This is a genomic window from Kitasatospora purpeofusca (assembly GCF_000718025.1).
Lineage (GTDB): Bacteria > Actinomycetota > Actinomycetes > Streptomycetales > Streptomycetaceae > Kitasatospora > Kitasatospora purpeofusca.
This window is the reverse complement of sequence record NZ_JODS01000012.1, coordinates 113378-171048: the sequence shown is the minus strand read 5'-3', so window position 1 is coordinate 171048 and position 57671 is coordinate 113378. Positions and strand designations below refer to the sequence as shown.

48 protein-coding genes and 1 pseudogene (1 of these 49 cut by a window edge) are annotated in these 57671 nt (G+C 74.8%); 20 read left to right on the top strand and 29 right to left on the bottom strand.

Annotation, left to right across the window (positions count from 1 at the left end; translation table 11 throughout):
• Positions 1–626: 626 nt before the first annotated feature.
• A complete protein-coding gene (locus IF01_RS0119255; protein WP_157855283.1) occupies positions 627–1658 on the top strand; it encodes a hypothetical protein in 1032 nt (343 codons plus the stop codon).
• 80 nt (positions 1659–1738) lie between these two features.
• Here the strand turns inward: IF01_RS0119255 and IF01_RS0119250 are convergent, their stop codons facing one another.
• From IF01_RS0119250 to IF01_RS0119185, 14 genes are all read right to left on the bottom strand, one after another.
• Complete coding sequence (locus IF01_RS0119250) at positions 1739–3583, bottom strand: hypothetical protein (RefSeq protein WP_030394685.1); 1845 nt, start codon at positions 3581–3583, stop codon at positions 1739–1741.
• A 253-nt stretch (positions 3584–3836) separates the two neighbouring features.
• Positions 3837–5105 carry an MFS transporter gene (locus IF01_RS0119245; RefSeq protein ID WP_030394684.1) on the bottom strand — a complete coding sequence of 423 codons (1269 nt, stop codon included), beginning with the start codon at positions 5103–5105 and terminating at the stop codon, positions 3837–3839.
• Positions 5102–5884: an alpha/beta fold hydrolase gene (locus tag IF01_RS44055; protein WP_030394683.1), complete on the bottom strand. Its 783-nt coding sequence runs from the start codon at positions 5882–5884 to the stop codon at positions 5102–5104. The genes IF01_RS0119245 and IF01_RS44055 overlap by 4 nt, the downstream gene beginning before the upstream one ends.
• Positions 5881–7035, bottom strand: coding sequence for a GNAT family N-acetyltransferase (locus IF01_RS0119235; RefSeq protein WP_030394682.1), 1155 nt, complete (start codon positions 7033–7035; stop codon positions 5881–5883). Before IF01_RS0119235 ends, IF01_RS44055 begins: the two co-directional genes overlap by 4 nt.
• On the bottom strand, positions 7032–7598 hold the full coding sequence (locus IF01_RS44050) for an SET domain-containing protein-lysine N-methyltransferase (RefSeq protein WP_030394681.1): 567 nt from the start codon (positions 7596–7598) through the stop codon (positions 7032–7034). Before IF01_RS44050 ends, IF01_RS0119235 begins: the two co-directional genes overlap by 4 nt.
• Positions 7598–8848, bottom strand: coding sequence for a preATP grasp domain-containing protein (locus IF01_RS0119225; RefSeq protein WP_030394680.1), 1251 nt, complete (start codon positions 8846–8848; stop codon positions 7598–7600). The genes IF01_RS44050 and IF01_RS0119225 overlap by 1 nt, the downstream gene beginning before the upstream one ends.
• Complete coding sequence (locus IF01_RS0119220; protein ID WP_030394679.1) at positions 8849–9586, bottom strand: class I SAM-dependent methyltransferase; 738 nt, start codon at positions 9584–9586, stop codon at positions 8849–8851.
• Complete coding sequence (locus tag IF01_RS0119215) at positions 9583–10785, bottom strand: hypothetical protein (RefSeq protein ID WP_030394678.1); 1203 nt, start codon at positions 10783–10785, stop codon at positions 9583–9585. The genes IF01_RS0119220 and IF01_RS0119215 overlap by 4 nt, the downstream gene beginning before the upstream one ends.
• The gene (locus tag IF01_RS0119210) at positions 10778–11962 is read right to left on the bottom strand and encodes a lysine-2,3-aminomutase-like protein (RefSeq protein WP_078880096.1); all 1185 of its coding nucleotides are present in this window, start codon (positions 11960–11962) and stop codon (positions 10778–10780) included. Before IF01_RS0119210 ends, IF01_RS0119215 begins: the two co-directional genes overlap by 8 nt.
• Before the next feature lie 121 nt (positions 11963–12083).
• Positions 12084–13115, bottom strand: coding sequence for a serine hydrolase domain-containing protein (locus IF01_RS41980; protein WP_051755667.1), 1032 nt, complete (start codon positions 13113–13115; stop codon positions 12084–12086).
• A 527-nt stretch (positions 13116–13642) separates the two neighbouring features.
• Entirely contained in the window at positions 13643–14689 is a 1047-nt protein-coding gene (locus tag IF01_RS0119200) for a hydroxyacid dehydrogenase (protein ID WP_208624331.1), read from the bottom strand.
• 49 nt (positions 14690–14738) lie between these two features.
• The gene (locus IF01_RS0119195) at positions 14739–15587 is read right to left on the bottom strand and encodes a carbohydrate ABC transporter permease (RefSeq protein ID WP_030394674.1); all 849 of its coding nucleotides are present in this window, start codon (positions 15585–15587) and stop codon (positions 14739–14741) included.
• Positions 15584–16447, bottom strand: a complete 864-nt coding sequence (locus IF01_RS0119190) for a carbohydrate ABC transporter permease (protein ID WP_030394673.1) — start codon at positions 16445–16447, stop codon at positions 15584–15586. The genes IF01_RS0119195 and IF01_RS0119190 overlap by 4 nt, the downstream gene beginning before the upstream one ends.
• 128 nt (positions 16448–16575) lie before the next feature.
• Positions 16576–17928 (bottom strand): ABC transporter substrate-binding protein, encoded by a 1353-nt coding sequence (locus IF01_RS0119185; RefSeq protein WP_030394672.1) that lies wholly within the window; start codon positions 17926–17928, stop codon positions 16576–16578.
• A gap of 342 nt (positions 17929–18270) precedes the next feature.
• Between IF01_RS0119185 and IF01_RS0119180 the strand changes: the two genes are divergently transcribed.
• Together IF01_RS0119180 and IF01_RS0119175 are read left to right on the top strand one after the other, a co-directional pair.
• Positions 18271–20286 (top strand): DUF2264 domain-containing protein, encoded by a 2016-nt coding sequence (locus IF01_RS0119180; protein WP_051755666.1) that lies wholly within the window; start codon positions 18271–18273, stop codon positions 20284–20286.
• 7 nt (positions 20287–20293) lie between these two features.
• Positions 20294–21076 (top strand): sugar phosphate isomerase/epimerase family protein, encoded by a 783-nt coding sequence (locus IF01_RS0119175; protein WP_030394670.1) that lies wholly within the window; start codon positions 20294–20296, stop codon positions 21074–21076.
• A 136-nt stretch (positions 21077–21212) separates the two neighbouring features.
• On the opposite strand, the gene IF01_RS0119170 is transcribed toward IF01_RS0119175, so the two are convergent.
• Positions 21213–22298, bottom strand: coding sequence for a LacI family DNA-binding transcriptional regulator (locus IF01_RS0119170; protein WP_030394669.1), 1086 nt, complete (start codon positions 22296–22298; stop codon positions 21213–21215).
• Positions 22299–22554: 256 nt separating this feature from the next.
• Here IF01_RS0119170 and IF01_RS0119165 point away from each other — a divergent pair, with 256 nt between their 5' ends.
• The 5 genes from IF01_RS0119165 (at position 22555) to IF01_RS48360 (ending at position 28910) form a co-directional block, all read left to right on the top strand.
• Positions 22555–24345: a glycoside hydrolase family 35 protein gene (locus IF01_RS0119165; protein ID WP_030394668.1), complete on the top strand. Its 1791-nt coding sequence runs from the start codon at positions 22555–22557 to the stop codon at positions 24343–24345.
• 166 nt (positions 24346–24511) lie between these two features.
• Positions 24512–25579: a substrate-binding domain-containing protein gene (locus tag IF01_RS0119160; protein ID WP_030394667.1), complete on the top strand. Its 1068-nt coding sequence runs from the start codon at positions 24512–24514 to the stop codon at positions 25577–25579.
• Between the two features lie 212 nt (positions 25580–25791).
• Positions 25792–27807 carry a carbohydrate binding domain-containing protein gene (locus IF01_RS0119155; protein ID WP_167349759.1) on the top strand — a complete coding sequence of 672 codons (2016 nt, stop codon included), beginning with the start codon at positions 25792–25794 and terminating at the stop codon, positions 27805–27807.
• Positions 27808–27913: 106 nt separating this feature from the next.
• Positions 27914–28066: a hypothetical protein gene (locus IF01_RS48365; RefSeq protein WP_157855281.1), complete on the top strand. Its 153-nt coding sequence runs from the start codon at positions 27914–27916 to the stop codon at positions 28064–28066.
• Between the two features lie 574 nt (positions 28067–28640).
• Positions 28641–28910, top strand: a complete 270-nt coding sequence (locus IF01_RS48360) for a hypothetical protein (RefSeq protein WP_157855280.1) — start codon at positions 28641–28643, stop codon at positions 28908–28910.
• 120 nt (positions 28911–29030) lie between these two features.
• On the opposite strand, the gene IF01_RS48355 is transcribed toward IF01_RS48360, so the two are convergent.
• Positions 29031–29186 (bottom strand): hypothetical protein, encoded by a 156-nt coding sequence (locus IF01_RS48355; RefSeq protein WP_157855279.1) that lies wholly within the window; start codon positions 29184–29186, stop codon positions 29031–29033.
• A gap of 289 nt (positions 29187–29475) precedes the next feature.
• On the opposite strand from IF01_RS48355, the gene IF01_RS48350 reads away from it, so the two are divergent.
• The 4 genes from IF01_RS48350 to IF01_RS41975 all read left to right on the top strand — a co-directional run bounded on the left by IF01_RS48350 (position 29476) and on the right by IF01_RS41975 (position 33392).
• A complete protein-coding gene (locus tag IF01_RS48350; RefSeq protein WP_157855278.1) occupies positions 29476–30141 on the top strand; it encodes a GntR family transcriptional regulator in 666 nt (221 codons plus the stop codon).
• Between the two features lie 13 nt (positions 30142–30154).
• Positions 30155–30319 carry a hypothetical protein gene (locus IF01_RS48345; RefSeq protein WP_157855277.1) on the top strand — a complete coding sequence of 55 codons (165 nt, stop codon included), beginning with the start codon at positions 30155–30157 and terminating at the stop codon, positions 30317–30319.
• 130 nt (positions 30320–30449) lie between these two features.
• Positions 30450–32255 (top strand): CocE/NonD family hydrolase, encoded by a 1806-nt coding sequence (locus IF01_RS0119125; RefSeq protein ID WP_030394663.1) that lies wholly within the window; start codon positions 30450–30452, stop codon positions 32253–32255.
• A 555-nt stretch (positions 32256–32810) separates the two neighbouring features.
• Positions 32811–33392 (top strand): polysaccharide deacetylase family protein, encoded by a 582-nt coding sequence (locus IF01_RS41975; protein WP_051755660.1) that lies wholly within the window; start codon positions 32811–32813, stop codon positions 33390–33392.
• A 39-nt stretch (positions 33393–33431) separates the two neighbouring features.
• On the opposite strand, the gene IF01_RS0119115 is transcribed toward IF01_RS41975, so the two are convergent.
• Positions 33432–33959, bottom strand: coding sequence for a P-loop NTPase family protein (locus IF01_RS0119115; protein WP_037780312.1), 528 nt, complete (start codon positions 33957–33959; stop codon positions 33432–33434).
• Between the two features lie 93 nt (positions 33960–34052).
• Entirely contained in the window at positions 34053–34913 is an 861-nt protein-coding gene (locus IF01_RS0119110; protein ID WP_094745595.1) for an NAD(+)/NADH kinase, read from the bottom strand.
• 174 nt (positions 34914–35087) lie between these two features.
• On the opposite strand from IF01_RS0119110, the gene IF01_RS0119105 reads away from it, so the two are divergent.
• The gene (locus tag IF01_RS0119105) at positions 35088–35450 is read left to right on the top strand and encodes a UBP-type zinc finger domain-containing protein (protein ID WP_030394659.1); all 363 of its coding nucleotides are present in this window, start codon (positions 35088–35090) and stop codon (positions 35448–35450) included.
• Between the two features lie 46 nt (positions 35451–35496).
• On the opposite strand, the gene IF01_RS0119100 is transcribed toward IF01_RS0119105, so the two are convergent.
• Positions 35497–36444 (bottom strand): DUF5996 family protein, encoded by a 948-nt coding sequence (locus IF01_RS0119100; RefSeq protein ID WP_030394658.1) that lies wholly within the window; start codon positions 36442–36444, stop codon positions 35497–35499.
• Positions 36445–36602: 158 nt separating this feature from the next.
• Here IF01_RS0119100 and IF01_RS0119095 point away from each other — a divergent pair, with 158 nt between their 5' ends.
• The 4 genes from IF01_RS0119095 (at position 36603) to IF01_RS0119080 (ending at position 44213) form a co-directional block, all read left to right on the top strand.
• Positions 36603–37550, top strand: coding sequence for an alpha/beta fold hydrolase (locus IF01_RS0119095; RefSeq protein ID WP_030394657.1), 948 nt, complete (start codon positions 36603–36605; stop codon positions 37548–37550).
• 96 nt (positions 37551–37646) lie between these two features.
• Positions 37647–40766 carry an AfsR/SARP family transcriptional regulator gene (locus IF01_RS0119090; RefSeq protein WP_063764248.1) on the top strand — a complete coding sequence of 1040 codons (3120 nt, stop codon included), beginning with the start codon at positions 37647–37649 and terminating at the stop codon, positions 40764–40766.
• Positions 40767–40839: 73 nt separating this feature from the next.
• Complete coding sequence (locus IF01_RS0119085) at positions 40840–41646, top strand: ABC transporter ATP-binding protein (protein ID WP_078880091.1); 807 nt, start codon at positions 40840–40842, stop codon at positions 41644–41646.
• Positions 41646–44213, top strand: coding sequence for an FtsX-like permease family protein (locus IF01_RS0119080; RefSeq protein ID WP_030394654.1), 2568 nt, complete (start codon positions 41646–41648; stop codon positions 44211–44213). The genes IF01_RS0119085 and IF01_RS0119080 overlap by 1 nt, the downstream gene beginning before the upstream one ends.
• Positions 44214–44259: 46 nt before the next feature.
• Here IF01_RS0119080 and IF01_RS0119075 read toward each other — a convergent pair whose 3' ends face one another.
• Positions 44260–45201, bottom strand: coding sequence for a LysR family transcriptional regulator (locus IF01_RS0119075; protein ID WP_051755658.1), 942 nt, complete (start codon positions 45199–45201; stop codon positions 44260–44262).
• A gap of 493 nt (positions 45202–45694) precedes the next feature.
• Between IF01_RS0119075 and IF01_RS46900 the strand changes: the two genes are divergently transcribed.
• Entirely contained in the window at positions 45695–45943 is a 249-nt protein-coding gene (locus IF01_RS46900) for an RCC1 domain-containing protein (protein WP_244215556.1), read from the top strand.
• Between the two features lie 132 nt (positions 45944–46075).
• On the opposite strand, the gene IF01_RS0119060 is transcribed toward IF01_RS46900, so the two are convergent.
• The gene (locus tag IF01_RS0119060) at positions 46076–46672 is read right to left on the bottom strand and encodes a dihydrofolate reductase family protein (protein WP_030394650.1); all 597 of its coding nucleotides are present in this window, start codon (positions 46670–46672) and stop codon (positions 46076–46078) included.
• Between the two features lie 4 nt (positions 46673–46676).
• Positions 46677–47159, bottom strand: coding sequence for a GNAT family N-acetyltransferase (locus IF01_RS0119055; RefSeq protein WP_030394649.1), 483 nt, complete (start codon positions 47157–47159; stop codon positions 46677–46679).
• A gap of 142 nt (positions 47160–47301) precedes the next feature.
• Between IF01_RS0119055 and IF01_RS51045 the strand changes: the two genes are divergently transcribed.
• On the top strand, positions 47302–50064 hold the full coding sequence (locus tag IF01_RS51045; RefSeq protein WP_030394648.1) for a helix-turn-helix transcriptional regulator: 2763 nt from the start codon (positions 47302–47304) through the stop codon (positions 50062–50064).
• A gap of 75 nt (positions 50065–50139) precedes the next feature.
• Here IF01_RS51045 and IF01_RS0119045 read toward each other — a convergent pair whose 3' ends face one another.
• The 7 genes and pseudogenes from IF01_RS0119045 to IF01_RS0119020 all read right to left on the bottom strand — a co-directional run bounded on the left by IF01_RS0119045 (position 50140) and on the right by IF01_RS0119020 (position 57552).
• Positions 50140–51453, bottom strand: coding sequence for a cryptochrome/photolyase family protein (locus tag IF01_RS0119045; protein ID WP_030394647.1), 1314 nt, complete (start codon positions 51451–51453; stop codon positions 50140–50142).
• A 105-nt stretch (positions 51454–51558) separates the two neighbouring features.
• Entirely contained in the window at positions 51559–52647 is a 1089-nt protein-coding gene (locus IF01_RS49000) for a MerR family transcriptional regulator (protein WP_051755678.1), read from the bottom strand.
• A 258-nt stretch (positions 52648–52905) separates the two neighbouring features.
• Positions 52906–53616 (bottom strand): annotated as a pseudogene (locus IF01_RS48995) (sigma-70 family RNA polymerase sigma factor); the annotation flags it as partial.
• Between the two features lie 59 nt (positions 53617–53675).
• A complete protein-coding gene (locus IF01_RS0119035; protein WP_030394645.1) occupies positions 53676–54950 on the bottom strand; it encodes an NAD(P)/FAD-dependent oxidoreductase in 1275 nt (424 codons plus the stop codon).
• Between the two features lie 94 nt (positions 54951–55044).
• A complete protein-coding gene (locus IF01_RS41970) occupies positions 55045–55656 on the bottom strand; it encodes a hypothetical protein (RefSeq protein ID WP_051755656.1) in 612 nt (203 codons plus the stop codon).
• A gap of 129 nt (positions 55657–55785) precedes the next feature.
• Positions 55786–56739 (bottom strand): DUF8832 domain-containing protein, encoded by a 954-nt coding sequence (locus tag IF01_RS0119025; protein ID WP_244215555.1) that lies wholly within the window; start codon positions 56737–56739, stop codon positions 55786–55788.
• Between the two features lie 177 nt (positions 56740–56916).
• On the bottom strand, positions 56917–57552 hold the full coding sequence (locus tag IF01_RS0119020) for an HD domain-containing protein (protein ID WP_030394642.1): 636 nt from the start codon (positions 57550–57552) through the stop codon (positions 56917–56919).
• 71 nt (positions 57553–57623) lie between these two features.
• On the opposite strand from IF01_RS0119020, the gene IF01_RS0119015 reads away from it, so the two are divergent.
• Positions 57624–57671 carry the 5' end (the start) of a GlxA family transcriptional regulator gene (locus IF01_RS0119015; RefSeq protein ID WP_030394641.1) on the top strand. 900 nt of this gene lie beyond the right edge of the window, so 48 of the gene's 948 nt are visible here — the first part of the coding sequence; the start codon lies at positions 57624–57626; its stop codon lies beyond the right edge, outside the window.

Sequence of the window (57671 nt, the reverse complement as noted above, 5' to 3'; positions counted from 1 at the left end):
CCACCCCGTTCCGCCGCATTGTCGGCCGCTTTTCGGCAGGTACGGAGAATGCGTGTGCGGGGCAAGGATTCGAGCGGATCGGCGTCGGAGTACCAGGGGAGGGTGGTGCATGCCTTCGGTGTTCCCGCTCCACGGGTCCACAGAGTTCCGGACCTTCGGAGCGGACACCAGCACGGTGACCCGGACCTGCAATTCGTACCGCCTCCTGACCGAGGGGACGACGGCGCAGAACGGCTGTTCCCAGCCGACCGACACCGGGTACTGCGCGCGGATCGGCGAGTAATTCGACCAGCAGCCGGCCCGGTTCCAGCTTCCGGCCCGGCGCACGGTCACTTGGACCGGTCCGGCACGGAACACCCGCAGCGACATCACGAGCACGGATTTCGACGCGCGGGGCAATCCGCGCAGCCGCACCGATCCGGACGGCGGCCGACCGGACGGACCGGACGTTCTGCCCGGCGGGCGGCAGCGGGCCCGGACCGCCGCGACGACCGGGTCCCGCAGGAGATCCCGGGGCTGCATCCCACCGTCTCGTTCACCGAGCGATAGGGCGCGACCCGAAAGGCCGCGCCCCGGGCGAAGCCCTGGCGGCGCACCGTCGAACCGAGAAGCGGAGGAGACCGCGCATGACCCGATGGGCAGGAGTGTCCGAGCTCTCGCTGATGCTGGAGACCGGAGGTCCGGGCGCCGAGATCTACGCGAACGGCCGGAACCAGGTCGCGGTGACCGTCAGCGTCGGACCGACCGACGAGAACGGCGGCACCTACTACGGGGACATCTCCTGGCCGAACCGGGTGAACCTCGTCGACCACGTCAGCGGTGAGAAGCTCAACTGGCAGGGCCGCGACGGCTGGTGCTTCACCGACCGGGAGGACCGCTACTTCCACCACGTCCCGGGCGGGGGCAGCCGGGCCGCTGCGGAGCCCGAACTCGCGGAGGACGGGACGCAGAGGTTCACCTTCTACGTCAGCTGCTGGCCGGGCGCGGACCGGAAGTCGGTCTCCGCCTGGGTCGAGACGGACACCGGCAAGGTGTACACGACCACGGCCGGATCGGGCTCCTTCGAGGGCAAGGTCACGCTCGACCCGCTGGTGGCCCTGGTCCACCGGCGGTCGGGCGTCAACTGGGACTGCTCCAGGACGGCCACCAGGTACGAGAACGACACCGAGTACGTGACCACCGAGGCCTGGAACTACTACCTGTCGCTGGACTCCACGGACAACTACTTCGTCACCTTCTCGGTGTCGGGCTACTGGAGCGACCCCGGTTACGAGGGCTTCTTCGCCTGCGACATCAAGCCCGACAGCCACCACAAGAACCTCTACGGCTCCTACGTCTGGTACCAGGAGCCGCACGGCAGTTCGTACGAAGGCGACGGCGGGTACGGCGGGCTGATCGTCAACTTCCCCGACGGCAACAAGTGGTGGGACTACGCGCGGGTCTACGACCGGCCGTACCCCGAGCAGTACCTGTGCTTCACCTGGGTGCACGCCACCACCGGAGGGGACGGCTGGCACATCCCGAACGGGCCGGTCCACACCTGGCGGGTGTACTTCAGCCCGGTGATCACGGCGTGGGACCGGTACGGCAACACCGGCAAGTTCAGCATCGACGGCTCGGGCGTGGACAGCGGGATCGACCTCGCCGACTACTCGTAGAGCCTGTTGCAGAAGTCCGGGTGCGGGCGGGGGCCGGGTGGTGACCGGCCCGCCGGAGGTCCGGCAGGCCGGTCACCGGGTCAGACGGGGTCCACCCGCGCCGGGGTACGGGTGGCGAGTGCGAACGGGCGCAGCCGCTCCCAGCCCCGCGACTCGTACCAGGACCGGTCGAAGCCGGCGACCGGCGGGACGTGCAGGGTGCCGCTCTGGAGGCCCTGCGCGAGGGTGCGCCACAGCTCGTCGACCAGGGAGCAGTGGCGCACCGCCTCGGCCAGCTCGGTGGTGGTGAACGGCGGGCCCTCCATCCGGACCAGCCGGATGTCGTAGCAGCCGCGGTAGCCGTGGCCGAAGACGGTGAACGGCGGGTGCCAGACCTGGGCGCCGGGCGCCCGGATCGTGTACCGCACCCGGGAGGCGACATGGCCGCCGTGGTGGTGCTCGGCGTGCTCCGCGATGTCGGGCACCTGCGGCGGGAAGAAGTAGTGCCGCTTCTCCGGGATCTCCGCCCGGTCGTACTCGCCCGGGGCGAAGTGCCAGCGGTTGTACATCATCCGCTGGGCGGACCGCCACAGGATCGGCGCGGTCTCGTCGCCGACCTCGGCCATCCGGGTCGGGTGCGGCAGGCAGCAGCAGAAGAAGTCGCCCTTCTTCAGCGCCAGGACGCCGTCCGCGCTGCCGGGCCGGACGCCGCGCAGCCCGGACAGGTCGCGCACCGAGCTGCTCATGCCGTAGTCGGCGTCGGTGGCGACGATCGAGGACAGCACGACGGCGGCCAGCAGTTCGCCGACCGCGCCCTGTCCGGGGGGCTCCGGTCCGGGGTCGGCGTCGGCGGTCGCGTCGAGTGCGACGGCGGCCAGGGTCATCGCCCGCAGGTCCGCCCGGACGTCGCCGGTGGGGTCCACCCCGAGGTTCAGCCGGCCGTGCCGGGCGACCAGCTCCGGCATCGTCTCCGGGTCGCGGGGCAGCGGGAAGTCGAGCAGCCGCTCGTTCTTCACGAAGGTCAGCCCGTTGATCCGGCGGTAGCGCATCAGCTCCGAGCGGTCGACGTCGTGCATCAGATCGCGCACCACCTGGGCCAGTTCGAGCAGCGGCAGGCCGGCCGCGCCGCTCGGTCCGCGGTCCAGCGCGGCGCAGTACTGGGCGTGCCGGTCGAGCAGGAACTCGCGCAGGCCGGTGGCGGAGAGCTGGAGGCCGTTGAACTCCTCGAAGCGCACCGAACGGCCGCTGACGAACAGGCAGTAGGCGAGGACCACGAACAGCCGGTCCGCGGGCCGCCAGTCGTCGACCGGGGACGCCCGGAGGCCGGTCAGCAGGCCCTGCCGGGTCAGGGTGTTGGTGCCCGCGTCGGACTTCGAGAAGACGTCCCGGCCGATCAGGATGTAGACGCTCTCCACCCGTTCGACCCAGTCGGCCAGCCGGGCGAGCCGCTCGTCCAGCTCGCCGTTCTTCTCCCAGGTGCGCAGGATGGTGTCGGCCTCGTGCCGGTCGGCGGCCTCCCGGGCCTCGATCACCCGGGTCTCCTCGGCCACGGCGTCGAGGACTTCGGCCGGGACCAGCAGGCCGCCGAGGTGCTCGGCCTCGGGGCCGGGCGGCTCGCCGGGCGCCCAGAGGGACAGGCCGGCCAGCGGTGAGCGGGTGAGCGTGACGGTGTCCGGGCCCGGGGCTTCCGGGCCGCCGGGGCCGCCGGGGCTGTCGGGGTCGGCCGGGCCGTCCGGGTCGGCCGCGAGGAACTCGACGTCGCCCCGGCCGAGGACGTGCTGCACGAGCAGCGATTCCCAGGTGGTCAGCCGGGAGCAGGCGAGGCGCAGGGATATCCGCCCGTTCCGGGTGAGTTCCGCGAGCAGCATCGCGGTGGCGCCGTGCCCGGCGCCGTGCCCGGCGTCGGGGTCGACGGCGGTCGTGCCGTCGGCGGTCCGGGGGATCATGACCGAGCTCCCGGTGCGCACCGGACGGCCGGGGCGCCGGTGGACGGGCCGGCCCCGCAGGCCTCGGCAGGGCCGCCGAGGCCGCGCGGGCGGACGAGGATCGTGCAGATGACTCCAATTGTCGCCATGGTCCTGACTTTCCATCGGAAGTGACAGGTCGAAGGGTGCGAGAGGTCCGAAGGTGCGGGAAGAAGGGAAGAGGTGCACCGCGCCGGCCGGCCTCACCGGCCGGCGGCGGGGGTGGTGCGGACCGCTACTGCGCGGCCGAGGACTCGGCGGCCCGAGCGGCCGCCCCGGGAGCAGCCCCGGTGGACGCCCCGTCGGCCGGTCCGGCCCCGACCGGGCGCACCGGCAGCCGGGCGCAGAGGGCCAGCGAGAGCAGGGAGCACCCGAGGGCGACCCCCGTCTGCGTGCCCAGGCCGAGTCCGGCCACCAGACCGCCGACCATGGCCCCGGCCGGATAGCCGGCCATGTTGAGGCTGGCGGAGACGGCCAGCGTCGCGGTCGCCCCGGTGTCGGGCAGCAACCGCTGCCGGAGGCTGAGCAGCCCGACGTCCATCGGCCCCACCGCCACCCCGAGCAGCACGAACATCGCGGCCAGCCAGAACACGGCGGAGTGCAGGAACAGCCCGGCCAGGCCGAGCGCCGTCAGGGCGGCGCCGACGACCAGGAACCGGCGCTCCGCGCCGTCGGTGATCCGGTGCCCGGCGGCCAGCGAGGACACGATCCCCAGCGCCCCCGCGATCGACCAACTGGTGCCGGTCCAGGAGGGGGCGGCCCCGAACCCGGCCGAGACCAGCTGGGGCAGCGCGACCACGAGGACGCCGACCGCGACCTGGTACAGGAAGTACACCCCGGTCAGCCCGCGCAGCACCGGGTGGACCAGGATCCCGCGCACGGCCTCCGCGGCACTGCGCAGACCGACCTCGCCGCCGGCCTCCGGGGTGGTGCGCCCCGAGGCGGCCGCGACCAGCGCCGCGGCCAGATAGGCCGCGCCGACCACCGCCACGCTGTGCCGGCCGCCGAACACCGTGACCGCGATCCCGGCCAGCGCGGGCCCGGCCATCGCGGCCAGACCCGAGATCATCGAATCGAGGCCGTTGGCCGCCCCGCGCAGCGGTGCCGGCAGCGAGAGCGCGACGTAGCTGCGGAAGGCGACATTGCCGAAGGCGCTGGTCAGCGAGGACAGCAGAGCCAGGCCCCACAGGGTCCAGATGCCGCCGGCACCGGCCGAGGCGCCGAAGGCGATGCCGAGCGTGGCGGCCGCCTTGATCAGATAGTCGGCCGCCATCCACGCGGTGACATTGCGGCCCTGCAGGAAGCCGCCGCTCAGCGGGCTGAGCAGCAGGCCGGGCAGGGTCGCCAGCAGCACGGCCAGGCCGGCCGCCGCGGGACGGTGCAGGTCCTGCACCACGAAGATCACCACGGTGACGTCGAACATCACCTGGGCGAACCGGCCGACCGCGGTCGACAGGGCGAGCTGGGCACAGATCCGGTCCGCCAGGACCTTGCGGTAGCTCACGCCGGCGCCGCCTCCTCCACCGTCCGGGCCAGCAGTCGGCCCACCGCCTCCGGGTCGTCCAGCCACGGCACGTGCCCGGCCCCCGGCACCGTCCGGGCCCGGCCGTCCGGCAGCGCCGCGGCCAGCTCGTGCGCCGACGGGGCGCCGGCCCACGGGTCCCGCTCGCCGTTGACGACCAGTACCGGCGCGCCCACCCGGGCGGCCGTCGCCGCGAGGTCCTCCTCGGGCACCCGCCCGGAGAGCACGGCGCGCACGGCGTGGACGTCCCAGGTCCGGGCGCAGGCGGCCAGGAAGCCGTGCTGGGCCGGTCCGAGGGCGGGGAAGGTCAGGGCCAGGTCGGCGAGCAGGAGTTCGCGCAGTTCCTCGTCCTCGGCCGGCAGCCGGTCGGGCGCGGTCGCCCGGGCCCGGCGCGCGGTCTCCCGCAGCGGGCCGTCGAGCGCGTCGAGGCGCTCCCGCAGCAGCTCCGGATGGTCGGTGCGGTCCCGCAGTTGGGCGGCGACCAGCACGACCGCGCGGACCCCACCGGGGCTCCGGGCCGCGGCGCGCAAAGCCGGGCGGGAGCCGGCGGAGTGGGCCAGCAGGACGACCGGCCCCTCTGCGCCGGCCGTCTCCAGCAGCCGGACCAGCCGGTCGGTCTGGACGGCGAACGGGTCGCCGCCCGGCCCGCAGTCGCCCGCCGCGACCAACCGCCGGCAGCCGGGCGGCAGCGGGAGCCCGGCCAGGGTCTCGCCGCCGAGACCGGGCCCGCCCGGCGCGAGTACGACGGTCGGCGGGCTCATGTGCCGCCCCCGGCCGGGGCGTCGGCCGCGGGGGTGCCGCCATCGGTGACCTCGGTCGCCTCGTCGGCGAGTTCGGCGACCAGCCGCTCCGCCGCCGGGTCCAGGCCCCGGATCCACAACGCCTGCCGATGGGCGACGCAGCCCCGCAGGTTCTTCGCCTCGTCCGCCGCCGGGCCGTACTCCACCGCGTGGTAGCCGTGCGCGGCGGCGTGCTCCACCAGGTGGTAGTAGGCGAGTTCGAAGTAGACGGGCAACCCCGCGATCTGCTCGTAGTCGAAGCCCGGGAACAGCGCGTACACCCGCCCGGCGTAGGTGCTGGACACCACGCAGCCGAGGATCCGCCCGTCCCGCTCGGCCAGGTGGGCCTCGGCCCGGCCGTCCTCGATCCCGGTCAGCGCCGCGACCCAGTCGGCGTAGCGGTCGAGGTCGACCCGGCCGCCGTGCCGGGTCACGTTCTCCTCCGCCAGCTCCACCAGCGGCCGGGCCAGTTCCCGGGTGAGCGGTACCGTCCGGCAGGTGATGCCCGCCGCCCGCACCCGGCGCCGCTCGCTGCGCACCGAGACCCGGCGCTTGCTGGTCATCCGGTCCAGGTAGTCGTCGAAGCCGGTCCACGGACCCTCCAGGGCCCACCTGGGCGTCAGCGGGAAGCGCCGGTAGCCGCGCTCGGCGAGGAGGGCGACCAGGTCCCGTTCCCGCTCGTCCACGCTGGGCCAGCAGACCGAGGCGGCGCCCTGCGAACGCCCCCACTCCTCCAGGGAGTCGACCACGGCCGCGAGTTCGGCCAGTGCGGCGCCGCCGGGCCGGTGCGCGACCCGGCTGTCGTACCAGCCGCCGGCCAGCAGGGTCGGGAACAGCGGGGCCCCGCGCGGCTCGGGGATCTCCAGCAGGACGTCGGGGCGGCACAGGTCCTCGGTGCACTCGCGCCCGAAGAGCCAGCCGGCCGTACCCGCGACCGCCGTGCCGTCGCGGTCGACCAGGGCGGCCCGGGCGTCGCGCAGACCGCCGCCGTAGGTGCCGGGTCCGACCTCCATCCAGCCGGGCAGCAGGAAGAGGTCCCGCTCGCCCAGCAGCGTCAGCCAGGACCTGGCGGGGACCTCCTCGATCCGCAACAGCTCGGCCCGGACGGTGGGTTCGGGTCGCAGGGCGGTCACGTCGCCTCCCCCGGGTCGCGGCGGCCCGCCGGGGCGCCGTCCACCTGGCCGGCCCGCAGCGGGAGTTCCTGCGGCACGCCGGCGGCGGCGGCCAGCGCCGGTGCCATCCGCCGGTCCCACTCCCCGGCCAGCTCGGCCGGCGGCCCGCCGGCGGAGGAGCGCACCGAACCCGGGCAACTCCCCGCGCCGCAGCGGCAGTCGAACTCCCACGGTTCGTCGTAGCGGAAGGTGCGGTAGTCCCCGGTCACCTCCTCGCCGGCCCGGATGTCGCGGACCGCGAGGCCCCCCGCGAGGCCGTGGTCCAGGACGGTGGCCTCGCAGGAGTGGTTCAGCAGGTGCGCGCCCCGGCAGGGGAGCAGCAGGCTGCGGTCGGCCAGCCGGTAGCCGAACTCGTCCAGCCAGTCGACGACCCGGGGCGACAGGGTGAGCTGTTCGGCGGCGTCCCAGGTCCGGCACTGCGGGCACGGCCCCCACAGCACCGTGCCCATCGGGATGTCGCGCAGCGCGACCAGGCCGGTCCCCGCGACCGCGCTGAAACCGGGGTGGAGGGCGGAGTGCAGCATCAGTCGATCCCCAGGATCTGCTCCAGCTGTCGCTCGACCTCGGCGACGGCCCCGTCCTCCCGGCCCACCACCAGGTAGCGCCACTTGCCGTCCACCGCGCGGGTGTCCGCCGTCAGCACGGCCCGGGCGTCCGCCCCGGGGTCGGCGAGTCCGGCCGAGGCCAGCTTGGCGGCCGCGCCCGCGAAGTCCAGCCCGTCCGGGCCGATCCTGACGTCCGCCCGCCAGTGCACCGGGGAGTCCCCGGGCCGCAGCCGGCGCGCCAGCTCCTCCAGGTAAGTGCCCCCGGTGCGGCGGACGTTGGCCTCGGTGACGACGTAACCGCCGTCGTACACTCCGCAGTCCACGTCGTAGATGCCCCGGTAGCCCTGCCCGTGCAGCCAGCCGCCGATGGCCGCGGCCGCCTCGCGCAGCTGCTCGTGGTGGGGTCCCTCGGCGGCCGGGGTCACCATGCCGGTCCAGGCGTTGTTCACGGTGCGCTGGTCGCAGGTGTAGAAGTCGGTGGCGCCCCGGTCGTCGATCGACAGCTCCATGCTCGGCGTCGCCGTGAACGGCAGGAACTCCTCGTACACCCAGCCGCAGTCGCGCGCGGGCTGCCCGGCCACGGCGTCCAGGACCTGCCGCTGGACCGACTCCGGCCCGTTCGACCGGATCACGGTGTTGCCGAAGCCGTTGGAGCCCCGGTTGGTCTTGATGATCGCGGCCGGCCGGTCGGTCAGGAACTCCACCAGGGCGGCGGCGAGTTCGGCGGCGGTCTCGGCGAAGCCGCCGTCCGCGACCGGCAGCCCCAGACCGGCGGCGGTCCGGCGGAAGCCGTCCTTGGTGTTGATCAGGCGCAGCGCGTCGAGGGTGCTGTCCTCCGGCAGCCGGGTGTACGGCAGTACCCGCACCCCGGTGCGGCGGCCGAACTCCAGCACCGGTCCGTCCAGCACGAACGGCTTCAACTCGGGCCGTTCGGCGATCCGTTCGGTCGCGCCGAGGTCGGCGGCGACCTCCAGCGCGTGCACCCCGCGGACCTCCGGCGGGGCGACGATCTCGACCCGGTCCACGTCCAGGCCGACCACCTCGGCCACGTAGTCGCGGAAGGCCGGGGTGCACGGCGCCAGCATCACCACGCAGTCGCCCGGCCGCGCCTGCCAGAGCTTGCGCGGGGTCGCGGCGGCCATCGCCCGCCGGTAGGCGTCCGTCGGCTGCTCGGCCATGATCTCGCTGACGATGTTGGCCAGAATCGTGCGGCTCGGTTGCTCGCTCACTCAGTTCGCCTTCCGCTTCGCTGTGAACAGGGCGTGTCCCGCGTACATCCAGACCACGTCGACCTCGACGAAACCCGCCTCGCGCAGCCAGTCCAGGTGCTCGGCCACCGAGGACGGCTTGTCGACCGGGTCCGGGCCGGGCAGCCGGTAGTGGTTCCACTCGGTCCGCTCGAACGCGACGGCCGCCTCGTCGCCGCCGAACTGCTCCTCGGAGGCGCGCCGCACCGCCTCCTCCCAGTGGTCGCCCGCGAGCTTGCGGGCGGTGGCACCGGCGGGCTCCACCAGGTCGGCCATCACGAAGACGCCGCCCGGCGCGAGCATCGCGTGGATGTCCCGGTACAGCAGCCGCTTGCCCTCGCCGTCGAGGTGGTGGACCGCCAGCGAGGTCATCACGCCGCCGTAGCTGACACCGGTGCGCCACAGCCGGTCCTCGATGTCCGCCTCGATGCTGTCGTGCCGGTCGGCGAACGGCTCCAGCCGCTTCGCGGTCAGCGCGAGCATCTCGGGGGAGCGGTCCAGCACGGTGACCCTGGCCTCCGGGTCGCGGCGCAGGTACTCCTCGGACAGCCGCCCCTCGCCGCAGCACAGGTCGAGCACGTGCGGCAGGGGGAGGCCGGCCAGCAGGTCGCACACGGCGGCGGTCTGCTCGGCCCGGCGCGGGACGAAGGCGTCCCCGTACTTGCTGAACACCTCGGTGTCCGAGAGCTGCCAGGTGTCCGCGGGGGACGTGTCGGTCATGATGCCTCCATCGGTTCGGGGATCGGTTCGAGAATCCGCTGCGCGCACAGCCACTGGGCGAGCCGCCCGCACTCCTGCGGCACCTCCCGCGCGGCGGGACGGTCGGTGAGCGCCGCCTCCAGCCAGTCGCGGGCGACCGGGCCGTCGGCGAACTCCGCGGCGTGGCCCAGCGCGGCCACGGTCAGCCGCCCCGGCCCGGCGGGCGACCACAGCACCGGCGCCGTCGACTCGCGGCGCACGGAGCGCGGCACGCTGCCGGGCGCGTCGGGCGGGGCCGGCCGCATGCCCAGCGCGGTCAGCCGCGCCAGCACGGCGGCGTCGTCCCCGGTGGACCGGACGTGCTCCCGGTAGTCGGCCAGCCAGTCGGCCGGGACCTCGCCGTGCAGCCGGTCGCCCCACAGCGGGAGCAGCTTCGCCCCGACGTCCAGGGTCCGGGTGTACGAGGCGATGTTCAGCGCGACGGACGGCTCGTGGGTCTCGCCCACGTGCCAGATGCCGCTGCGCCAGAAGAAGCCGCCGCCGGTGGTGGCGGTGAGGGCGTGGCCGTGCTCCGCCACCGAGCGGCGGTCGAGGTCCGGCAGGTACTCCTCGGGGAGTTCGGACTCGGGCTCGACGTCCTCGCGGATCGCCGTGCCGGCCGGCACCCAGTCCGTGCCCCGCCAGAAGTGCATGCTCTTGCGGCCCGCCAGGACGAGGTGGAGGTTGGTGCAGCCCTCCCGGTGGATGCCGCCCGGGGTGTTCCGGTAGGCGCCGTGGAACACCTCGACCTCGACGTGGCCGGGCGGCAGTCCGAGGCGCCAGAGGTGGGGCGCCAGCAGCTCGACGACGGTGCGGAACAGCGTCCGGTCGTGCTCCTGCACGGCGCGGGCGTAGACGAAGCGGTCGTCGTCCGGGCCGAAGGCGTGCTGGCGGTCCAGCCAGGCGGCCGGTCCGTCGGCGTCCGCGTCGGTGGTCGGCCAGGGGTCGTGGTCGACCACCGGCTCCCCGTTGACGTGCAGCTTCACCTGGTCGCCGAGCAGGCCGGCCGCCTCGGCGGCGAAGGTGCGGGTCAGCGCCGACCAGGCCAGGCCGGCGGTCAGCTCGGGGGCGGACCAGCTGAGCGCCGAGGTGACGCCCCCGGGGTCGGCGAAGGCGACGGAGCCGGGGCGGCGGGCGGGTGCGGGGGCGGGGGCGGACCGGGACGCGAGGTCCTCAGTCATGGGTCGGGTCCTCCTCGGGGTCCGTGGCCGGGTCCGTGGCCGTGGTGGTGGCCGGTGTCGTGGCCGGTGCTGCCGGTGCTGCCGGTGCCGTCGTCGCGGCGACGCGCGGCGGGTAGTGGTGGCGCTCGCCCCACGGGTCGGTGACCACATGGGTCTCGCTCCCGCCGCCCGTTCCGCCGGTTCCGTCCGCGCCGTCCTCGCCCGGCTCCAGGTACGAGGGGCCGATCGGCACCTTCCCGTGGCCGCCGGGGATGTCGAGGACATAGGTGGGCTGGCAGGTCCCGGAGACCCGCCCGCGCAGCCGCCGGACCAGTTCCTGGCCCTCGGCGATCGTGGTGCGGAAGTGCCCGGTGCCCTGGGCGAGGTCGCCGTGGTGCAGGTAGTAGGGCTTCACCCGGTTGGCCACCAGGGTCCGGAACAGCCCCTCCAGCGCCTCCGGGGTGTCGTTCACCCCGCGCAGCAGCACGGTCTGGCTGAGCAGCGGGACGCCGCCCCGGTTGAGGCGCCGCAGCGCGCCGCGCGCCGCCTCGCCGATCTCCTGGCTGTGATTGGTGTGGACCACCACCCAGACGGGGGTCTCGGTGGCCAGGGCCTCCACCAACTCGTCGGTGACCCGCTCGGGGTCGACCACCGGCACCCGGGTGTGGAAGCGGATCACCTTGACGTGCTCGATCGCGTCCAGCGCCGCCATGATCGGGCGGAGCTTGGTGGGCGCGATGATCAGCGGATCGCCGCCGGTGAAGATGACCTCCCACACCTCCTCGTGGGCCCGGATGTAGTCGAGGGCCGCCTCCAGCTCCGCCTGGCCGAGCATGCCCTCGCCGGGGCCGACCACCTCGCGGCGGAAGCAGAAGCGGCAGTAGACCGGGCACAGGTGCATCGGCTTGAGCAGCAGCCGGTCCGGGTAGCGGTGGGTGATCCCCTTGACCGGGGTGAAGGGGTCGTCGCCGATCGGGTCGGCGCGCTCCTCCGCGGTGATCAGCAGCTCGGCCCCGGTGGGGACGAACTGTCTGGCGACCGGATCGTCGACGTGCGCGATCTGCTCCTGCATCACCCCGGTGATGCTCACGGCGTACCGCTTCGCGACATCGCGAATCTCCGGCAGGCTCTCCTCGTCGATGAGGCCGTTCTCCAACAGGGACTCGGTGGTCCTGATTGTGCGGGGACGATTACGCATGGCTCCGCCTGTCCTGTGCGGTTTCATGGATTCAATGCCAGCGCCCGTATCAATGACCGGCTGTTCTCAATGACATGTTCTTCTCGACGCACATTTCGGTGCGCTTTTACTGCCCGGTAATTCAGCGTGCCGTCCGGACGAGTGCCCGCCCGGGGTGGAGTCGTTCGTCCGGGTCCTCGGGCTGTCTCGTCACCGTGGTGGCGAGCGCGAGATCGCGGTCGGGCTCGTACGCCATGACCACGCCCCAGCTGCCGCAGTGGCCCCACCACCGGCCGGACCCCAGCGGGATCCGGTGGATCCCCATGCCGCGCCCCTCCGCGCCGCGCGCCGCGACGGGCGCCAGCATGGCCGCGAGCGTGGTGGGCCGCTCGAAGACCCCGCCCCGGAACAACGCCCGGACGAACGCGGTCAGATCGGACATCGTCGAGACCAGTCCGCCGCCGCCCCAGAGGTCGCAGGACGGATCGACGGCCAGCAGGTCGGTACCGGACACGTACTGGTGCGCGCGGTCCGCGCCGGCCCCGGGGGTGGGCTCCAGCGACTCCAGGTGGAGGGAGTCCAGGCCCAGTTCCCGGAGCGGGAGCAGCTCGCGGTAGGCGGCGGCCAGCGGCCGCCCGGTGACCCGTTCGAGCACCTCGCCGAGGATCACGTAACCGGTGTCGGAGTAGTGGAACTCCGCACCGGGGGAGGAGAGTCGGCGCCCGTGCTCGACCGCCCACCGCACCTGCTCCAGGCGGCTCCAGCGGTGGCCGGGGTCGGCGAACGCCTGCTCGTCGTAGGCGGGATCGCCTCCCCAGTCGTACAGGCCGGCCGTGTGCTGGAGCAGTTGGCGCACGGTCATCCGGGCCGGTTCGTAGCCGCCCTCGGCGAGCGCCCCGAGGACCGCGTCGGAGGCCAGCGCCGAGACGCGTTCCTCCAGTCGGAGGTCGCCGCGCTCCATCAGCCGCAGCACCGCGGCCGCGGTGAAGGTCTTGGTGACCGAGGCCACCCGTACCGCCGCCGTCGGACGCAGTTCGCGCCCGGTGGCGGCGTCCGCGACACCGCTCGCCCCGGCCCAGTGCCAGTCCTCGCCGCGCAGGGCGGCCAGGACACCGGGCTGACGGGGGGTCGCGGCGTGGCCGGCGCGGAGCGCCTCCGCGAGGCCGCGGGGCACCGCCGGCCGGGTCGGCCCGCGGGCCGCACGGCCGGAACGATTACTTCCGTTTGATCGCACACTCCTCACCCCCAAACCGGCTGTGAAAGATCCACCCCCGTGGACGTGCTCGCCGATACGGCGACAACGATCAAGGGCATCCGGAGTCGACACTCCGTGTCCGGATCACCCAGGCGCAATACTCGCATCCGGACCCTGCCATGACAACAGTGCGTAGGAGCCCCTTTTCATGACGGATCCCGAGCTGTGCATTTTGCCGATGAATGCCGGATGAAGGGGGATTCCTTTACCGTTGCCGGCCTGTCCGTGCTCGCCCCCGAGGGGTTCCTCGAACACGCGGTCGGTGAGAACGTCGACGCCGGCACCGGAGCGACGGGAGGTCGGTCCGGTGCCGGCGGTGCGCGGGGTCACGCGGTGCGGTGCGCTGGTGCGCGGGGTCACGCGGTGCGGTGCGCTGGTGCGCGGGGTCACGCGGTGCGGTGCGCTGGCGCGCGGGGTCACGCGGTGCGGTGCGCTGGCGCGCGGGGTCACGCGGTGCGGTCGGCGTCCTCGGCGAGGACGGGGTGGGCGAACGGCTGCCCGGCCGCGTAGCGGGCCAGTTCGTCGGCGGCCGCGGCGGCCATCCGGTGCAGCTCGCGGCCCAGGGACCCGGCGATGTGGGGGGTGAGCACCACATTGGGCAGGTCGTAGAGCGGGGAGTCGGCGGGCAGCACCTCGGGCACGGTGACGTCGAGCACGGCGTCGAGGCGCCCGGTGACCAGCTCGCGGACCAGCGCGTCCTGGTCGAGGAGGGAGCCGCGGGAGGTGTTGATCAGGGTGGCGCCGTCGCGCATCAGGGCGAGCCGGCGGCCGTCGATCAGATGGTGGGTCGCCGGGAGTTCGGGCGCGTGCACGCTGACCGTGTCGGAGGCGGCGCAGAGCTCGTCCAGCCCGACCAGGCGCGCGCCGAGCCCGGCGGCCTCGGCCTCGTCCACGTACGGGTCGTGGAGCAGCAGGTCGAGGTCGTGGGGGCGCAGCAGTTCGAGCACGCGGCGCCCGATCCGGGAGGCGCCGACGATGCCGACGGTGCGCCGGTAGTTGCCCGCGTCGGGGTAGCCGCGCTGCCAGTCGTGCGGGGTGCCGCGGCGGCCGCGGTAGTCCTCGCGGATCCGCAGGAACTGCTTGTTGGCGAGCAGGACGGCGGCGACGGTGTACTCGGCGACGGGCAGGGCGTTGGCCCAGGCGGCGGAGGTGACCCGCAGGCCGCGCTCCCAGCAGGCGTCGGTGATGTGGTGCTTGACGGACCCCGCCGCGTGGATGACGGCGCGCAGCTGCGGGGCGGCGGCGAGGACGTCCCCGTCGATCGCGGGGCAGCCCCAGCTGGAGACGATGACCTCGGCCCCGGCGAGGGCGGCCCGGGCCTCCTCGGTGCCGAAGTCGTCGAGCACCAGGGCGGGGTCGAGTTCGGCGAGCTCGGTGAGGCGGGCCAGGGTGTCGGTGTCGAAGAGCCGGCCGGTGAGGTCGCGGTGCATGGCGAGCACGGCGCGGGGGCGGCGGCCCGGGGGTGCCGGGTCGGCCGGTCGGGGGTCGGTCATGGGCTTCTCCGGGACGACGGCGGCGGGGTGGGGGCGGATCGGGGGCGGGTCACTTGACGGCCCCCGCGGTGAGACCGGCCTTCCAGTGCCGCTGGAGCAGGACGAAGGCGAGGACGAGCGGGACGACGGCCAGCAGCGCGCCGGTGACGACCAGCGGGTAGTACTCGGGGAAGGCCCTGGTCTGCGCGTTCCAGGTGAACAGGCCGAGGCTGACCGGGAAGAGCCGGTTGTCGGAGAGCATCACCAGCGGCAGGAAGAAGTTGTTCCAGATGGCGGTGAACTGGAACAGCAGGACGGTGACGAAGCCGGGCATCACCATCCGCAGGCCGATCGACCAGAAGGTGCGCAGTTCGCCCGCGCCGTCGGTGCGGGCGGCCTCCAGCACCTCGCCGGGGATGTAGCCGGCGCAGAAGACCCGGGCGAGGTAGACGCCGAAGGGGTTCACCAGGGAGGGCAGGAACACGGCCCAGAAGGTGTTGACGATCCCGAGTTCGGAGGCCAGCAGGTACATCGGCAGGGCGAGCGCGGTGGTGGGCACCAGCACGCCGAGCAGGACCAGGCCGAACAGCGTCTCCTTGCCGGGGAAGGAGAAGACGTGGAACGCGTAGCCGGCGCCCACGCAGACCAGGGCGCAGAGCACGGAGCCGATCCCGGCGTAGAGCAGGGAGTTGAGGTACCAGCGGAAGTAGATGCCGTCGCCGGCGCTCGCGAGGTCGCTCAGGTTCTGCCCGAGGTCGAAGTTGGCGGCGGTCAGGGAGCGGCCGCCGAGCAGGTCGGCCGTGCTCTTGGCGGCGGCGGTGACCAGCCAGCCGAGCGGCAGCAGGGTGTAGGCGGTGGCGAGGACGAGCACGCCGTTGACGGCGCCCTTCGACAGCGTCCAGGGACGACGGGTGCTCATGCGCGGGCCTCCCGTGCGCGCTCGGACCGGGACCGGGTGGCCCGGGTGACGGCGAAGGAGAGCCCGGCGGCGACGACGGCGAGCAGCACCGAGGAGGCGGCCGCCAGTCCGTAGTCGCCGCGCTCGAAGGCGGCGGTGTAGGCGTACATGTTGGGGGTCCAGGTGGAGGTCACACCGGGTGCGGTGTTGTGCAGGATCATCGGCTCGGTGAAGAGCTGGAGGGAGCCGATGACGGTGAACAGTCCGACCATGGCCAGGGAGGGCCGGATCAGCGGGATCTTGATGCCGATCGCCGTCCGCAGCGGGCCGGCGCCGTCGATGACGGCGGCCTCCAGCACCTCGCGGGGGATGGCCTGGAGCGCGGCGTAGAAGATGACCATGTTGTAGCCGCTCCACTGCCACAGGGCCATGTTGACCACGGCCGGCAGCGGGTGGCCGAGCGGATCGGGCTGGGCGCCGAGCGTTTCCAGGACGTCCAGCACGGGGCTGATGCCGGGGGTGTAGAGGTACATCCAGACCAGCGCGGCGATGATGCCGGGCACGGCGTGCGGGATGAACAGGGCGAGCTGGAAGAACCGCTTGGCGCGGACCAGCGCGGAGTCCAGGAGCAGGGCGAGGACGAGCGCCAGGGCGGTCATCAGCGGGATGTAGAGCAGGCAGTACTGGGTGATGGTGAGGAAGCCGTCGCGGAAGGCCTCGTCCTGCAGGGCCCGGGTGTAGTTGCCGAGGCCGGTGAAGACCGTCTCGGTGCCGCCGAAGCCGAGGCCGGAGCGGTGCTCGGTGAACAGGCTGAGCTTGACCGCGTAGCCGATCGGGACGAGCGTGCAGGCGGTGAACAGGACCAGGAACGGGGCGAGCAGGACGGCCGGCGCCCCGTACCGCCCGCGCCGCCGGGGGGCGGCGGCGCGGGCGCTCGTGCGCGTGGTGGCCCCGGGGCGGGCGCCGCTCCCGGGGCGGGCGGTGCCCTTGGTGCGGGTGGCGCGGGTCGTCACTGGGCGACCTTCAGCCCGCGGTTCTTGAGCTCGGCGAGAGTGGCCTGCTGGGCGGCGGCGAGCGCGTCGTCGATGGTGCCGGTCTTGCCCGCGACCTTGCCGAAGGCGTCCTTGACGGTGCCGTTGGTGAGGCCCATCACGGGGCCCCAGGTCCAGCCGGACTTGATCGAGTCGGCGGCGTGCGCGTAGAGGCCGTAGAGGTCCTGGCCGCCGTAGAAGTCGCTGTTGAAGGCCTTCGCGGCGGTGGGCACGAGTTCGGTGGCGGCGGGGTAGGTGGAGGAGGTGCCGGAGGCGATCCGGGCCTTGATGCCCTCGGGGGTGGTGGTCGCCCAGGCGGCGAACTCCACGGCGGCCTTGGCCTTCTTGCTGTCCTTGGAGACGGCGAAGGTGGTGCCGCCGAGCATGCCGCTGGCGGGGGTGCCGTCCCAGCTGGGCATGGCGGCGACGGCCCACTTGCCGGCGGCGTCGGGGGTGGTGGCGAGGTTGGACTTCAGCACCCCGCCGCCCCAGGAGGCGCCGAGGTAGCCGGCGGTCTCGCCCTTCTGCAGCGAGGCGGTCCACTGCTGGCTGAACGAGGGCTGGACGCGGACCAGGTCCTCGTCGACCAGCTGCTGCCAGTAGGCGGAGACCTTCTTGGTCTCGGGCCCGGTCAGGTCGGTCTTCCAGGCCTCGCCGGAGGTGCTGAACCAGCGGGCGCCGTTCTGCCAGGCCATCGCCTCGAAGGTGGTGGGGTCGTCGGGGAAGAAGGTGGCGATCCGGGTCTCCGGCTGGGCGGCCTTGAGCTTCTGGGCGGCGGTGCGGAACTCGTCCCAGGTCTTGGGGACGGTGATGCCGGCCTTCTCGAAGAGGTCCTTGCGGTAGTAGAAGGCCTGCGGTGCGGCGTCCAGCGGCAGCGCCCAGGTCCGGCCGCCGAGCGAGGTCAGCTCGGCGGCCTGCGGCAGGTACTTGGCCTTGAGGTCCTGGCCGACGAGCTTGGAGATGTCCTGGACGGCGCCCTGGCTGACGAAGTCCGGCAGCTGCGGGTACTCGACGTTGAACACGTCGGGGGCGTTTCCGGCCTTGACGGCGTTGGAGAGCTTCGCGTAGCCGCCGGCGTTGCCGGCCGGGATCTCCTCGAAGGTGATCCGGATGTTCGGGTGGCTCGCGTTGAAGGCCTCGACGACCTCCTTGGTGCCCTTGGCCCAGCCCCAGAAGAGGAGGTCGACGGGCTTGCCGTCCTCGGCGGTGGCGGTGGAGGTCGACCCGCCGCTGCTGCCGCAGGCGGCGAGGAGGGTCACGGAGAGCGCGACGGCGGTGGCGGCGGCGGTGGCACGGAGGGCTCTGCGGCGGGAGAACGCGGATGAGCGCATGGCACGGCTCCTCGGAGGGGGAAGCCACGGTCCGGTGGGTCGGCCAGTCACGGACTCGTGGAGGGTGGGGGCGGCTGGCAGCCATCCTGAGCAGCTTGCCGATCGGAGTCAAGAGACGCAGATCGAATGATCTGATCCGATCGAATGGACGAACCGGTCGGATCGGTCACTCCTGCGCCTCCGACCTGCCCAAATAAGGAGCGTGACGGGCCCGGGGCGGCAAGGTCACAATCCGATCAACCAGTTCATTTGATCCATGAGTCTTGACGAATGATCGGTCGATTCCTAGATTCCGGGCCAGGGACCCACCCGCTCCCGGCCGCCGACGAAGGACACCAGCTGATGCCACTGCCCCCCGAGGACCGACACCTCAGCCCCCGCACCGGCTGGACCAGGGCGCACTGGGAGGCCGTGGCCGACGAACTCCTCACCGCCGTCCGCCCCTACGCCAGCCCCGGCCAGGCCCTGATCGACCTCCCCGGGACCGGCCCCAGCTGGTCCGGACGCCGCTCCGACGGCCTGGAGGGCTACGCCCGCACCTTCCTGCCCGCCGCCCTGCGGATCGCCGGCGCCGACGGCGACGACCCGCACGGCCTGCTGGACGCCTACGCGCGCGGACTCGACACCGGCACCCGCACCCCCACCGCCGAACGCGGACTCACCGACGGCGACCCCGAGTCCTGGCCACTGATCACCGACCGGGGCCAGGCCATGGTCGAGGCCGCCTCGATCGCCTTCGCCCTCCGGCTCACCCGGCCCTGGCTCTGGGACCGCCTCGACGCCCCCGTCCGCGACCGCGTCGGCCGCTGGCTGGCCGACGCCCTGCACCGCACCCCCAACGACAACAACTGGTGGCTGTTCCCGCTCTCGGTCGGCGGCTTCCTCGCCGAGGCAGGCATCGAGGAGCACGCCGCCGGCGCCGCCGTGCGGCGCGGCCTGGAGCGGATCGAGCGCTTCCACCTCGGCGACGGCTGGTACACCGACGGCCGCCCCCGCGCCTTCGACCACTACAACGGCTGGGCCCTGCACCTCTACCCGGTCCTGCACGCCCACCTCGCCGCCGACCGCGCCCTGCTCGACGAGTACGGCTCCCGGCTCGCGGCCCACCTCGCCGACCAGGCCCACCTGTTCGGCGGCGACGGCGCCCCCGTCCACCAGGGCCGCTCCCTCACCTACCGCTTCGCCGCCACCGCGCCGCTCTGGGCCGGCGCCCTCACCGGCCACACCCCGCTCGCCCCCGGCGCCACCCGCCGGATCGCCTCCGGCGCGCTGCGCCACTTCGTCGACCGCGGCGCGATCGACGAGCGCGGCCTGCTCACCCTCGGCTGGTACGGACCGGAACCGCGACTCGTCCAGCCCTACTCCGGCCCGGCCTCGCCGTACTGGGCCGGCAGCGGCTTCCTCGGCCTGCTGCTCCCGCCCGACCACCCGGTCTGGACCGATCCCGAGCTGCCTGCCCCGGCGGAGGAGCGCGACACCGTACGGATCCTGGCGCGGCCGAACTGGCTGGTCCAGTCGACGGCGGCCGACGGATTGGTCCGGCTGCACAACCACGGCAGCGACGACCAGCCGGCCGACCAGGTCCGGCCCGACGACCCGCACTACGCCCGACTCGCCCACTCCACCGCCACCGGCCCCACCCACGACGGCCCGGCGGACAACCACCTCGCCCTGCTGACCGACGGGGCGGCGAGCGAGCGCGGCCGGATCGAGCCCGTCGGCTGCGGCCCGGACTGGGCGGCCTCGCTCAGCCGCCCCCGCGTCCGCGGGGAGGAACTCGCCGGAGTGACGGTCACCACCGTCACCCTGGTGCACGGCGCGGACGAGGCCCGGGTCCACCTGGTCGCCGGCGCGGCGCCCGGCACCGGCGTCCGCCAGACCGGCTGGGCCGTCGCCGGCCGGACCGCCGGGGCGGGCCCCGCGACCGCACCGCGGCCGGGCGCCAGGGCCTCGGCCGACGCCTCGGCCGACGGCGGACGCCTCCTCAGCGAACTCACCGGGCTGCACGGCTTCACCGGGGCCGCGCTCCTCACCGTCCCGGGCGGCACCGCCTTCGGGCCCGAGGCGGCCGTGCCGGTGCTCGACGGGGTCGTCGGCGGGGTCCTCGACGGAGTGCTCGGCGACGACGTGCTCGACGACGGTGCCGCCCTGTTCGCCTGCGCGGCGCGCCTCACCGGCACGGCCCTCCCGCCCCCGCTCGAAGTGCGGCTGGAGGCGACCGGGGCCGGTGCCGGGGTCGGTGCCGACGGCACCCGGCAGCTGTGGCTGACCTGGCCGGACGGCACCACCCACCGGATCGGCATCGGGCCCGGCACCGTCTCCGTCGCGGGCTCCGTCTCCGTCAGCCACAGCGGTTAGGCCCGCCATGCCCCTCGCCCTCTCCACGCTCGGCCTGCCCGGCACCCCCCTCGACCGGGTCGCCGGGCTGGCCGCCGACCACGGCTGGCACGGCCTCGAACTGCGCTGCGCCTCCGACCAGCCGGTCCGGCTCAAGCTGAGCGCGCTCCAGCGCAAGGCCGCGGCCCGCACCCTCGGCCGGGCCGGGCTGGTCCCGGTCGCCCTCGCCTCCTACATCGGCGTGGCCGCGCCGGGACCGGACGAACCGCTGGTCGCTGACCTGCTGGCACATCTGCGGCTCGCCGCCGACCTGGGCTGCCACCGGCTGCGGGTGTTCCCGCACGGCGGGCCCGGCGCGGGCGCCGCCGCCGACGCCAGGGCGGTCCGCCGACTGCTGGAGGTGGCCGACCACGCCCGGTCGCTGGGCGTGCGGATCCTGGTCGAGACGCACGACTCGCACCGGTCGGCCGGCGCGCTCGCGGCGCTGCTCGACCAGGTCGGCCACCCCGCCGTCGGCGCGCTCTGGGACCTCCTGCACACCTGGCTGGCGGGGGAGAACCCGGCCGAGACCCATCGGATCCTCGGCCGCCACCTCGGCTACGCGCAGGTCAAGGACGTCGCTTCGCCGGACGACCTCACACCGGTCGCCCTCGGCAGCGGCGTGCTGCCGATCGCGGACTGCCTGCGGCTGCTGCCGCGGGACGGCTGGATCGCCTGGGAGTACGAGGCTCCCTGGCACCCGCGCGCTGCCCCGCTGGCGCCGCAGCTCGGTGCGGGGGCCGGGTATCTGGCGGCGCTGGCCCGCCGGTGAGCGGACGGTGCCGGGGCCGCGGGCGCCGAGTGCGGGTCGGACCGTACGTAACGAGGCCCCGCGCACCCCTGCGGCTCAGGGCGCAGCCGGGCCCGCGGCGGCCGCCGGCCCGGCCCCGGTCAGCCCGTGCGGGAGGTCACGGCCGGCCCCCGCACGAGGTGCGGACGCGCAGGACGGGGAGCAGGGCGGTGCGGTGGACCGGGAGGTCGGTGCTGCCCGTGAGGCGGCGCAGCAGCAGGTCGAACGCCGCCCCGCCCACCGCCCGCTTGGGCGGGGCCACGGCGGTCAGCGGGGGAGCGGCGAGGGCCGCGAACACGTCGTCGTAGGCGATCAGCGCCACGTCCTCGGGCACCCGCAGCCCGCGGGCGCGCAGCAGCGGCGGCAGCCGGATCGCGTCCTGGTCGTTGTGGACGAGGACCGCCCGGGTGCCCGCCGCGACGGCCCCGGCGATCCGGTCGGCGAGCGGGGCGGCATCGGTCTGCGTCCCGTCGGCGGTGGAGGTGTCCAGCACCGGGAGCTCCGGCAGGCCGAGCAGCCGGGTGCCGTCGCGGTAGCCGGCCCGGACCTCCTCCGACGTCCAGGAGTCGCCGCGGGCGGCCAGCAGGACGCTGTCGTGGCCGAGGTCGGCGAAGTGGCGCAGCGCGCGCAGCACGCCGTGGCGGTGGTCCGAGCCGACGGTGTCCAGCCGGGACCCGGGACCGTCCGGGGTGGAGGAGCGGCGCTCCACCAGGACCGTCGGGACCGGCAGGTCGTCGAGCCAGTCGCAGGCGGGGGAGCGCCGCCCGGGGAGCAGGTTCGGGGCGAGCAGCAGGCCCTGGGCCCCGGACTCCAGCAGTCGTTCGACCTGGACCGGGTCGTCGCCGGCCCGGTAGGGCGCGATGCCGAGGACCAGCCGGGCGCCGGCCTCGGTGGCGGCGGCGCGGGCACCGGCGATCACCTCGTCGAAGTACGAGCCGACCGAGGGGACCAGCAGGCCGACGGTGCGTCCGGCGCCCGGGCCGCCGTCGTGGTCCGGGGCCCGGTCGGGGCCGGGGTGGTCGAGCGAGACGAACCCGTGCGAGCGGACCAGCCGGCCGGCCTCGGCCAGTGCGGCGATGTCGCGCCGTACGGTGACGGCGGGGATGCCCAGGCGGTCGGCGAGGTCCTTGAGCCGTACCTGGCCGCCGAGATCACCGACCGCCGTGACGATCAGCCGGCGCCGCTCCTCCCTGGACATGGCCATCCACTCCCTCTGTTCGGTCTGTGCTGTCGTGGTGCTGACGTGCCGCTGCCGCAGGCGCTGCCGTGCGGTGTCGACGTGCGGTGCCGACGTGCTGCTCGCTCTGTCTGCGAAGCGGATCAAAGGCTATCGTTCGATCGAAATTCGATCAATAGACGGGGTTCATATCGATTGATTGACCGCCCGATCATCCTGCTCGTAGGGTACGGACCGGCGATCGATCGTCGATCTCGCCCATGCCCGCATCACGGAGGCACCCATGGCCGACCGGGCCACCCACCCCGCGCTCACCCTCGACGGAGACACCTTCCTGCGGGCCGGACGCCCCCACCGGATCGTCTCCGCCGCGATCCACTACTTCCGGATCCGCCCCGAACTCTGGTCCGACCGCCTGCTGCGCCTGCGCGCCATGGGCGTCAACACCGTCGAGACCTACGTCGCCTGGAACTTCCACCAGCCCGCACCGGGCACCAGCGACTTCACCGGGGACCGCGACCTGGCCGCCTTCGTCCGCACCGCCGGCGGCCTCGGGCTCGACGTGATCGTCCGGCCCGGCCCGTACATCTGCGCCGAATGGGAGTTCGGCGGCCTCCCGGCCTGGCTGCTGGCCGACCCCGCGCTGCGGCTCCGCCGCGTCGACGGCCCCTACCTCGCCGCCGTCGACGCCTGGTTCGACGTACTCGTGCCCGTCCTGCTCCCGCTGCTCGCCTCCGCCGGCGGACCCGTCGTCGCGGTGGCGGTGGAGAACGAGTACGGGAGCTACGGCAACGACACCGCCTACCTGGAACACCTCCGGGACGGCCTGGTCCGCCGCGGCGTCGACTGCCTGCTCTTCACCGCCGACGGAGCCGAGGACGGCTTCCAGCTCGGCGGCCGACTGCCCGGCCTGCTCACCACCGGCACCTTCGGCTCCCGCCCCGAGGAGTCCCTGGACTGCCTGCGCCGCCACCAGCCGGTCGGCCCGCTCGTCTGCATGGAGTACTGGACCGGCTGGTTCGACCACTGGGGGACCCCGCACCACCTCCGCGACCCCGAGGAGTCCGCCGACGTCCTCGACCGGCTGCTCGCCGCCGGCGCCTCCGTCAACATCTACATGGGCCACGGCGGCACCAACTTCGGCTGGTGGAACGGCGCCAACCACGACGGGACCGCCTACCGGCCGGACACCACCAGCTACGACTACGACGCCCCGGTGGGCGAGGCGGGCGAACTCACCCCCAAGTTCCACCTGTTCCGCGAGGTCATCGGGCGCCACCTGGGCACTGACCCGCACCAGCCGCCGCCGCTGCCCGCCCGGCTCGCCCCGCAGAGCGTCCCGGTCACTGCGAGCGCCGCTCTCGCGGACTCCCTGGACGCCCTCGCCACCGTCCACCACAGCCCCGAGCCCGCGCCGATGGAGACCTTCGGCCAGAACCTCGGCCTGATCCACTACCGCACCCGACTGCGCGGCCCGCTCGGCCACGGGGAACTGCGGATCGACGGACTCGCCGACCGCGCCCAGGTGTTCCTCGACGGCGTCCCGATCGGCGTGCTCGAACGCGACCGCCCGGACGAGGCGCTGAAGGTCACGGTCCCGGCCGGCGGGGCGGTGCTCGACCTGCTGGTGGAGAACATGGGACGGATCAACTACGGGCCGCTGCTCCACGACCGCAAGGGGATCACCGGCGGGGTCCGGGTCGACCGGCAGTTCCAGTTCGGCTGGGAGGTCCGCCCGCTGCCCCTCGACGACCTGACCGTCCTGCGCTTCGGCCCGGCGAGCACGCAGGACGGGCCCGGCTTCCACCGCGCCCTGTTCACCGTCGACGCGCCTGCCGACGGGTTCCTCGCGCTCCCGGGCTTCACCAAGGGCATGGTCTGGCTCAACGGCTTCGCCCTCGGACGCCACTGGGAGCGCGGCCCGCAGCGCACCCTCTACGCCCCCGCGCCGCTGTGGCGGGCGGGCGTCAACGAGGTGGTCGTGCTCGAACTCCACCGGCCGGGCACCCGGATCGAGCTCCGGGACCGCCCGGACCTCGGGCCGACGGCCGCGGTGGAGGCGTCCGCGGGCTGACGGGGCGGCGGCCGTCGCGGCCGTCGCGGACGGCCCGGGGGAGCGCGGGGCGGTCGACGGCCGGTCCACGGATCGGATCCCGATCGAATGGTAGATTCCTGTCCGCGTTGGGCAGATCACCTCGCACCGACCGGAGCGAACCGCAGGGCGAACCGCAGGGAGTGACATGTCGATCTCGGCCGACGAACGCCGTACCCGCATCCTCGACGCGGTGCGGGACCTCGGATCGGTCCGGATCACCGAACTCGCCGAGCGGCTGGAGATCCCCGCGGTCACCGTCCGCCGCGACGTCGCGGCGCTCGCCGAGGCCGGCCTGCTCCGCCGCTCGCACGGCTCGGTCTCCTCGGCCGCCGCCCCCGGCGCCGACGCCCCCACGCGCGGCGACGGGCCCTCGATCGGGCTGCTCGTCCCGGCGGTGGGCCAGTACTTCGACGAGGTCATCGCTGGGGCCAGGGCCGCCGCCGCCCGGGCCGGCGCGAGTCTGGTGCTCGGCATCTCCTCCTACGAGGCGAGCGCCGACCGCGTCCAGGTCGAGCAGTTGCTCACCTCGGGCGCGCAGGGGCTGCTGCTCGCGCCCAACTGGACCCCCACCGACGGCCCCGAGGGCCGGGAGTGGGTCGAGGACCTCCCCGTCCCGGCCGTCCTGGTGGAACGCCGGTCGGCCCCGGGCAGCGCGGCCGAGGACCTCGACTGGGTGGCCTCCGACCACCGCCACGGCGTGCTCCTCGCGGTGCGGCACCTCGCCGCCCTCGGCCACGGCTCCGTCGCGCTGGTCGCCCGCCGGGACACCTGGACGGCGCACGAGATCCGGGCCGGCTACGCCGAGAGCTGCGCGCTGCTCGGCCTGCCCGCGGAGCCCGTCATCGACATCGTGCGCCCGGTGGCGGACGCGGAGGACGTGGCGGACTCCCTGGCCGAGGCCCACGCGCGCGGCGTCCGGGCGGTCCTGGTCCACAACGACCAGGACGCGATCCAACTGCTGCCACTGCTGCGCGCCCGCGGCCTCCAGGTGCCCGGCGACCTGGCGGTGGTCAGCTACGACGACGTGCTCGCGGAGCTCGGCGCCCCGCCGCTGACGGCGGTCGCGCCGCCGAAGCGGGCGGTCGGGGCGGAGGCCGTGGCGCTGCTCCTGCGCCGGCTCGGCGGGGACGACGCGCTGCCCGTCCACCACCTGCTGCTGCTGCCGAGGCTGACGGTCCGCGAGTCCTGCGGCGCCGCCGCCCGGTCGAACTGACGGGGCCCAGGTCCGAAGCGGCCGGAACCGGCGGGAGCCGGCGGGAGTCGGTGGAGTCTCGCCCGGGCAGCGATCACATGGTCAATTGACTGGTTCTTCGATCGAACATTGATCAAATGGATCGCGATGCCTTGACCCGGTCAGATGGTCGTCCTATGGTGCGGGCGGGCGCCCACCCTCCCTCCTCCCTCCCCCACCTCGGGAGTCCCCCCATGCACCTGAACCCCACATCGAGGCATGCGGCCGTGCTCGCCGCGGCCGCCTCGCTGTTCCTCCTCCCGCTGTCCGGACCGGCACCGGCTGCCGCGGCCGCCGCGGCCGCCGCGGGCGGCACCACCCGGTACCTGGACTGCTCGGCCACGTCGAACGGGGACGGCAGCCAGGCCGCTCCGTGGAACAGCCTCGCCACCGCCAACGCCTACGTCTTCGGACCGGGCGACCAGCTGCTGCTCAAGCGCGGTTCCACCTGCACCGGCACCCTGAAGCCGCAGGGCTCCGGCAGCGCCGCCGCACCCGTCACCCTCGCCGCGTACGGGACCGGGACGTCCCGCCCGGTCGTCGCCGGCAGCGCCACCTCCACCGAGAAGGCCGCCGTCCACCTCTACAACGTCGAGCAGTGGGAGATCCGGGACCTGGAGATCACCTTCAAGGACACCTCCGCCACCAAGCGCGAACGCAACGGCCTGCTGGTCGAGGTCGCGGACCTGCCCGACGGCGTCGGCACCCACTACCTGGTCGACGACATCTACGTGCACGACGTCAACGGCGACGCCACCAAGTGGTCCAACGGCATCCAGTTCCGCGTCTCCGGCACCACCACCCCCACCAACTTCGACGACGTCCTGGTCCAGGACTCCCGGATCGACAAGGTCGACCGCGAGGGCCTGACCAACCGCTCCACCTGGATGTGCCGCCCCCAGTACGGCACCGGCGACGACTGCGGGACGAAGAACAACTGGCGCGCCAGCACCCGCCTGGTCTTCCGCGGCAACACCATCAGCAACACCGGCGGCGACGGCATCGTGCTGCGCGCCGCCGACCACGGCCTGGTGGAGCACAACCTCGCCTACGACCTCGCGATGCGGCCGATGGGCTCCAACGCGGGCATCTGGACGATCAACTCGGACGACAGCCTGATCCAGTACAACGAGGTCCACCACGTGCGCCGGCTCCCGGACAACGGCGACGGCATGGCCTTCGACTCCGACTACGGCAACAACCGGGCGGTCTTCCAGTTCAACCACAGCCACGACAACGAGGGTGGCTTCATGCTGTTCTGCGGGGCCTGCGGCGCGGGCTCCAGCAGCACCGGCACCGTCGTGCGCTACAACCTCAGCCACCACGACAAGGACCGCTGGCTGGCCAGCTCCGGCGAGGACAGCGCCGACCTCTACCAGAACACCGTGTACTTCCCGGCCGGCTCCACCGCCGACATCGTCCAGGACGGCTTCGGCACCACCCACGCCCGCTTCACCAACAACGTCCTCGTCAACCTGGGCAGCGGCGGCTTCGACGGCCTGAACAACCAGGGCACCTACCACCCGGCCGAGTTCACCTGGGCGGCCAACACCTTCTTCGGCAACCACCCCGCCAACGAGCCCGCCGACCCGGAGAAGAAGACCTACGACCCGCAGTTCGTCAACGCGGGCGGCAGCACCCCGGCGGACTACAAGCTGGCCGAGGGCTCGCCGGTCCGCGGCACCGGCACCACGATCCCGACCCTCGGCGACAAGGACTACTTCGGCAACCCGCTCCCGCACGTCTGCCGACCCGACCGCGGCTTCCACCAGGCGTCCGCGTTCGACGACAGCGCCTGCGGCCCGGTCAACGCGGTCCGCAACGCCGGCTTCGAGAACACCGACCTCAACCCCTGGACCAGCTACGGCGGCGTCACCCTCGACACCGCCACCCAGCACAGCGGCAGCCGTGCGGTGAAGGTCGGCCCCGCCCAGGCCGCCGCCGAACAGATCGTCCAGGTCAAGCCCGGCACCAGCTACACCCTCGCGGGCTGGGGCAAGGTCTCCGCGAGCGGCACCGAACTCTCCCTCGGCGCCAAACAGTACAACGGCACCGCCTCCACCAGCACCGTCTTCACCACCACGACCTTCACCCAGCGCTCCACCACCTTCACCACCGGCCCGACCGCCACCACCGCCAAGATCTACTGCTACGCCCGCAGCGGCACCGGCTACGGCTGGTGCGACGACATCACCCTCCAGGAGAACTGACGCACCCGCCCGGGGCACCCCGCCCCGGGCGCCCGGCGCCGGACCCCGCCCGGATCGTCCACCTCACCGGCACCGCCGCCGCCTGCAGCCCCGGGCCCGGGCCGCCGTGGAACTCGCCGCCCGCGCGCCGGGCGGTGCCGTCTGCCTGGACGTCAACCACCGGGCCGAGCTCCGGTCGCGCGAGGAGGCCGCGGCCGCGGGGCGTCTGCTGGTCCCGCGGCTGGACATCGTGGTGGCCTGCCGTTCCGCGAGGAGCTGACCCTGCTGGACGCCGCGCTCGGTACCACGCCGCGGTGACGGTTGCCGGACGGGAGGAGGCGGTGACCGTGGACTCCCACGGCGGGCAGCACCGCCGCCCCGACCGGTTCCAGCTGGGTGAGGGGACCCACTGGCGCGAGGACCGGCTCTACTTCGTCGACCTGTTGCAGAGTGCCCTGTACGGCTCGGCCCCGGTGGCGCCCCGGCGGAGCCGAGACCCGAGGCCCGGTTGGAGGGGCCGCTCGGCGCCGTCGCCCCGGTGTACGGGCGGTCCGCGGAGTGGGTCGCCACCGCACCGGTTCCCGGCCGCCCCACCGGCCGGCGGGGAACCACCTCCCACGCCTTCTCTCCACACCCTCGGACCCCCGTGCTGCGGAACGGCACCGTCAGCCGGTCCGCGGCCCGGGTCCGTTTGTGCGGGCGCCGCCGGGGCGGGTGTCGGTGAGGGACCCGGCGACGGAGCCGGCCGTGACACTGGACAAAGCTTTGCGAGCGATTCCGCGGTCCCGCCGGATGGTGGGCCCGTATCGGCGGTGGAGGTGCGGACACCGGGGTGCATCGGCCAGAGTGAACCGGTGAGCTTCCTCGTCCTGCTCGAGACCGAACTCGTCCGCACGTCGGCGGTCGGCGCGACCACCGACTACGTCGAGGGCGTGCGCGCCGTGCACGCGGCGCGGCCGACCCCGGAGTCGCCGGGGGATCCCGGTGACGCGACCTTGTGCGGCATGGGAACCGGCCGGATGCGAAGGGACCCGTACCGGGCGCCCGGGGCCGACGCGCCGTGGTATCCGCCGGAGTGGAGCACTCGGGTGTGCCCCTACTGCGACCGCGCGGTCCGGGCCTGAGGCCAGACGCGCCGGGACGCCGCGCGCCGGTACGGCAACGCAACGGGCCTGGGCGGGTACCTGGGAGGCATCGACCCGGCCCGGGCTGTCCACCGGTCGGCCCTCAACGGGTCGGTGGAGCTACTCCTTCACCGCGCCGCCGGTCAGGAGGTCCCAGCGCGGGGCGAACTGGTTCTGGAACTGTGCGAGTTCCACCGGCAGGGTGCGCGGCGGCTCGTTGTTGGTGACCAGGGAGGGCCAGGCGAACGTGTCCCAGGTCCACACGGACGTCAGCACTGCGACAGGTGCCAAGCACCGCCCAGGAGTTGGGCAGCAGGGTGCTCCCGCCCGCAGCCGTGTCGCCCTCGTACCCGCGCAGGATGCCGCGGGCACCACGGGTTCCCTCGGCGGGTCCGGGCCTGTTGCAGGTCTGCAATCCGGGGTGCTGCCTACCGTCGGCCGTCTCCGGACCTGTGGCATCGACGTCGGGGCTGCCGCCTTCGCGAAGGTCGCCCGGTTCGAGTTCCGGGTCCGCGCCTCCCGACCCGCCCTTCGGTACCGGGCGCATATCGCATACGATGAGAAGGTGGCACGAGCGAACTGGGCACGGCTGCCCGTGGTGAAGAGCAAGGCCGACCTCGTCTACGACAGCCTCCGGGCTGCCATCGCCGAGGGGGACCTCAAGCCGGGCGAGCGTATCAACATGGATGAGCTCGCCCGGAGCCTCGGCGTGAGCAAGATCCCCGTCCGCGAGGCCGTCAAGCGGCTGGAGGCGGACGGGCTGGTGGTGTCCCGGGTGCACTCCGGGGTGACCGTCGCCGAGGTGGACGCCGCCGAGATGCGCGGCGTCCACCTGGCCCGCGAGGCGATCGAGGGCCTGGTCGCCGGGCTGGCCGCCGAGCGCATCACGGACGCCCAGCTGGCCGGGCTGGAATCGGTCCAGCAGCAGATGCGCGGGCGCCTGGGGACCGGCTCGGTCCAACGCCTGCCGGAACTCAACTCCGAATTCCACCGGATCCTCGCCGAGGCCGCCGGCTACCGCGTCCTGGCCGAACTGACGGACCGGCTGCTGCTGACCGTCCGTCGCCACCGGATCTCGGCACCGGTCGACCCGGAGAACTGGGCGCAGGTCATCGCCGAGCACGACGGGATCGTGGCCGCCCTGCGCCGCCGCGACCCGGACGCGGCGGCGCAGGCGGCCAAGGCCCACATCAGCGCCCAGGCGGGCCACGAGGTCGCCGACAAGGACTGAGCGGGTAGCCGAAATGTCGTCGGCGGCGGTGACGTTCTGGCGGATCGCTGCCGCCCGCCCGCTGAACCACTTCCAACAGCAGTCCACGGGCGCGGACCACGGCGCCCTGTTCGCCGGGGTCTCGATCTCGATCCTGCCGATGACCGGTCTCTGCGCCCGGCCCGGCCGCCGCCGTTGACGGAGGCCCGCGTATTCACTCCTTCGGGTGGAGCCGGCCGGTCGTCCGTTTGTGCACGCCCCGCCGGAACATGATTCGGCCGAACGGTGCCCGCCGCGGGCACCCTGTCGATCAGAGAAGGGCGCTTCGTATGACTACCGCTGGTGGAGAGCCGACCCCGTCGATCACCGACGCGACACTCACCGACATCGCCACCCAGGGCATCTGGCGCGGTGCGAGCCTGGACATCAACCCCTCGGTGCTCGCCGTCGCCAGGGCGCTGCTCGCAGCCGTCCAGGGTCCCGGGACGGACGCCGCACTCCCCGAGGAACTGCGGGAGCTGGCGGCGGGAGTGCGGCAGCGTGCCCAGGTCGCCCTTCCCCGCATCACCACGGCGGACGGTTTCGCGCTCTCGGCGTTCTCGATCAAGCAGAGCGGTTCCGAGCAGCGTCCGGTGGTGATCGTGCCCGCCGGCTGGAACCCCTACGGCTGGCTGCCCTTCGTCTACGGGTACCTCTCGCTGGCGGCGCGCGGCTACCACGTGCTGGCCTACACCCCGCGGGGCATCGGCACACCGGGCCTGGTGTCCACCTCCGAGGGGTTCGTCGACGTCGCCGGTCCGAAGGACTGGGCGGACGGCTCGCTCGTGATCGACTACGCGCAGGAGCACTTCGACCCGAACAAGGTCGGCTTCCTGGGCCTGTCCTACGGCTCCGGGATCAGCCAGTTGGTCGCCGCGCACGACGAGGACGACCGGGTCGCCGCCGTGGCCGCGCTGAGCACCTGGGGGAACCTCGCCACCAGCCTCTACGACCACGGCACCCGGCACGAGGAGGCCGTGCGGCTGCTGGTCGGGTTCACCGGCGGCGAGGAGGCGGACAAGTTCGACGAGCCGACGCGGCAGATCCTCCAGTACTTCCGGGACGGGGAGCACATGGACCGCGTGGTGGAGTGGGGCACCGAGCGGTCCCCGGAGAAGTACGTCGGCATCACCAACCAGCGTGAGATCCCGACCTACTACTCGAACACCTGGCACGAGGGCCTGTTCCCGGTCGGAGAGGCGATCGACACCTTCGAGAAGCTCACCGTCCCGAAGCACCTGAACCTGTGGATCGGCGACCACGGGGCCCCGGAGGGCACCGGCATCAGCGGCGTGCCGAGCGGACTGCCCTTCCCCGGCCTGCTGACGCCGATCCGGGAGGCGTACGCCTGGCTGGACCACCACCTGCTCGGCGCGGCCAACGAGGTGCCGGACTGGCCCGTGGTCAACAGCCAGGTCATGTTCACCTACAAGACCGCGCCGGTCGTCGGCGGCGGCCGGCTGATCACCGCCCCGGCCCGGCGCGAGCCGCTCGATTCCTGGGAGGACGCCAAGGTCAGCAGCGAGGCCTGGTACCTCGGCGGTAACGGCGGCAACGGCGATGGCACCCTGTCCGACAAGCCCTCGACGGGCTGGAGCCGGTCCTTCACCGCGGGCCACGAGACCAGCGCCACCGCGATGGACGAGATCATGGCCACCGGCCAGAAGGAGTGGTTCGGCAACCCGAAGGAGTACCGGCCGGCGGCCTTCGAGCGGGACCGGCTGCTGCTGTGGTCCACCGAGGCACTGGCGGGAGGCCGCCGGATCCGCGGCTCCGCCGGGGTCAGGCTCGCGGTCCGGGCGGAGGCGGCCGACGCTGTGACCCTGGTCGCCTACCTCTTCGACGTGGCCCCGGACGGCACCGCCCGGATCATCACCCACGAGCCCTTCACCGCCACGGACCTGAGTGCCGGTACCGAGCGGACCCTCGACTGGAAGCTCCAGCCGGCCGCCTACGACCTGCCCGACGGCCACCGTCTCGCCCTGGTCGTGAACAGCCGCGACAAGCTCTACGCCTTCACGGGCGTGCCGGACAGCACCACCACCATCACCACCCCGGCCCAGGGCGAGGCCGTCCTGGAGCTGCCGCTCGGCTGAGCCGCGCCGCCCGTGCGCCGCGGGCGGCGGCGGGCTTGGTGTCGCGGCCGGATGCAGTCGGCCGCGACACCCCCGGTCACTACGGGGATTGGGCTGCCGGAGCGGTCTCGTGCACCCGTAGTGGTGGTCGTCGGAGCAGGGCCCCGGGGGAGCGGGGAGGCATCCGTCATGCCATCTGATCGTCAGATTGTCTCGCGACGCATGCTCATGCTCGGGGCCGGGTTGTCGCTCCTCGGGGTGGCCGGGTGCCACGGGAACTTCCGGGGACCGCTCCGCGGCGAGGAAGCGGCCGCCGGTGCGCTGGACGCCTCCCTTGCCGAAGCCCCGTCCCCAGCCCCCTCCCCAACCCCAACCCCGTCCTCCTCCCCGACCGAGTCACCGGCCCCGGCGCCCGCGCCCAGCAGCGCCGTACCCGCCGCGGGCACTTCCGCGCCCAGCAGCCCGCCCGCGTCGGCGTCTGCGTCAGCGCCCGCGTCGGCGCCCGCGTCGGCGCCTGCGTCAGCGGCCGCGCCCTCGCCCTCGCCCCGGGTGGTCACCGCGGCCGAGAGCCGGCCGGTGTACGAGCTCGACGCCGCACGGAAGGTCGTCGCCATCACCGTCGACGACGGACCCGATCCGCGGTACACGCCGTCCGTCCTGGCGCTGCTCGACCAGTACGGGATCCGGGCCTCCTTCTTCCTCATCGGCGAGAACGCGGACGCCTACCCCGACCTGGTCCGGGAGGTCGCCGCGCGCGGCCACCACATCGCCAACCACTCCTGGAGCCACCCCGACCTGAGCGGCCTCTCCGCCGCGAAGGTGCGCGACGAGCTCGGACGCACCTCCGAGCTGCTCGGGCGGCTCACCGGCAGGGCACCGACCTGGTTCCGCGCCCCGGGCGGCGGCTGGTCGCCGACGGTGCTGAAGGTCGGCGCCGAGCTGGGGATGCGGCCGATGGCCTGGTCCGTGGACCCCCAGGACTGGGCGACGCCGGGTACGGACGTGATCACCAAGCGGCTGGAGAAGGAACTGCGGCCGGGCGCGATCGTCCTCACCCACGACGGCGGCGGCGACCGCTCGCAGACGGTCGCGGCGCTCAAGACCTTCCTGCCGATGCTGATCGACTCCGGGTACCGCTTCACAGCGCCCCCCGGCTGACGGCCGGAAACCGTGCGTCGGGCCCGCGTCGGGCCGGCGTCAGGCCGCGTCCGGGCGGCCTGCCGTCCGGAGCCACGCGCGGGCGGCCCGCGCGGAGGTCAGGTGGACCACCGTCAGGCCGGGGTGGGCGGCGAGCCGGTCCAGCGTCCGCCGGCGGTACGCGGAGTGACGGGCCCAGGCCCAGCGGATCGGGTGCTCCGGGTCCAGCCAGTTGCGGAAGCTCTCGCGGTTGCCGTTCCACAGCTCGCGGCGGGTGAGCGCGCGAGCCACCGAGCGGCGCAGGACCCGCTGCATGACGGTGCGTCGGGGCAGGTCGAGCCAGACATAGGTGTCGGCGCGGGCCGGCAGCAGGTCCCCCAGCTTGCCGGTGTACTGGTCCTCGACGACCCAGCGCCCGGTCGCCGCGAAGGCCTCGACGTCCGACCGGAACTCGGCGCGCGGGACCCAGCCCGGCCCGTGGTGCAGCGCGTCCAGCTCGTAGCGGGGCAGGTCCAGCAGCACGGCCAGCCGGGCCGCCGTCGTCGTCTTCCCCGCCCCCGAGATCCCGGCGACCAGCACACGTTCCACGGTCACCACCTTAGGGCGCCGGGGCGTCGGGGCGTCGCCGGGGTCGGTCGGGGTCGGTCGGGGTCGCGGCCCGGGTCAGCCGGGTCAGCCGGGTCAGCCGGGTTCCGCCGAGCCGGTGAGACGGAGCTTGCGCTGCGCCCGCTGGTAGAAGGTGGTGCGGCCGAGCCGGACGACGCGGGCGGCGGCGGGCAGCATGGTCACCTCGACCACGTCGCCCGGCGAGACATGGCCGACCAGGCGGCCGTCCGCCTCGACGGCGAGGTCCCCGCTGTGCGACAGCACCTCCAGGTCGAGCCGCTCACCGCTGGAGAGGAAGACCGAGCGGTTGAACGCGGCGTGCGGTGCCACCGGGGTGATCAGCAGCCCCTCCGCGTTGGGGGACACGATCGGGCCGCCCGCCGAGAAGCTGTACGCGGTGGAGCCGGTCGGCGTGGCGGTGACGATCGCGTCGGCGGTGTAGGCCACGAAGGGCTGGCCCTGGACCCGCACCGCGACCGCCGCGGACCGGTGCCCCGGGCTGCGCAGCAGCACGATGTCGTTGAGCGCCGTCTCCTCGTCGGCCCCGAAGCGCGCGTGCACCCCGGAGCGCACCTCGACGGTGAACCGGTGGGCGTCGATGGCGTCCAGCGCGGCGGGGAGTTCCGGGATGTCGACCTCGGCGAGGAAGCCCAGCCGCCCGACGTTGACACCGAGGACCGGCGCGTGGCCGCCGGCCGCGAGCCGCATGGTGCGCAGCATGGTGCCGTCCCCGCCCAGGCTGATCAGCAGATCGGCGCTCGTGGTCATCTCCTCGGCGCCCACCGGGATGGCCTCGCAGCCGATCCGGGACACCTCCGCCGCCAGCCCGAGGACCTTGGTGCCCCGGGCCCGGCTCCAGCGGACCACGGTGTCCACGGTGGGTGCGCTGGTGCGCTCGGGATGGAGGACCAGGCCCACCGTGCCGATGAATCCCATCCGGGTCACCTCGATGTCGGCCGGGGGAGTGCTGCTGCTCCCCTCCAGTCACGCACAGCCGCGCGGGTGCTTCAAGCCCGGGCGCCGCCGGTCGCGGAACCTCCGTCGGAGTCGGATCGTGGTTGTCGGACGAAGACGTCCGACGGCTTCGGACCCGACCGGGAGGTATGTCCGATGGACGACGACCAGCAGGACCAGGGGATCGACCCGTCCGTGCCGCCGAGCGGGGACGGCTGCGTGGAGTGCCTGGCGGGCGACGGGCCGGGGTGGTGGTTCCACCTGCGGCGCTGCGCCGCGTGCGGGCACATCGGCTGCTGCGACTCCTCGCCCTCGCAGCACGGCACCAGGCACGCCCGGCAGGCTGGCCACCCGTTCCTGGCCAGCTTCGAGCCGGGGGAGCAGTGGTTCTGGAACATCGAGACCGAGCAGTACTACGAGGGGCCGGAACTGGCGGCCCCGGCGGCGCACCCGCTCGCGCAGCCGACCCCCGGCCCGGCGGGCAAGGTCCCGGCCGACTGGCAGTCGCACCTGCACTGACCGGCACCTGCCCCGCCCCGCCCTGCCCCGCCCTGCCCCGCCCGGCTCAGGGCGGCGGCGGAGCGGAAAGTCCGGGGTCCGTGATCCCGCCCGGGCAGGCCAGCCGGTCGACGTCCCAGCCGGCCCGGACGGCACCGGCCCGGTACGCGGCCTCGTAGAAGGCGAGGACGGCCGCCCTCGGGTCGGCCTCCGCCCGGGCCTCGGCGTAGCCCAGGACGGCCAGGTGGCTGCCGTTGGCCTCCACCCACCGGGCGGCGGCGGGTACCAGCGGGTCCCCGGCCAGTTGCTCCGGTTCGGGGGCCGTGTAGGAGTAGAAGGCCGGTTCGCCCAGGTCGGCGTCGCCGAACCAGAAGCCGAAGCTGATCAGTTCCCGGGAGTACGCCTCGCGGGTCACCGGGTCCGCCGCGGTCGGCCTGTCGAGGGGGCGTCCGGAGAAGCGGGTGTGCGCCAGGTCGAAGGAGTGCCAGAAGAAGTGGACCGGGCTGGCCTTGCCCGAGAAGCGCGCCGAGAACTCCTCCAGCACCAGCGCGACCTGGCCGAGCACCTGCCAGGCGCGGTTCGCCAGGACCGGGTCGTACGTCGCGTGCTCGGTGTCCTCGGCGAACGGCCGGTCGGCGTCGGGCAGCCGGTAGGGCCGGGGGAACGGCATGTCCACCCGGATGCCCAGTGCGGCCAGCGTCTCCAGGGTCTGCCGGTGGAACGAGGCGACGGAGTGGCCGGGCAACGGGAAGGACGCCGTCCTGCCGTCCGCCACGGTGACGACCAGCCGGTGGTCGACCAGGTCGAGGTCGACGGTGAAGACCGGGTTGCCGTCCACCAGTCCCATCGGCCGGGTGGTGAGCCCGCGCCCGGTGAGGTGGAAGGGTACGTTCCACCAGTGGTTGCGCCGCACGCTCGCCGCGAGCCGGATCTTGCCGACCACCTGGGCGAAGCGGTGCAGCGTCTCCTTCGTCTCCCGCCACTCGTCGAGCGGCATCGGTGGAAAGAGCTCCATCGGGTGTCCTCCTGCCCGTCGACCGCCCTTCCATGATGACCACGCCGGCCCGGATACGCAGACGGGCGGCCCGGTCGGGCCCGCCGGACCGGGTTTGTCGTAGGGCCTCCGTACAGTCGTGCTCACACGTGACGACAGCCCGGCGGGAGCGGATTCCGATGGTGGACAACCGGCGTACGGCCGAGGTCGAGGTCGACGGTGCGGAGCTGGCGGCCGAAGTGCACGGCGATCCTGCGGATCCCGCGATCCTGCTGATCCACGGCGCGGGACACTGCCGGCTCAACTGGCCCGACGGCTTCGTCCGCCGGCTGGTCGCGGGCGGCCGGTGCGTCGTGCGCTACGACGCCCGGGACGCGGGTGCCTCGACGACCTTCCCGGTCGGTGCGCCGCCGTACGCGCTGCCCGACCTGGCCGAGGACGCCGCGGCCGTGATCGACGCGCTCGGCCTGGGGCGCGCCCATGTGCTCGGCATGTCCCAGGGCGCCGCGGTCGGCCAGCTCCTGGCACTCGGTCACCCCGACCGGGTGGCCACCCTCACCCTCGCCTCCGGTACGCCCGGCATCCCCGGGCAGGAGCAGCCGGACCTGCCGCCCGTGTCGGACCGGCTCGCCGCCTTCTTCGCCCAGGTCGAACAGGACGCTCAGGTCGAACAGGTCGAGCAGGACGCTCAGGGCGCGAAGGCGGAGCGGGACGCCGCGGCCGCCCGGGAGGCCGCCGTCGAGTCGATCGTCGAGGGCGAGCGCCCGTTCGCCGCCGTCTCACGCCCGTTCGACGAGGACGGGGTGCGGCGGCTGGCCGCCCGGATCGTCGACCACGCGCGTGACCTCGCGGCCCAGTCCACCAACCCCTACCTGCTCGACGCCGGTACCCCGTGGCGGGCGCGGCTCGGCACGATCACCGCGCCGACCCTGGTGCTGCACGGCGAGGAGGACCCGCTGTTCCCGCCGGAGCACGGGCGCGGCCTGGCCGCCGAGATCCCCGGCGCCCGCTTCCTCGCCCTGCCGGGCACCGGCCACGAGGTCTTCCCCGAGCACACCTGGGACACCGTCGTCCCGGCCCTCCTCGCCCACACCGCGAACCGGGACGCCCCGCCCCGCCCGGCCTGAGTAAGGTGATCGTTCCGACCGGTCCGGTGCCAGGGGTGGCGCACGGCCGAACCACAGGTCGGACACGGGGGAGAAGGAACGGGGGAGAAGGAACGGATGGGCGATCCGCTCGGCTTCGGGATACTCGGGCCGCTCGCGGTCACGGCCGGCCACGGACCGGTGACGATCGCCGGAGCCAGGCAGCGCACCGTCCTGGCCCTGTTGCTGCTGGACCCGGGCCGCATCGTCGCCACCGACACCCTGGTGGACGTGCTCTGGGACGGCGCGCCGCCGGCCAGCGCACGGACCCAGGTGGCCATCGTGGTGGCCGGGCTGCGCAAGTCGCTCGGCCGCCCGGGCACCGGAGGAGGCGAGGGCCGCGAGAGCGGGGACCAGGCGGTCATCGTCACCGCCCACCCCGGCTACCGGCTGCGCACCGACGGGCACACCGTGGACAGCGCCGTCTTCACCGCGCTCGTCGCCGACGCGGAGGCCGCGGTCCGCGCGGGCCGGCCGGAGGAGGCGGAGCACGCCTACACCGAGGCGCTGGCACTGTGGCGCGGCCGGGCCCTGGCCGGGGTGCGCGGACGACCGGTGGAGGCGGAGGCCGCGCGCTGGGACGAGGTGCGGCTGAGCGTGCAGGAGGCGGCGACCGACGTCCGGCTCGCGCTCGGCCGGCACCGGGAGCTGCTGCCCGAACTGGCCGCCCGGGTCAGGGAGCACCCGCTGCGCGAACGCGCCCGCCAGCAGCTGATCCTCGCGCAGTACCGGTCCGGCCGCCGGGCCGAGGCGATGGCGGGCTTCCGGGAGGCCCGGCGCCGGCTCATCGACGAGCTCGGCGTCCAGCCGGGGCCGGCCCTGCGGGAGTTGAACGAGGCGATGCTGCGGGACGATCCGGTGCTGCTGCCCGGGCCTTCCGCAGCGAGGGAGCCGGAGACGGCGCCCGCGGCGGTCGGGCCGCCGGACCGCCGGGCGCTGCCGAGCGGCGTCCCGGTGCCGTCCGAACTCCCGCCGGAGGCGGCGGGCTTCGCCGGCCGGACGGAGGAACTCGCCGCGCTGGACTCCCTGCTGGAGCCGCACCCGGACGACGCCGGGCCCGTCCCGGCCGTCGGCCTGGTCACCGGGGTGGCCGGGGTGGGCAAGACCGGTCTCGCGGTCCGCTGGGCGCACCGGGTCCGGGACCGCTTCCCGGACGGCACGCTCTTCGCCGACCTGCGCGGCTACTCCGACGAGCACGCGCTGACCACCACCGACGACGTCCTGGGGCGGTTCCTCCGCGCGCTCGGGGTGGAGAGCGACGCCGTCCCGAGCGGGTCCGAGGACCGTGTCGCGCTCTACCGCAGCCTGCTCGCCGACCGCCGGATGCTGATCGTCCTCGACAACGTCCGGACGTTCGCGCAGCTGCGGCCGCTGCTGCCCGGCAGCGCCGGCTGCACCGTCCTGGCCACCAGCCGGGACCAGTTGGAGGAGCTGGTGACCTGGCCGCAGGCGGCCAGGGTCCGGCTCGGTCTGCTGCCCCGGCCGGAGTCCGTCGAACTCCTCGAACGCATCGTCGGGCGGGCCCGGCTCCAGGACGCGCCCGAGGACGTCGCCCGGCTGGCCGAGCTCTGCGACCGGCTGCCGCTCGCGCTGCGGATCGCCGGTGCCCGGCTGGCGTCGAAGCCGCACTGGACGGTCCGCCACCTGGTCACCCGGCTGGCCGACGAACGACGTCGGCTGGACGAACTGAGCCGGGGCGAGTCCCAGGTGCGGGCGAGCTTCGCGCTGAGCTACCGCTACCTGCCGCCCGACGCGGCCCGGCTCTGCCGGTTGCTCGGGCTGCTCGCCGTGCCCGACTTCGCGGCCTGGGCCGGTGCCGCACTGCTGGACACCGGGGTGGCGGAGGCCGAACGCCTCGTGGAGCACCTGGTGGACACCCAGTTCCTGGAGGCCGTCGGGGTCGACGCCGCGGGGCAGCTGCGCTACCGCTTCCACGACCTGATGCGGCTGTACGCGGGCGAGCTGGCCCGGGCCGAGGAGCCGGCGGCCGCGCGGGACGCGGCCCGCGAACGCTTCTTCCTCACCTTCCTGGGCATCGCCGACGAGGCCCGGCGCCGCGAGTACGGCGGCCCGTTCGCGGTGATCCGCGGGAGCACCCCGGGCCCGGACCTCGACCCGGCCCTGCTGGACGAACTGCTGGCCGTCCCGCTGGACTGGTACGAGGCCGAGCGGCTGTCGCTGGTCGCCGCCGTGGACCAGAGCGCCAGGACGGGCCTGGCCGGGCTGTCCTGGGAACTGGCGGCCGCCACCGGGACGCTGTTCACCGCGCGCAACTACGTGGAGGACTGGCGCCGGTGCAGCGAGACCGCCCGGGAGGCGGCCCGGGCCGCGGGCGACCGGCGCGGCGAGGCGGCCATGGAACGGGAACTCGGCGGGGTCGAGCTGCGGCTGAGCCGGCTCGACGCCTCGGCCCGCCACTACGGGCGCGCCCTGGAACTGTTCGAGGCCGAGGGCGACGACTTCGGCCGGGCGATGGTGCTCAACGGCCTCGCGCTCGTGGACCGGCACCGGGGCGGCTATGAGCTGGCCGAACACCGGCTGCGGGACGCCCTGACGGTCTTCCGGACGGTCGGCGACCTCTCCTGCGAGGGGTTCGCCCTGCAGAGCCTCGCCCAGTGCGCCCTGGACCTCGGCCGGCCGGAGGAAGCGGTCGCGCTCGGGCAGGAGGCCGTGCGGATCTGCGAGAGCATCGGCGGGACGCTGCGCGGCGTCGCGCAGGCCCGGTACCGGCTGGCCTGTGCCTACCTGGCGGTCGGCCGGCCGGAGACGGCGGCCGTGGAGTTCACCCGCGCGCTCGCGATCGTCCGGGAGCGTTCGGACCTGCTCGGGCTGGCGTACACGCTACTGGGGCTCGCCGAGGCCCGGCACCGGGCGGGCGCGGTGGACGAGGCCGAGCGGACGTTGGAGGAGGCGCTGGAGGTGGCCGGGCGGACCTGGAGCCCGATCGTGGAGGCGAAGGTCAGGCTCTACCTCGGCGAACTCCACCACCAGGCGGGCCGATCGGTACCGGCCCGGGCGCAGCTGGGCGCCGCGCTTGACCTCTTCCGCGGCATCGACGCGCCGCCCTGGGTGGAGCGGACCAGGGCCGCCCTGGCCCGCGCGGGCGAGGTGTGCCCGGACACCGCCATCGCCCGACCGGGTACCACCACCGGCCGCCCCGGTCCCGCCGCAGCTCAACCGGGCACCGCCGCGGTTTAACCGGCCGATAAGCCCCCGATAACGCCGCTCCCTAGCGTCGTCGCAGATCGACCACCGAGTTCTGGAGTCTGCGATGCCCACCAGTCACGGCGCCCGTCACGGCACCCGCCCGTCCGCCGACCCCCGGCCCCCGGACGGCGGCCCCGCCCCCGCCCCCGCGCTGCGCCTGGAGGGCGTGGTGAAGGAGTACGGCCGGGGCGCGCGAACGGTCCGCGCGCTGGACGGCGTCTCCGTCGACATCGCCCACGGCACGTTCACGGCCGTCATGGGCCCCTCCGGCTCCGGCAAGTCGACCTTCCTGCACTGCGCCGCCGGCCTGGACAAGCCGACCGGCGGCCACGCCGCCATCGGCGGCACCCCGCTGGCGGACCTGGACGAGAACGCGCTGACGGAGCTGCGCCGGCGCCGGGTCGGCTTCGTCTTCCAGGCGTTCAACCTGATCGGGGCCCTGTCTGTGCGGCAGAACATCGAGCTGCCGCTGCGACTGGCCGGCGAGCGGACGGACCCCGCCTGGTGCGAGGAGATCCTCCGCCGGGTCGGACTGGAGGGCAGGGCCGGCCACCGGCCCGCCGAACTTTCCGGCGGCCAGCAGCAGCGGGTGGCGATCGCCCGCGCCCTGATCACCCGCCCCGACGTCGTCTTCGGCGACGAACCCACCGGCGCCCTGGACACGGTGACGGCGAAGGAGGTCCTCGCCCTGCTGCGCTCCTGTGTCTACGAGGACGGCCGGACGGTGGTCATGGTGACCCACGACCCGGTCGCCGCCTCCTACGCCGACACCGTGCTCTTCCTCGCCGACGGCCGGATCGTCGACCGGATGCCGGCGCCCACCGCCGACCGCGTCGCCGACCGGATGACGCACCTCGGGGCGTGGGCCTGATGCTCCGCTACGCCCTGCAGACCCTGCGCGCCCGGCGGGGCGCGTTCACGGGTGCCTTCCTCGCGCTGTTCTGCGCCGCCGCGCTCGTCACGGCCTGCGGCATCCTGCTGGAGACCGGCCTGGGCGGCACGATCGCCACCGAGCGCTACGCCGGTACCCCGGTGCTCGTCGCCGCAGACCAGAACGTCCACCAGGTCACCGTGTCGGGCGGTGGAGGGAAGACGAAGACCAAGCACAAGGAGAAGCCGCTCGGCGAGCGGGCCTGGCTGCCCGCCGGCACCGTGGACGGGCTCCGGGCGTTGCCCGGGGTGCGGGCCGTGCTGCCCGAGCTCACCTTCCCCGCCCACGCGGTCGGCGCGGCCGGGCAGGTGCTGGCGGGCGTCGACGGCGGGCCCTCCCTCGGGCACGCCTGGACCTCGGCCCCGCTGACCCCGTTCACGCTGGTCGCGGGCGCCGCCCCGGCCGGTGCGGACGAGGTCGTCGTCGACCGGGAACTCGCCGGGCGGACCGGCCTCGCCCCGGGCGCCCGGCTGACGGTCCGGTCGACCGGCGCTCCGCGCGAGTACCGGGTGAGCGGGGTGGCCGCCCCGGCCGACGGCGACCTGCGGCAGCAGACCTCGCTGTTCTTCGCCGACGACGAGGCCGCCCGGCTCGCCGGCCGCCCCGGGCTGGTCGCCGCCGTCGGTGTGCTGCCCGAACCCGGTGTGCCCGGCGCGGAGCTCGCCACCCGGGTCCGGGCCGCCCTGACCGGTGCGGGCAGCACGGCCCGGGTGGCCACCGGGGACGACCGGGGCCCGGTCGAGTTCCTCGACGCCGCGAAGGCCCGGACCAAGCTGGTGTCCCTGGGCGGCGCCATCGGCGGCACCTCGCTGCTGGTCGCCGTCCTGGTGGTGACGGGCACCTTCGCGCTGGCCGTGCAGCAGCGCCACCGGGAGCTCGCGCTGCTGCGGGCCGTCGCCGCGACACCCCGGCAGGTCCGCCGGCTGATCGGCCGTGAGGCGGTGCTGGTCGGGCTGCTCGCGGGGCTGCCCGGGGTCTGCGCCGGCCTGCCCGTCGCCCTCTGGCTGTACGGCAGGTTCGTCGCGCTGGGGGCGGTGCCCGAGACGCTGCGGCTCACCCCGGGCTTCCTGCCGTTCCTCGCCGGGTTCGCCGCGACGGCCGCGGGGGCCTGGGCGGCGGCGAGGATCTCGGCGCGCCGGGTCTCCCGCATCCGGCCGGCCGAGGCCCTCGCCGAGGCGGCCGTGGAACGGTCCGGTCTGGGCCGGGGCCGCTCCCTCGCCGGGGTCGGGCTGCTGCTCGGCGGCGCCGTCCTGCTCGCCGTCCTCTCGACGCTGCACTCCGAACCCGCCTCGACGCCGGTGACCTTCCTGACCGTCGTCGTCCTCGCCACGGCCGTCTCAGTGCTCGGTCCGCCGCTGGTCAGGGCCGGGGTCGCCGCGCTGTCGCTGCCGCTGCGGGCCTTCCGGGTGGCCGGACACCTGGCGGCCGCCAACGCCAGGACCGGCAGCCGGCGGACGGCCGCCGCGGTCACCCCGCTCGCGCTGCTGATCGCCATGGTCTGCACCGTGCTGTTCGTCGGGACCACGACGGACGCGGCCGCCACCGCGCAGGCCAGGGCCGGGACCACCGCGGACTGGGTGGTCGGCTCGGCCGCACCGGGCGTGCCCGAGGTGGCGGCCGAGCGGCTGCGCCGACTGCCGGGGGTCACCGCGGTGACCGGGGTCGTCCGGACCTCGGTCCGGGTCGGTCTGACGAAGTACCCGGCCCAGGCCGTCTCCACCGAGGGCCTCACCCGGACCTGGGACCCCGGCGTCACCGGTGGCACCCTCGACGGCTTCGGCCCGCGCAGCGTGGCACTGAGCGACACCGCGGCGGCCGACCTGGGCCGCCGGCCGGGCGACCGGCTGGAGCTGACCCTCGGTGACGGTACGCCGGTGGTCCTGGACGTGGTGGCCGTGCACCGGCGGGGTCTGGGCTTCGGGGACGTCACCCTGAGCGGGGAGGTGGTGGCGGGACACCTCGACAACCCGCTCCCCGCCACCCTGCTCGTCCGCACCTCCGGCGCGGGCGGCCCCGGCCGTGACGCGCTGGGCCGGGCCGTGGCGGACCTGCCCGGGGTCGTCGTGCTGGACCGGGAGCGGGCCGAGGCCGTGCGGGCCGAGGCGCAGCGGTCCGGCGCCGAGGTCAACTACGTCGCGATGGGCCTGGTCGTCGCCTTCACCGCGATCGCCGCGGTGAACACCCTGGCGATGTCGGTCTCCGAGCGGCGCCGGGAGTTCGCGCTGCTGCGGCTGGTGGGCACCACCCGGCGTCAGGTGCTGGCCGTGCTCCGGATCGAGGCCCTGCTGGTGGTGCTGGTCTCGGCGGTGCTCGGCAGTGGCATCGCGCTCGCGGTCCTCACCGCCTACAGCATCGGGACGACCGGGTCCGCCGCGCCCAGCGTCGATCCGGTGGCGTTCCTCGGGGTGCTGGGCGTCGCGGCGGCCCTGGCCCTGGCGGCCACGCTGATCCCGGGCCGGCGGGCACTCGCCGGGCGGCCCGCCGACGTCATCGGCGCCCGCGAGTAGCGGCCGCGGCCGGGACGACGGTGACCGGGGTGGCGGGGGGCGACGCCTACCGGGCCGGGGCGACGGGCGCCACCGGGGCCACGCCGGGCGGGGCGAGGGCCGGCGCGACCTCCTGGACGGCGTCGGCGAACGCCCGCACCCGCGGGTCGGCGTCGTCCCGGCCGCGCCACACCAGCCCCTGCTCGACCGGCGGAGCGTCGCCGACCCGGACGAACCGGAGGTCCGGGCGCCGGTAGAGCAGGGGCAGTTGCCCGTCGCCGGGCACCATCGCCTGCCCGGCCGCGACCAGGGCCAGCGCCTCGGCGTAGGTGCCGCAGGGCTCGGGGTGCCGGTCGATGGCCCGCCCGTCGGGGGTCCGCCGGGGCATGTGGAAGTCGACGAAGTAGTCCGGGACGCAACCCGGCAGGTCGACGAAGGTCTCGCCGCCGAGGTCCTCTAGCGTCACCGTGCCCCGGTCGGCGAGCCGGTGCGCGGCGGGCAGGACCAGGAAGCGGGGGCCGCGGGTGACCACCGCGCCGACCGTCAGGTCCGGCTCGTCCACCGGCAGTGTGGTCAGCAGCAGGTCGGCGCTGCCCTCCCGCAACTGCTCGGCGTGCTGCTGCAGCTGGGTCTCGACCACCCGGACCGCGCCGTGCGGGTTGCGGTGCTCGAAGACCGCGCGGGCGGCGTGCACCACGCGTCCGTTCTGCGCGCCCATGAACCCCACGGTGAGGGTGCCGGTGACGCCGCTGCCGGCCCGCTCGGCGCGCCGCAGCGCCCGTCCGATGCCGTCCCACAGGGGCTGCAGATCCTCCCGCAGGCCCTCCCCGACGGTGGTCAGCGCCACCCGGCGGGAGCTGCGTTCGAACAGTGGTGCGCCGATCCGCCGCTCGATCCGCTTCACCGTCCTGCTGACCAGCCCCGTGGTGACGTGCAGCCGTTCGGCGGTGCGGCCGAAGTGCAGTTCCTCGCAGAGCGTCAGGAAGGTCTCCATCTCGGCGCGTTCCATCGTCGGACTCCCCCCGGATCGTCGTGCCGATGGACATGATCATGCCTCACCGGTTGTCCCGGGCGCGATCGGCCGTGACGGGGCGGGAGTCTACGGCTGGCCGGGGCGCCGAGCGGGTACGGGGACGGGCTCGCCCCCGGGCGCGGCGGCGGGGACCGTCCAGGAGGGGTGGGTGTTGACCTGGGACGCGGTGGCCCCGGTCAGCCGCTTGTAGCGGGCCGCGATCCGCTCGGCCGCGGCGTGCGGCAGCGGACCGTTCCTCCGGTCCCAGCTCCCGGTTGGCCAGCACGATCGCGTTGACGACCGGCCGGCGCATCCGGTCGTAGCGGTCGAGCGCGGCCGCGGGGTCGTCGTCGCGGGCCAGGCACCAGGCCAGCACCCGGCTGTCGACGACGGACTGCGAGCCACCGTCCTGCTCGAACCCCTGGAACAGCAGGCCGGTACGGACCGAGTCCGCCCCCAGCCGCTCGCGGACCGCCGCCAGGAGCAGCAGTTGCAGCCGGCCGCGGCGCGCGTGTCCGTCCCGGACATCAAGGGCGTGCAACTGGTGGGCGGCGGCCGCGAGCACACCGTCGCCCTGCTCGGCGACAACACCGTGCGCTCCTGGGGCAACAACGGCTCCGGCCAGCTCGCCAACGGCACCACCACCGACAGCAGCACCCCGGTCACCTCGCTCACCGCGCTGACCGGTGTCGACAAGATCGCCGCGCCCGTCGGCGGCGACTTCAGTCTCGCCAACTGAGGCTCTTCGGCGGTGACTTCGGCCTGACCGGCTGAGATCGTCCGTCGCTGCCGAGTCCGGCCTCGCCGACGGAGCCCCGGCCCGCGGGGCGGTGGACCCTCCGAGAGGTCCGCCGCCCCGCGGGCCGGCCGGTCAGGCCGCCGCCCTCGCGTAGGTGAGGAAGACGGTGCCGCCGGCCAGCACCGTGTGCTCGGTGAGGGTGAAGGCGCGCGGGCTCACCCCGTCCTTGCCCGCGAACACCGGTATGCCCGCCCCGACGGTGACCGGGTTGACCTTGAGGACCAGCTCGTCGATCTCCGGGTAGAGGGCGCCGGCCAGCTCCGCGCCGCCCACCAGCCAGATCCCGCCGCCCGCCTCCGCCTTGAGCTTCCGGACCCGGGCCACCGGGTCGGTGGACACCAGCTCGACGGCCGGGGCAGGCGCCTCGGTGAGGGTGCGGGAGAAGACCAGGTGCCGCAGGTGCGGATAGGCGTCCGCGATTCCGGCGTCCAGGCCCACCTGGTAGGAGCGGCGCCCCTCCAGCACGGTGTCGAAGCGGGTGCCTGTCGCCGTGATGCCCAGGGCCTCGCGGGCCGGACCCGGCAGCGTCTCCGGGTAGTGGGTGACCAGGTGCTCCAGATAGTCGGGAGTGATGGTGAAGAACCCGTCGGGCCCGGTCGGGTCGCCCCCGTCGGGACCGGCGATGAACCCGTCCAGGGTCGTGGCCACGAAATACGTCAGCTTGCGCAAGTGATCAGCCCTCAAGAGTGTAGTAGTGGAGCTCGTCGTCGGAGGAGGTCCGCCGCAGCCCGGCCTTCTCCAGCACCCGCTGCGAGGCGGTGTTCTCATGGGTGGTGTCGGCCAGCGCCCGCCGGACGCCGCCCTCGGCGAACCCCCGGTGCAGCAGGGCCAGCAGCGCCTCGGTGGCGTAGCCCCGGCCCTCGACCTCGGGAGCGACGCCGTAGCCCAGCCCGACCGTGCCGTCCGCGTCCGGCGGGCCGAAGAAGCCGATCCCGCCGATCACCTGGTCATTGCTCAGCAGCTCGATCAGCTGCGGCTCGAACAGCGGCTCGGTGCGCGGCGCCCCGAGGAACATCCGCGCCACCGCCCGGTCGTCCTCCCGGGGGAAGCCGGGGCTCCAGCCGCTCCCCGGCCGTTCGCCGGCGGCCACCCGCTCGGCTTCCTCGGCGGTGTACGGGCGCAGCCGCAGCCGCGCCGTCTCGATACTGAACGTCATCTTTTCTCCGTGTTCCGGTGCTTGTCCCCGTGGGACCGGTCGAACAGGTACGACGGTAGGCGCGCCGCCCCTACCGGTGAATCGGTCACCATGACCCAACGCGAGGTCCTGGGTCGTACACCCGTCCGGTTAGACTCCCCGGATGCTCTACGGTCGGGCCGCGGAAGAAGGCCAGCTCAGAAGTCTGCTCCGGGCGGCGGCGGAGGGTGCCAGCGGTGCCCTGGTCGTCCACGGCGAGGCCGGTATCGGCAAGACGGCGCTGTTGGAGCACCTCGCGGCCGAGGCGACGGGAGCGGCCGCAGCGGCCGGGGGCGGCGCCGCCGGCGGTGCGTCGGGTCCAGCGGGCGCGTCCGGTCCGGCCACGGCGCGGGTGCTGCGGACGACGGGCATCGAGGCCGAGACCGAACTCCCCTTCGCCGCCCTGCACCAACTGCTCCGCCCCGCCCTCGACCGGCTCGGCCTGCTGCCGGAGCCCCAGGCCGACGCGCTGCGGGCGGCGTTCGGACTGGCCGCGCCCACCGGCCAGGACCGCTTCCTGACCGGCCTCGGCGTGCTGACGCTGCTCTCCGAGTACGCGGGCGAGAGCCCGCTGCTCTGCCTCGTCGACGACGCCCAGTGGGTGGACCGGGCCTCCCTGGACGCCCTGGCCTTCGCGGCCCGGCGGCTGGACTCCGAGGGGGTGGTGATGGTCTTCGCGGTGCGCGAGCCGTTCCCGCTCGGCCTGCCGGAACTGCGGCTCGACGCCCTGGACCGGGAGGCGGTCGCCGCGCTGCTGGCCGAACACGCGGGCGCGGACCTCCCCCCGCACGTCCGGGAACGGGTCGCGGCCGAGGCCCGCGGCAACCCGCTGGCCCTGATCGAACTGCCCCGGGCCCTCAGCGAGGAGCAGCGGGCCGGGCTGCTCGGCCCGCTGCCCACCGCCCCGGCGGACCCGACGCCGGCCAGCCGGGTGACGGCCGCGTTCGGCGCCCGCCTCGGCCAGCTGCCGGAGCCCACCAGGGCGGCGCTGCTGGTCGCCGCCGCCGACGACATGGGCGACCTGGGTGTGCTGCTGACCGCCGCCGGGGTCTCGGCGGACGCGCTCGAACCCGCCGAGACCGCCGGGCTGATCCGCCTCGACGGGGCCGTCCTGACGTTCCGCCACCCGCTGGTGCGGGCCGCCGCCTACCGCGGCGCCACCCTGGCCCGCCGGATCGGCGCCCACCTGGCCCTGGCGGAGGTGCTGGCCGGTGCCGAGCACGCCGACCGCCGGGCCTGGCACCGGGCGGCGGCCAGCACCGGCCCGGACGAGGCGGTGGCCCGGGAGCTCGACGCCGCCGCCGAACGGGCCGGAGGCCGCCAGGGGATGGCGAGCGCCTCGGCCGCCCACGAGCGGGCGTCCCAGCTGAGCCCCGACCCGGCCGACCGGCGCCGCCGCCTGGTCGCCGCGGCCCAGGCCGCCGCCGACGCCGGCCAGTTCCAGCGCGTCGCCGCGCTGCTGCGGCGCGGCGGGGAGAACTCCGGCGCCGCGGCCGGGAACGCCGCGGCCGGGAACGCCGCGGCGGAGAACGCCGAACTGGCCCGGGTGCGGGCCGCGCTGGAGCTCAACGAGGGCTCGGCCGTGCGGGCGGTCGAGGTGCTGCTCGCGGCCGGGGACGCCGGTCCGACGATCCTCACCGAGGCCTTCCACGCCGCCCAGTCGGCGGGCGATCCGGACCTGGTCGAGCGGGTCCGCGCCAGGGTTGCGGCCGCGCCCGCGGACCACCCCGCCACCCTGACCGCCCTGGCGGCCGTCTACGGCGGCGAGCCGGTGGCGGCGGAGCGGTTCGAGGCGGCGGCGCGCGATCCCGGCACCCTGTTCAGCGAACGATTCCTGGCCGCCCACGCCGTGCACGCGCTGGCCGACCACGGGCGCGCCCGCGAACTCGCCGAACTGCTGCTCGCCCACTGCCGCTCGCACGGCCTGCTCGGCTGGCAGGCCACCTGCCTGCACCTGCTCGCCGAGGCGCACCTCGCACTGGGCGAGCTCCAGCCCGCCGCCCGCGCCGCCGAGGAGGGCCTGAACATCGCCGGGTACGCGGGCCTGGACCACCGCGCCTGCTACCTCCGGGCCACGCTCGCCGCCTGCGCGGCCGTCGAGGGCGACGAACCGCGCTGCCGGGAGCTGGCCGGGGCAGCCCTGGACCACGCCCGCGACCACGGACTCGGCACCGCCGCCGCCCAGGCCCGGCATGCCCTCGCCCTCGCCCACCTCGGCGCCGGCGACGCGGCGGCCGCCCTCGCCCAGCTCGACGCGGCCGACCGGCACCCCGGCGGTCCGCCGGTGCTGCACGCCCTGGTGCTGCCCGAACTCGTGGAGGCCGCGGCCCGCGCGGGCACGGTCCGGCCCGGGGCCGTCGAGCGGCTCGGGCGCTGGGCCGACCAGTGCGGCGGCCCGGCGGCCCTCGCCCTGGCCGCCCGGTGCCGGGCCCTCACCGCCGACGACGAGGAGGCCGAGGAGTCCTTCCTCGCCGCGGCCGCCCACGGCGAACGCGCCGGGGGAGGGCTGGAGCTGGCCCGGACCCGGCTGCTGCACGGCGAGTGGCTGCGCCGGCGGCGGCGCCGCTCCGACGCGCGGCGCGTGCTGCGGGAGGCCCTGGAGGGTTTCGAGAAGGCCGGTGCCCGGCCCTGGGCGGAGCGCGCCCGGGCCGAACTCCGCGGCACCGGTGAGGTGATCGACGCCACCAGCGCCACCGGCGTCCCGCTCGGGCGGCTCACCCCGCAGGAGCGGGAGGTGGTCCGGCTGGCCGCGGCGGGCCGGAGCAACCGCGAGATCGCCGCCCAGCTGTTCCTCAGCCCGCGCACGGTCGGGCACCACCTCTACCGGGCGTTCCCGAAGCTCGGCGTCGCCTCCCGCGACCAGCTGGCTGCGGCCCTCGCCGGCTGAGGCGGCCCACGGCCGGCCCACGGCCGGGCCACGACCGGCGTACCGCGGACCGGGCCGGCCGGTGGGCGGCCGCCGTCAGGGACGCCCGTGCTGGAAGCGGGCGGTCAGGGCCTCGGGGTCGAGGATCGGCGCCGGGTAGTCGGCGTTGAACAGCCAGGGCCGGTGGACGGACGGGCCCGGCAGGTCGGCGAGTTCGGGGACCCAGCGCCGCACATAGGCACCGTCGGGGTCGTAGCGGTCGGCCTGCCGCAGCGGGTTGAGGACCCGGTTGGGCCGGGTGTCGGTGCCGGTGCCGGCGACCCACTGCCAGTTCAGCTGGTTGTTCGCCACGTCGCCGTCGACCAGCAGGGACAGGAAGTGGGCGGCGCCGACCCGCCAGTCCAGGTAGAGGTTCTTGGCCAGGAAGCTCGCGGTCAGCAGCCGGGCGCGGTTGTGCATCCAGCCCTCGTGGGCGAGCTGGCGCATCCCGGCGTCGACGATCGGGTAGCCGGTGCGGCCCTGCCGCCACGCCTCCGCCTCGGCCTCGTCGTGGTGCCAGCGGTCCTCCCGGTCGCGGTAATTGCCGCCCGCGGCGTCGGGGCGGGCGGCGAGGACCTGGTGGTGGAAGTCCCGCCAGACCAGCTGCCGGACGAACGCCTGCGCGCCGGGGCCGTCGTGCCGCAGGGCGCGGGTGACGAGTTCGGTGGGGGAGAGGCAGCCGAAGTGCAGGTAGGGGGAGAGCCGGGAGGTGTCGTCCGCCGCCAGGTCGTCGTGGATGTCGGCGTAGGCGTCGATGTCCCAGCGGCGCCAGCGGGCCCGGGCCGCGCTCTCGCCGCCGGGCGGCAGGCCCGGGGAGGTCGCGCCGTCGACGAGCATGGTGTCGCTGTGCAGGCCGTCCGGGGTGGCGAGCGTCCTGGGGGCGGCGAGGACGGTGCGGCGGGGGGCCGCCTGCCAGGCGCGGTGGTAGGGGGTGAAGACCGCGTAGTGGTCGCGTCCGGCCGGGGTGACCCGGCCCGGTGGGAGTACGGTCACCGAGGCGTCGTGGACGTGCAGGCGGTCGCCGAGGAGCTTGCGCAGGCGCTCCTCGCGGCGCTGGGCGAAGCCGGTCACCCCGGCGGCGACATGGACGGTGGTGGCGCCGGTCTCGGCGGCGAGCCGCGCCGTCTGCTCGGCGGCCTCGCCCCGGCGCACGGTCAGCCGGGACCCGATCCCGCGCAGCGAGGCGTCCAGATCGGCGAGGCAGTCGGCCAGGAAGGCCTGCCGGTTGGGCGCGGCGAAGCCGGCGGCCTCGACGGCGGGGTCGGAGACGAACAGGGGGACGACCTGGTCGGCCGAGGTGCGCGCGGCGTGCAGCACGGGGTTGTCGTGCAGGCGCAGGTCCTGGGTGAACAGGGCGATCGATACGGTCACGGGTGGGGCCTCGCAGGTGGTGCGGTCGGGTTGCGGGTTTCCGGTTTCGTGCGTCGTGCGTCGTGCGTCGTGCGTCGTGCGTGGGGAGTCTGCGCCGAGCGGGCGTCAGGCCGTGATCGCCTCCTCCAGGAGGTCGACGGCGCGGGCGAGGGTGCGGGGCGTCACGGCCTCGTCCGGGGAACCGGTCCGGCCCCAGCCCGGACCGGCCGCGACCACCGTCGCCCGGCCCCGCGAGCCGCGCGGGCCCCACACCCCGGCGCTCACCTGGCGCACCAGCCCCCGGTCGGCGGTCTGCCGGTCCTGGGACCAGATCATCACGGCGCCCGGCCCGAGCCGGTGGACGGCGTCGAGCAGCGCGCGGGGCGGGACGGCCGCGCCCAGCATCCGGAACGGCAGGCCGCGTTCGGTCAGGGCCGCCGCCGTCGCCTCCAGCGGGAGGGTGTGCTGCTCGCCCGGCGTCGCCGCCAGCAGCACCGGCCGCACCGGCCGGACCCGGACGGCGTCCACCGCCACACCGCGCAGCACGCTGGAGACGTGCCAGGACAGCAGGTGCTCGACCTCGACGTAGTGCTCGCCGTCGACCGCCCACTTGCGCCCCACGGCCTGGAGGGCGGGCATCATCACCTCGGTCCAGGCATCGACCACGCCGAGCCGCTCGACGGCGCCGCGCAGGATCGCGGTGACCTCCGGCGCGTCCAACCGCACCGCGGCCCGGGCCAGGCCGCGGCATTCGGGGCTCACCGCCCCGACCCGCAGCGTCCGGCCGCCGCCGGGCGCCCGGCCGGGCGCGCCCTCGTCCGGCGCGGTGCCCTCGTCCGGCGGCGCGGTGCCGTCGTCCGGCGCGGTGCCGTCGTCCGGACCGCTGTCGTGGTCCGGAGCGATGTCCTTGTCCGGACGGATGCTGTCGTCAGGGCCGACGCTGTCGGCCTCACGCCGGGCCAGCGCGGCGCGGGCGGCCTCGGCCGGTGGCACGCCCCTGGCCGTCAGTCGGCACATCGTCTCCAGGACGGCGATGTCCTGCGGGCTCCAGCGGCGGTGGTGCCCGGCGCGGCGGTCGGCGGGGCCGATGCCGTAGCGGCGCTCCCAGGAACGGACCGTCGTCGGCGACACACCCAGGCGGCGGGCGACCCCTCCGGTGGGCAGGCCCGGCTCCTCGCCTGCCCCGGCCTCCTCGCGCACGGCGCGCGACGTCATCAGGGGGCGCCCGGGGCGGGCGGTCGGTCGAGAGCCATGGTGTCCTCCCGCGGAGCGGACGGTCCGGGCGCCGGGGCACCCGACGCGGTGCTTGAGGCCGGTCGGCGATTCTACGAGCGGGACCGCCCTGCGGGGCGTTCCGCCGGTCGCCGTCGGTCCGGTGGTGTCGGCGGCGGGGGCGGTGACAGGACCCGGGTCGGGGCTCGGGCCGGAGCCCGGACCGGGGCTCGGGCCCGCCTCGAAGGTGTCCCGCAGCCGCCGAAGGCCGTCGCGGATCCGGGTCTTGACCGTGCCCAGCGGCAGCGCCAGCCGCTGGGCGATCTCCCGCTGCGTGTACCCGCCGTAGTAGGCCAGGACCACCGCCTCGCGCTGCGCCGCGCTCAGTCCCGCCAGCGCGGATCGCACCCGGAGCCGGTCGAGCGACCGCGCCGCCTGTTCCTCCGGCGGCTCGCACGCCGTGGCCGGTCCCGGGAGGGCGAGCCGCCGCTCCCGGTCGGCGGCCGCGCCGGCCGAGCGGACGCGGTCCACGGCGCGGTGGTGGGCGATGGTCAGGACCCATGCCAGCACCGTGCCGCGTTCGGGCCGGTAGGCCGCCGCCGAGCGCCACACCTCCAGCAGCACCTCCTGGGCGACCTCCTCGGCATGCGCCGGACTGCGCAGCGTCCGCAGCGCCGTCCCGTACACGGGGCCGCCCACCGCGCGGAAGAGCAGCTCGAAGGCGGCGTCGTCACCCCGCGCCGATCGCGTCAGGAGGTGGTGCAGCTCCCCGGCCTCCGCCCCGGCCGGCCCGGGGTCGAGGGCGGCGTCCTCTCGTACCTGCGTTAGTGGACTCACCTGTCCACCGTGCAGCGATTCGGCCCGTCCGGCCCACTCGCATCGTTTGTGCAGCGTTACCGCATCGAGTCGAACGGCCGCCGATTGTGCGAACGCACGGACGGCGCGGGGTCCGGCCCGGTGCCCGGACAGCATGTGACCGAGGCGCTCCCGGCGCCCGGTCGTCAGGACGGCGAGGCCGACGGTCCGGACCGTCATGTCCGCGAGCCCGCCAAGTCCGCCGACACCTCCCGGGCCGCCCGCGCCCCCGAGGCCAGCGCCCCCTGCAGCGAGGCCGTCGCCCGGTGGTCGCCGCACACATAGCGGCCCGGCGCGAAGCGCGTGGTCCGGCTCAGGGGGAGCGGCGCCGGAGCGGCCGGCAGCGCGGCGGGGATCCGGTAGGCGGCGAGCGGCTCCCAGCCGGACACGTCCACGCCGTACAACTCGCCGGCCCGCCGCCGGACCGCGCCCTCGTCCGCCGCCACACCCGGCACCGACGTCGACACCAGCGCCCGCCCGTCCGGGGAGCACCCCGGCACCACCTCGGACAGCACGACGGAGTTCAGCACCTCTCCCTCGGTGTCCACGACCAGCACCGGTCCGTCCAGCGGGCGGACCGGTGCCGCGTGGTAGAACGTCGTCACCCCCCGCGCCGCCGGGACCTCCAGGCCCGGCAGCAGCCGTGCCGCCGCACCCGACCCGGTCGCCACCACCACCGTCCGGGCCCGTACCCGCGTCCCGTCGGCGAGCACCACGCCCTCCGCCGTCAGCCGGTCCACCGGCGCACCGCACACCAGCCGCCCCGGCGGCAGCCCGGCCGCCAACTGCCGGGGAACGGCCCCGATGCCCTGCTGCGGCAGGCACAGGCTCCCGCGCAGCATGCTGCGCCACACCAGGTGGAACATCCGGCTCGACGTCTCCAGCCGGTCCTCCAGGAACACCCCGGCCAGGAAGGGCCGCAGCACGCCGTCGACGGTGCGCCGGGAGACGCCCGCCCTCCGCAGGGCCCGCGCGGTGCTCGTCTCCGGCATCCGCTTCAGCAGGGCGGCGGGCAGCACCGCGTCGCACAGCCCCAGCAGCCCGAGGGCCACCAGGTCGCGCGGGGGCAGCACCCGGCCGCTCAGCAGGTCGAGCGCCCGGTCCGGGCGGCGGGTCGGGTCCACCAGCAGCCGCGAGCGCCGGCCGTCGGCGAGCAGGAGTCCGGGGGTGAACGGGTGCAGCCGCAGCGCGGCGAGGTCGAGGCGGCGCTTGACCTGCGGGTACGCGGTGTTGAACACCTGGAAGCCCCGGTCGAGGCGGAACCCCCGCACCACGTCGGTGCGCATCCGCCCGCCCACGTCGTCGGCGGCCTCCAGGACCAGCACCTCGCGGCCCGCCGCGGTGAGGTCCAGCGCACAGGCCAGTCCGGCCGGTCCCGCTCCGACCACGATCACCTCGGCCGCGTCCGGCGGCGCCGGGACGGTCGGGTCCTGCTCGGTGTGGTGGGTCATCGCTCGTCCTCCCGTGCCGTCCGGTGGTCACGGGCGGTTCGGAGCGCGGCGACGGATCGGATGGGTCCCGGGAGCGGGGCCGGGCGGTCCGGCCTCAGTCGAGGTCGACGGTGAGGACGTCGTCCTCCCGGGAGAGGTGCTCGATCGTGACGGACCCGGTGGCCGCGTCGTAGGCGGCGGTTCCCCCGGTGACCGCGAACAGGTGGGACCACCGGCGGGGCGCGACGAGCACCTCGGTCAGGGCGGGCAGCGGCCGCTGGAAGGCCGTCGAGGCGGTGATGATGCCGTCCGCGAGGAGCAGCACCAGGGACGCGAGGACGAACGCTCCGTCCGGTCCCACGGTCACCGGGGTGCACTGCGCGCTCTCGGTGCCGACGGGGTTGCCGTTCGCGTCCCGCAGCTCGTAGTGGACGAAGTAGGAGGTGCCGGGTACGAGCACGTCCGGGATGTCGGCGGCGGTCCGCTTCCCGGTCAGGACGAGCTGCCGCGCCGCCGGTCGGCTGCCCTCGGGCCCGGAACCCCTGGCCCGGGAACCGTTGGCCCCGGAACCCCTGACCCCGGAGCCGTTGGCCCCGGAAGCCTCGGTCCGGGAACCCTCGGGTCCGGAGCCCGCCGCCCGGGCGGCTCCGGCCAGCCCGCCGGTGATCCCCGCACCGGCCGCCGCCAGTGAGGTGAGCCGAAGCGCGTTCCTGCGGTCGATGGTCATACCGGACTCCCTGGTGCTCGCCGTTCGGTGGGCACGGGGTGTGCCACCGGTTGACGGATCACCGGGCGGAGCGGTCGGCCACCGTTCCGGGTGCCGCATTCGCCGGAACGGCCGATCCGGGGGCCGTTGTCAGTCGACCCGCAGGGTGAGCGCGGCGGTGTGCAGCTGCCCGGCGGTCCGGAACTGGAGGAAGACCCGCCAGTTGCCCGGCTCGGGGAACAGGGCCTGGAAGGTCAGCTCGGGCCCGCCGTGGTCGCCGTCCACCGTGCCCGCCGGATGGAGGTGGGCCAGTGCGAGATCACCCTCGTGGAAGGCGCTGAGGTGGGCGTAGGCGTCCAGATAGGGCTGGAGGTCGCGGACCGGGCGGCCGTCCCGGCTGACGACGGCGGTCAGCCGGTGCGCCCCGGCCGCCGGCCGCGCGGTCAGGGTGACGGTGTAGCCGTCGGCGGTCGCGGTGTCGCCGGGGGCGGGCAGCGGTACCGGGGCGGCGTCGCCGGGCACCGTCACGGTCCGGCTGAGGACCAGTTCGGCGGCGTGCGGGCCGGTGTTCGGGACGAAGTCGGCGTACAGGCGCCAGGTGCCCGGGGTGAGAGCGTCGAGCGCGGCCGTCCAGGTGCCGTCCCCGGCCCGGTCCGGGTGGAGGTGCTGGAAACCGGTGAGGTCGCTGCGGATGGCGTAGAAGTGCAGCTTCTTGGTCTGGTGGACGGCGAAGTCGGTGACGGGGGAGCCGTCCGGACCGGCGACGGTGAACCGGAGGTCCGTCGCCCGCCCGGCCGTCGTCGCGGGGCCCGTGAGGTCCAGCCGGTAGCCGTTGCGCTCGGCGGCGAGGCCCGCCGCGGCGAGGTCCGGGGCCTCGCCCGACATCCCTGCCGTCCCTGCCATTCCCGGCATCCCCGCCATGTCGGCCGTGCCGGGGGTTCCCGCGGTGGCTGCCGACGGCGCCGGCGGGACGGTCAGTGCCATCCCGAGCACGAGCAGCACGGGCACGCAGGACGCGAGCAGCCAGCGGCGGGCGAGCGGATGCGCGAGCGGTCCGGCGGGGGACGGGCGGTCGGCGGTCGGTCGGGCGGGCTGAGCGGTCATCGGCGGTTCTCTCCCGGGGCGGGCACGGTTCGGCGGGTGCCGGGTCCGGAGCCAGGGGGACCGGACCCGGCACCCGACCAGGAGACCGCCGTCGGCCCGGGGGATAACCGAAATCTGCGCGCCCGTGCCGTTCGCCCTGCCGGTCCGGGCCGCCACCGCCGACCGGACGGGTGTGCCCTACTCGCCCCAGGCGCAGGACGCGGCGTCGCGCTCCAGGGAGGTCACGCCGTGGGCGCGCCGTTCGCGGAGCAGCTCCCCGCCGAGGGAGTAGCGGGGCGCGGCGGCCTCGGACCGGGCGGCGCGTTCCACGATCGCGTCGACGAGGGTGCGGACCATGTCGAGGCGGGGGTGGGCGGCGTGGATCCGCGGCGCCCAGTCGGCGACGAGGTCCGCGTTGCGCCCGAAGTCCGCGCCGACGCCCTCGCGGGTGAGGTGGCAGAGCAGGCCGCGGCGCTCGGCGATGCCGGGCGAGGCGTGCAGGGCGATCGCCTCCCACACCCGGTCGACGTCCGGCTCGGGGACGTCGTGGCGGCGCAGCACCTCGGCCGCCAGGTCGGCGCCCTCCACCTCGAACCGGGCCTCCCCCTTGGCGAGTTCGCCCGCGCCGAGGTCGTGCAGGACGGTGGCGGCGAACAGCAGGTCGCGGTCGTAGGCGGCGTCGTCCAGGTAGCCCAGGTGGGCGGCGAGGAGCTCGGCGAACAGGAAGCTGCGCACGCTGTGGTTGACCAGCGAGGGGCTCTCGGAGGTCCGCGCGGCGGCGAGGACGGCCTCGGCCAGCGGGCCGGTCGGCAGGTCGAGCGAGAAGGAGTCCATGTCCGCAGGTTAGGGAGCCGGAGCCGGACCGCGACAGTGGCACGCGGGCCGGTCGGCGCTAGGATCGTGCCATGATCGAACCGCCGCCCGAACCCCACCGGATCGCGGTGCTGGCCCTG

Coding starts and splice junctions, on each gene's coding strand:
- IF01_RS0119255 (WP_157855283.1), top strand. CDS start 627: ATGACCCGATGGGCAGGAGTGTCCGAGCTCTCGCTGATGCTGGAGACC.
- IF01_RS0119250 (WP_030394685.1), bottom strand. CDS start 3,583: ATGATCCCCCGGACCGCCGACGGCACGACCGCCGTCGACCCCGACGCC.
- IF01_RS44055 (WP_030394683.1), bottom strand. CDS start 5,884: ATGAGCCCGCCGACCGTCGTACTCGCGCCGGGCGGGCCCGGTCTCGGC.
- IF01_RS44050 (WP_030394681.1), bottom strand. CDS start 7,598: ATGCTGCACTCCGCCCTCCACCCCGGTTTCAGCGCGGTCGCGGGGACC.
- IF01_RS0119220 (WP_030394679.1), bottom strand. CDS start 9,586: ATGACCGACACGTCCCCCGCGGACACCTGGCAGCTCTCGGACACCGAG.
- IF01_RS0119215 (WP_030394678.1), bottom strand. CDS start 10,785: ATGACTGAGGACCTCGCGTCCCGGTCCGCCCCCGCCCCCGCACCCGCC.
- IF01_RS0119210 (WP_078880096.1), bottom strand. CDS start 11,962: ATGCGTAATCGTCCCCGCACAATCAGGACCACCGAGTCCCTGTTGGAG.
- IF01_RS0119200 (WP_208624331.1), bottom strand. CDS start 14,689: ATGACCGACCCCCGACCGGCCGACCCGGCACCCCCGGGCCGCCGCCCC.
- IF01_RS0119195 (WP_030394674.1), bottom strand. CDS start 15,587: ATGAGCACCCGTCGTCCCTGGACGCTGTCGAAGGGCGCCGTCAACGGC.
- IF01_RS0119185 (WP_030394672.1), bottom strand. CDS start 17,928: ATGCGCTCATCCGCGTTCTCCCGCCGCAGAGCCCTCCGTGCCACCGCC.
- IF01_RS0119180 (WP_051755666.1), top strand. CDS start 18,271: ATGCCACTGCCCCCCGAGGACCGACACCTCAGCCCCCGCACCGGCTGG.
- IF01_RS0119175 (WP_030394670.1), top strand. CDS start 20,294: ATGCCCCTCGCCCTCTCCACGCTCGGCCTGCCCGGCACCCCCCTCGAC.
- IF01_RS0119170 (WP_030394669.1), bottom strand. CDS start 22,298: ATGGCCATGTCCAGGGAGGAGCGGCGCCGGCTGATCGTCACGGCGGTC.
- IF01_RS0119165 (WP_030394668.1), top strand. CDS start 22,555: ATGGCCGACCGGGCCACCCACCCCGCGCTCACCCTCGACGGAGACACC.
- IF01_RS0119160 (WP_030394667.1), top strand. CDS start 24,512: ATGTCGATCTCGGCCGACGAACGCCGTACCCGCATCCTCGACGCGGTG.
- IF01_RS0119155 (WP_167349759.1), top strand. CDS start 25,792: ATGCACCTGAACCCCACATCGAGGCATGCGGCCGTGCTCGCCGCGGCC.
- IF01_RS48345 (WP_157855277.1), top strand. CDS start 30,155: ATGTCGTCGGCGGCGGTGACGTTCTGGCGGATCGCTGCCGCCCGCCCG.
- IF01_RS0119125 (WP_030394663.1), top strand. CDS start 30,450: ATGACTACCGCTGGTGGAGAGCCGACCCCGTCGATCACCGACGCGACA.
- IF01_RS0119110 (WP_094745595.1), bottom strand. CDS start 34,913: ATGGGATTCATCGGCACGGTGGGCCTGGTCCTCCATCCCGAGCGCACC.
- IF01_RS0119105 (WP_030394659.1), top strand. CDS start 35,088: ATGGACGACGACCAGCAGGACCAGGGGATCGACCCGTCCGTGCCGCCG.
- IF01_RS0119100 (WP_030394658.1), bottom strand. CDS start 36,444: ATGGAGCTCTTTCCACCGATGCCGCTCGACGAGTGGCGGGAGACGAAG.
- IF01_RS0119095 (WP_030394657.1), top strand. CDS start 36,603: ATGGTGGACAACCGGCGTACGGCCGAGGTCGAGGTCGACGGTGCGGAG.
- IF01_RS0119090 (WP_063764248.1), top strand. CDS start 37,647: ATGGGCGATCCGCTCGGCTTCGGGATACTCGGGCCGCTCGCGGTCACG.
- IF01_RS0119085 (WP_078880091.1), top strand. CDS start 40,840: ATGCCCACCAGTCACGGCGCCCGTCACGGCACCCGCCCGTCCGCCGAC.
- IF01_RS0119080 (WP_030394654.1), top strand. CDS start 41,646: ATGCTCCGCTACGCCCTGCAGACCCTGCGCGCCCGGCGGGGCGCGTTC.
- IF01_RS0119075 (WP_051755658.1), bottom strand. CDS start 45,201: ATGGAACGCGCCGAGATGGAGACCTTCCTGACGCTCTGCGAGGAACTG.
- IF01_RS0119055 (WP_030394649.1), bottom strand. CDS start 47,159: ATGACGTTCAGTATCGAGACGGCGCGGCTGCGGCTGCGCCCGTACACC.
- IF01_RS51045 (WP_030394648.1), top strand. CDS start 47,302: ATGCTCTACGGTCGGGCCGCGGAAGAAGGCCAGCTCAGAAGTCTGCTC.
- IF01_RS49000 (WP_051755678.1), bottom strand. CDS start 52,647: ATGACGTCGCGCGCCGTGCGCGAGGAGGCCGGGGCAGGCGAGGAGCCG.
- IF01_RS0119035 (WP_030394645.1), bottom strand. CDS start 54,950: ATGACCCACCACACCGAGCAGGACCCGACCGTCCCGGCGCCGCCGGAC.
- IF01_RS41970 (WP_051755656.1), bottom strand. CDS start 55,656: ATGACCATCGACCGCAGGAACGCGCTTCGGCTCACCTCACTGGCGGCG.
- IF01_RS0119025 (WP_244215555.1), bottom strand. CDS start 56,739: ATGACCGCTCAGCCCGCCCGACCGACCGCCGACCGCCCGTCCCCCGCC.
- IF01_RS0119020 (WP_030394642.1), bottom strand. CDS start 57,552: ATGGACTCCTTCTCGCTCGACCTGCCGACCGGCCCGCTGGCCGAGGCC.